Origin of the sequence: Ensifer sp. LC163, from assembly GCF_001695855.1 — a bacterium.
In the GTDB taxonomy this organism is placed as follows: domain Bacteria; phylum Pseudomonadota; class Alphaproteobacteria; order Rhizobiales; family Rhizobiaceae; genus Ensifer.
The window spans coordinates 1-57,373 of the sequence record NZ_MBSS01000009.1; the positions used below are offsets into that span (position 1 = coordinate 1).

At 62.2% G+C, this 57,373-nt stretch carries 50 protein-coding genes, 1 pseudogene and 1 riboswitch (1 of these 52 cut by a window edge); of the genes and pseudogenes, 31 read left to right on the forward strand and 20 right to left on the reverse strand.

Annotation, left to right across the window (positions count from 1 at the left end; genetic code table 11):
- From BC360_RS08050 to BC360_RS32100, 3 genes and pseudogenes are all read left to right on the forward strand, one after another.
- Positions 1-466 (forward strand): annotated as a pseudogene (locus BC360_RS08050) (hypothetical protein); the annotation flags it as partial.
- Positions 467-626: 160 nt separating this feature from the next.
- Positions 627-2,147: a diguanylate cyclase domain-containing protein gene (locus BC360_RS08055; RefSeq protein WP_065794866.1), complete on the forward strand. Its 1,521-nt coding sequence runs from the start codon at positions 627-629 to the stop codon at positions 2,145-2,147.
- On the forward strand, positions 2,144-2,287 hold the full coding sequence (locus BC360_RS32100; protein WP_161491364.1) for a hypothetical protein: 144 nt from the start codon (positions 2,144-2,146) through the stop codon (positions 2,285-2,287). The genes BC360_RS08055 and BC360_RS32100 overlap by 4 nt, the downstream gene beginning before the upstream one ends.
- A 47-nt stretch (positions 2,288-2,334) precedes the next feature.
- Here BC360_RS32100 and BC360_RS08060 read toward each other — a convergent pair whose 3' ends face one another.
- Positions 2,335-3,360: a LacI family DNA-binding transcriptional regulator gene (locus BC360_RS08060; RefSeq protein WP_065780063.1), complete on the reverse strand. Its 1,026-nt coding sequence runs from the start codon at positions 3,358-3,360 to the stop codon at positions 2,335-2,337.
- A gap of 100 nt (positions 3,361-3,460) precedes the next feature.
- Between BC360_RS08060 and BC360_RS08065 the strand changes: the two genes are divergently transcribed.
- From BC360_RS08065 to bluB, 3 genes are all read left to right on the forward strand, one after another.
- The gene (locus tag BC360_RS08065; protein WP_065794867.1) at positions 3,461-4,654 is read left to right on the forward strand and encodes a phytanoyl-CoA dioxygenase family protein; all 1,194 of its coding nucleotides are present in this window, start codon (positions 3,461-3,463) and stop codon (positions 4,652-4,654) included.
- A 91-nt stretch (positions 4,655-4,745) separates the two neighbouring features.
- A complete protein-coding gene (locus tag BC360_RS08070) occupies positions 4,746-5,567 on the forward strand; it encodes an SDR family oxidoreductase (RefSeq protein WP_065780067.1) in 822 nt (273 codons plus the stop codon).
- A gap of 97 nt (positions 5,568-5,664) precedes the next feature.
- Positions 5,665-5,874: riboswitch (cobalamin riboswitch) on the forward strand.
- 44 nt (positions 5,875-5,918) lie between these two features.
- Positions 5,919-6,716, forward strand: a complete 798-nt coding sequence (gene bluB, locus BC360_RS08075; protein WP_065794868.1) for a 5,6-dimethylbenzimidazole synthase — start codon at positions 5,919-5,921, stop codon at positions 6,714-6,716.
- Here the strand turns inward: bluB and BC360_RS08080 are convergent.
- The 4 genes from BC360_RS08080 to BC360_RS08095 form a co-directional block, all read right to left on the reverse strand.
- Positions 6,625-7,710: a DUF2865 domain-containing protein gene (locus BC360_RS08080; protein ID WP_065794924.1), complete on the reverse strand. Its 1,086-nt coding sequence runs from the start codon at positions 7,708-7,710 to the stop codon at positions 6,625-6,627. The two genes, bluB and BC360_RS08080, sit on opposite strands and share 92 nt — an antisense overlap.
- Before the next feature lie 177 nt (positions 7,711-7,887).
- Positions 7,888-8,532 carry an acyl-homoserine-lactone synthase gene (locus BC360_RS08085; protein WP_065794869.1) on the reverse strand — a complete coding sequence of 215 codons (645 nt, stop codon included), beginning with the start codon at positions 8,530-8,532 and terminating at the stop codon, positions 7,888-7,890.
- A 154-nt stretch (positions 8,533-8,686) separates the two neighbouring features.
- On the reverse strand, positions 8,687-9,424 hold the full coding sequence (locus tag BC360_RS08090) for a helix-turn-helix transcriptional regulator (RefSeq protein ID WP_065780075.1): 738 nt from the start codon (positions 9,422-9,424) through the stop codon (positions 8,687-8,689).
- 177 nt (positions 9,425-9,601) lie between these two features.
- Positions 9,602-11,914, reverse strand: coding sequence for an NADP-dependent malic enzyme (locus BC360_RS08095; protein ID WP_065780077.1), 2,313 nt, complete (start codon positions 11,912-11,914; stop codon positions 9,602-9,604).
- Between the two features lie 175 nt (positions 11,915-12,089).
- Here BC360_RS08095 and BC360_RS08100 point away from each other — a divergent pair, with 175 nt between their 5' ends.
- Together BC360_RS08100 and BC360_RS08105 are read left to right on the forward strand one after the other, a co-directional pair.
- Complete coding sequence (locus BC360_RS08100) at positions 12,090-12,932, forward strand: UDP-2,3-diacylglucosamine diphosphatase (RefSeq protein WP_065794870.1); 843 nt, start codon at positions 12,090-12,092, stop codon at positions 12,930-12,932.
- Positions 12,933-13,036: 104 nt separating this feature from the next.
- The gene (locus BC360_RS08105) at positions 13,037-14,257 is read left to right on the forward strand and encodes an MFS transporter (protein ID WP_065780081.1); all 1,221 of its coding nucleotides are present in this window, start codon (positions 13,037-13,039) and stop codon (positions 14,255-14,257) included.
- Here BC360_RS08105 and dgcA read toward each other — a convergent pair.
- On the reverse strand, positions 14,209-15,192 hold the full coding sequence (gene dgcA, locus BC360_RS08110; RefSeq protein ID WP_065794871.1) for an N-acetyl-D-Glu racemase DgcA: 984 nt from the start codon (positions 15,190-15,192) through the stop codon (positions 14,209-14,211). The genes BC360_RS08105 and dgcA overlap by 49 nt on opposite strands.
- 138 nt (positions 15,193-15,330) lie before the next feature.
- Here dgcA and BC360_RS08115 point away from each other — a divergent pair, with 138 nt between their 5' ends.
- From BC360_RS08115 to BC360_RS08130, 4 genes are all read left to right on the forward strand, one after another.
- Entirely contained in the window at positions 15,331-16,485 is a 1,155-nt protein-coding gene (locus BC360_RS08115) for an ABC transporter permease (RefSeq protein WP_065780085.1), read from the forward strand.
- 13 nt (positions 16,486-16,498) lie between these two features.
- The gene (locus tag BC360_RS08120; protein ID WP_065780087.1) at positions 16,499-17,308 is read left to right on the forward strand and encodes an ABC transporter ATP-binding protein; all 810 of its coding nucleotides are present in this window, start codon (positions 16,499-16,501) and stop codon (positions 17,306-17,308) included.
- Positions 17,309-17,404: 96 nt separating this feature from the next.
- Positions 17,405-18,775, forward strand: a complete 1,371-nt coding sequence (locus tag BC360_RS08125; RefSeq protein WP_065780089.1) for an MlaD family protein — start codon at positions 17,405-17,407, stop codon at positions 18,773-18,775.
- A gap of 93 nt (positions 18,776-18,868) precedes the next feature.
- Entirely contained in the window at positions 18,869-19,486 is a 618-nt protein-coding gene (locus BC360_RS08130; RefSeq protein ID WP_065794872.1) for an ABC-type transport auxiliary lipoprotein family protein, read from the forward strand.
- Positions 19,487-19,700: 214 nt separating this feature from the next.
- Here the strand turns inward: BC360_RS08130 and BC360_RS08135 are convergent, their stop codons facing one another.
- Positions 19,701-19,973, reverse strand: coding sequence for a BON domain-containing protein (locus BC360_RS08135; RefSeq protein ID WP_065780092.1), 273 nt, complete (start codon positions 19,971-19,973; stop codon positions 19,701-19,703).
- A gap of 156 nt (positions 19,974-20,129) precedes the next feature.
- Here BC360_RS08135 and BC360_RS32105 point away from each other — a divergent pair, with 156 nt between their 5' ends.
- A complete protein-coding gene (locus tag BC360_RS32105) occupies positions 20,130-20,306 on the forward strand; it encodes a hypothetical protein (RefSeq protein WP_161491365.1) in 177 nt (58 codons plus the stop codon).
- A gap of 22 nt (positions 20,307-20,328) precedes the next feature.
- Here BC360_RS32105 and hemF read toward each other — a convergent pair whose 3' ends face one another.
- Positions 20,329-21,240 carry an oxygen-dependent coproporphyrinogen oxidase gene (gene hemF, locus BC360_RS08140; protein WP_065794925.1) on the reverse strand — a complete coding sequence of 304 codons (912 nt, stop codon included), beginning with the start codon at positions 21,238-21,240 and terminating at the stop codon, positions 20,329-20,331.
- 297 nt (positions 21,241-21,537) lie between these two features.
- On the opposite strand from hemF, the gene BC360_RS08145 reads away from it, so the two are divergent.
- Positions 21,538-21,798, forward strand: a complete 261-nt coding sequence (locus tag BC360_RS08145) for a hypothetical protein (protein WP_065780097.1) — start codon at positions 21,538-21,540, stop codon at positions 21,796-21,798.
- Positions 21,799-21,885: 87 nt separating this feature from the next.
- Here the strand turns inward: BC360_RS08145 and soxR are convergent, their stop codons facing one another.
- The gene (gene soxR / locus BC360_RS08150) at positions 21,886-22,365 is read right to left on the reverse strand and encodes a redox-sensitive transcriptional activator SoxR (RefSeq protein ID WP_065780099.1); all 480 of its coding nucleotides are present in this window, start codon (positions 22,363-22,365) and stop codon (positions 21,886-21,888) included.
- A gap of 77 nt (positions 22,366-22,442) precedes the next feature.
- On the opposite strand from soxR, the gene BC360_RS08155 reads away from it, so the two are divergent.
- Positions 22,443-23,018: an NADPH-dependent FMN reductase gene (locus BC360_RS08155; RefSeq protein WP_065780101.1), complete on the forward strand. Its 576-nt coding sequence runs from the start codon at positions 22,443-22,445 to the stop codon at positions 23,016-23,018.
- 82 nt (positions 23,019-23,100) lie between these two features.
- Here the strand turns inward: BC360_RS08155 and BC360_RS31385 are convergent, their stop codons facing one another.
- Together BC360_RS31385 and BC360_RS31390 are read right to left on the reverse strand one after the other, a co-directional pair.
- Positions 23,101-23,562: a tRNA (cytidine(34)-2'-O)-methyltransferase gene (locus BC360_RS31385; protein WP_065780103.1), complete on the reverse strand. Its 462-nt coding sequence runs from the start codon at positions 23,560-23,562 to the stop codon at positions 23,101-23,103.
- A 6-nt stretch (positions 23,563-23,568) separates the two neighbouring features.
- Positions 23,569-24,141, reverse strand: coding sequence for a GNAT family N-acetyltransferase (locus BC360_RS31390; RefSeq protein ID WP_065794873.1), 573 nt, complete (start codon positions 24,139-24,141; stop codon positions 23,569-23,571).
- Between BC360_RS31390 and BC360_RS32505 the strand changes: the two genes are divergently transcribed.
- The 6 genes from BC360_RS32505 (at position 24,129) to BC360_RS08190 (ending at position 31,544) form a co-directional block, all read left to right on the forward strand.
- Positions 24,129-24,536: a hypothetical protein gene (locus BC360_RS32505; protein WP_208858166.1), complete on the forward strand. Its 408-nt coding sequence runs from the start codon at positions 24,129-24,131 to the stop codon at positions 24,534-24,536. The genes BC360_RS31390 and BC360_RS32505 overlap by 13 nt on opposite strands.
- Entirely contained in the window at positions 24,520-26,373 is a 1,854-nt protein-coding gene (locus tag BC360_RS08170; RefSeq protein WP_065794874.1) for an ABC transporter ATP-binding protein, read from the forward strand. Before BC360_RS32505 ends, BC360_RS08170 begins: the two co-directional genes overlap by 17 nt.
- Positions 26,374-26,495: 122 nt before the next feature.
- Positions 26,496-28,361 carry an ABC transporter ATP-binding protein gene (locus tag BC360_RS08175; protein ID WP_139109959.1) on the forward strand — a complete coding sequence of 622 codons (1,866 nt, stop codon included), beginning with the start codon at positions 26,496-26,498 and terminating at the stop codon, positions 28,359-28,361.
- A 365-nt stretch (positions 28,362-28,726) separates the two neighbouring features.
- Complete coding sequence (petA, locus tag BC360_RS08180; protein WP_065780111.1) at positions 28,727-29,305, forward strand: ubiquinol-cytochrome c reductase iron-sulfur subunit; 579 nt, start codon at positions 28,727-28,729, stop codon at positions 29,303-29,305.
- Between the two features lie 14 nt (positions 29,306-29,319).
- Positions 29,320-30,642, forward strand: a complete 1,323-nt coding sequence (locus BC360_RS08185) for a cytochrome b (RefSeq protein WP_065780113.1) — start codon at positions 29,320-29,322, stop codon at positions 30,640-30,642.
- A 32-nt stretch (positions 30,643-30,674) separates the two neighbouring features.
- Positions 30,675-31,544, forward strand: coding sequence for a cytochrome c1 (locus BC360_RS08190; RefSeq protein ID WP_065780115.1), 870 nt, complete (start codon positions 30,675-30,677; stop codon positions 31,542-31,544).
- A gap of 1,247 nt (positions 31,545-32,791) precedes the next feature.
- On the opposite strand, the gene BC360_RS08195 is transcribed toward BC360_RS08190, so the two are convergent.
- Positions 32,792-39,448: a kinesin gene (locus BC360_RS08195; protein WP_065794876.1), complete on the reverse strand. Its 6,657-nt coding sequence runs from the start codon at positions 39,446-39,448 to the stop codon at positions 32,792-32,794.
- Positions 39,449-40,056: 608 nt separating this feature from the next.
- On the opposite strand from BC360_RS08195, the gene BC360_RS08200 reads away from it, so the two are divergent.
- Positions 40,057-40,425: an Hpt domain-containing protein gene (locus BC360_RS08200; RefSeq protein WP_065780119.1), complete on the forward strand. Its 369-nt coding sequence runs from the start codon at positions 40,057-40,059 to the stop codon at positions 40,423-40,425.
- A 285-nt stretch (positions 40,426-40,710) separates the two neighbouring features.
- A complete protein-coding gene (locus BC360_RS08205; RefSeq protein WP_053247538.1) occupies positions 40,711-41,031 on the forward strand; it encodes a 2Fe-2S iron-sulfur cluster-binding protein in 321 nt (106 codons plus the stop codon).
- A gap of 487 nt (positions 41,032-41,518) precedes the next feature.
- On the opposite strand, the gene BC360_RS08210 is transcribed toward BC360_RS08205, so the two are convergent.
- Positions 41,519-42,148 carry a DUF922 domain-containing Zn-dependent protease gene (locus BC360_RS08210; RefSeq protein ID WP_065794877.1) on the reverse strand — a complete coding sequence of 210 codons (630 nt, stop codon included), beginning with the start codon at positions 42,146-42,148 and terminating at the stop codon, positions 41,519-41,521.
- A 105-nt stretch (positions 42,149-42,253) separates the two neighbouring features.
- On the opposite strand from BC360_RS08210, the gene folP reads away from it, so the two are divergent.
- The 3 genes from folP to folK are packed head-to-tail and all read left to right on the forward strand — an operon-like array spanning position 42,254 to position 44,002.
- Positions 42,254-43,105: a dihydropteroate synthase gene (gene folP / locus BC360_RS08215; RefSeq protein ID WP_065780123.1), complete on the forward strand. Its 852-nt coding sequence runs from the start codon at positions 42,254-42,256 to the stop codon at positions 43,103-43,105.
- Positions 43,106-43,119: 14 nt separating this feature from the next.
- Complete coding sequence (gene folB, locus BC360_RS08220) at positions 43,120-43,488, forward strand: dihydroneopterin aldolase (protein WP_053247535.1); 369 nt, start codon at positions 43,120-43,122, stop codon at positions 43,486-43,488.
- A complete protein-coding gene (folK, locus tag BC360_RS08225) occupies positions 43,478-44,002 on the forward strand; it encodes a 2-amino-4-hydroxy-6-hydroxymethyldihydropteridine diphosphokinase (RefSeq protein WP_065794878.1) in 525 nt (174 codons plus the stop codon). The genes folB and folK overlap by 11 nt, the downstream gene beginning before the upstream one ends.
- 69 nt (positions 44,003-44,071) lie before the next feature.
- Here folK and BC360_RS08230 read toward each other — a convergent pair whose 3' ends face one another.
- The gene (locus BC360_RS08230) at positions 44,072-44,623 is read right to left on the reverse strand and encodes a hypothetical protein (RefSeq protein WP_065780127.1); all 552 of its coding nucleotides are present in this window, start codon (positions 44,621-44,623) and stop codon (positions 44,072-44,074) included.
- 249 nt (positions 44,624-44,872) lie between these two features.
- Here BC360_RS08230 and BC360_RS08235 point away from each other — a divergent pair, with 249 nt between their 5' ends.
- Both BC360_RS08235 and BC360_RS08240 read left to right on the forward strand, forming a co-directional pair.
- Entirely contained in the window at positions 44,873-45,733 is an 861-nt protein-coding gene (locus tag BC360_RS08235) for a cytochrome b/b6 domain-containing protein (protein WP_083222486.1), read from the forward strand.
- Complete coding sequence (locus BC360_RS08240) at positions 45,730-46,521, forward strand: molybdopterin-binding protein (protein ID WP_065780129.1); 792 nt, start codon at positions 45,730-45,732, stop codon at positions 46,519-46,521. Before BC360_RS08235 ends, BC360_RS08240 begins: the two co-directional genes overlap by 4 nt.
- 113 nt (positions 46,522-46,634) lie before the next feature.
- On the opposite strand, the gene BC360_RS08245 is transcribed toward BC360_RS08240, so the two are convergent.
- The 3 genes from BC360_RS08245 to BC360_RS08255 all read right to left on the reverse strand — a co-directional run bounded on the left by BC360_RS08245 (position 46,635) and on the right by BC360_RS08255 (position 49,856).
- The gene (locus BC360_RS08245; protein WP_065794879.1) at positions 46,635-47,720 is read right to left on the reverse strand and encodes a YcjF family protein; all 1,086 of its coding nucleotides are present in this window, start codon (positions 47,718-47,720) and stop codon (positions 46,635-46,637) included.
- Positions 47,717-49,210: a YcjX family protein gene (locus tag BC360_RS08250; RefSeq protein ID WP_065794880.1), complete on the reverse strand. Its 1,494-nt coding sequence runs from the start codon at positions 49,208-49,210 to the stop codon at positions 47,717-47,719. Before BC360_RS08250 ends, BC360_RS08245 begins: the two co-directional genes overlap by 4 nt.
- A 124-nt stretch (positions 49,211-49,334) precedes the next feature.
- The gene (locus tag BC360_RS08255) at positions 49,335-49,856 is read right to left on the reverse strand and encodes a SixA phosphatase family protein (RefSeq protein ID WP_065794927.1); all 522 of its coding nucleotides are present in this window, start codon (positions 49,854-49,856) and stop codon (positions 49,335-49,337) included.
- A gap of 413 nt (positions 49,857-50,269) precedes the next feature.
- Here BC360_RS08255 and dksA point away from each other — a divergent pair, with 413 nt between their 5' ends.
- Entirely contained in the window at positions 50,270-50,689 is a 420-nt protein-coding gene (dksA, locus tag BC360_RS08260) for an RNA polymerase-binding protein DksA (protein WP_025427181.1), read from the forward strand.
- 102 nt (positions 50,690-50,791) lie between these two features.
- Here dksA and BC360_RS08265 read toward each other — a convergent pair whose 3' ends face one another.
- Positions 50,792-51,745, reverse strand: coding sequence for a flagellar biosynthetic protein FliO (locus BC360_RS08265; protein ID WP_065780135.1), 954 nt, complete (start codon positions 51,743-51,745; stop codon positions 50,792-50,794).
- Positions 51,746-52,020: 275 nt separating this feature from the next.
- On the opposite strand from BC360_RS08265, the gene cckA reads away from it, so the two are divergent.
- Positions 52,021-54,645, forward strand: coding sequence for a cell cycle histidine kinase CckA (gene cckA / locus BC360_RS08270; RefSeq protein ID WP_065794881.1), 2,625 nt, complete (start codon positions 52,021-52,023; stop codon positions 54,643-54,645).
- Positions 54,646-54,735: 90 nt separating this feature from the next.
- On the opposite strand, the gene BC360_RS08275 is transcribed toward cckA, so the two are convergent.
- Positions 54,736-55,665, reverse strand: a complete 930-nt coding sequence (locus BC360_RS08275; RefSeq protein ID WP_065794882.1) for a pseudouridine-5'-phosphate glycosidase — start codon at positions 55,663-55,665, stop codon at positions 54,736-54,738.
- A 31-nt stretch (positions 55,666-55,696) separates the two neighbouring features.
- Complete coding sequence (locus BC360_RS08280; protein ID WP_139109960.1) at positions 55,697-56,644, reverse strand: carbohydrate kinase family protein; 948 nt, start codon at positions 56,642-56,644, stop codon at positions 55,697-55,699.
- A 239-nt stretch (positions 56,645-56,883) separates the two neighbouring features.
- On the opposite strand from BC360_RS08280, the gene recA reads away from it, so the two are divergent.
- Positions 56,884-57,373, forward strand: the beginning of a protein-coding gene (gene recA / locus BC360_RS08285; RefSeq protein ID WP_065780144.1) for a recombinase RecA. It continues 599 nt past the right edge of the window; only the first 490 of its 1,089 coding nucleotides appear in the window; it begins with the start codon at positions 56,884-56,886; its stop codon lies off the right edge, out of view.

Consider the following 57,373-nt stretch of genomic DNA (forward strand, 5'->3'; position numbering starts at 1 on the left):
GTCTACTCCGATCATTGTATCCTTCGTCACGGTTGCCGTCCTTTCCGCTCAGTGGCCCTTAACACCACTTTTCTGGCACATCTTGATGCCGTCTGGGAGGGCGGCAACCACCCCATCTGATATGGTGGGCTTCCTCGAGACCCAGCCGCTCGACCTGTTTGCCGCTGCCGCCTTCGGCAAGGGCGAACGGGTGCTGGAGATCGTCGATGAAAAGCCGGAATTGCTCGACATCCCCTTCGGACAATTCCGTGGGCGTGGGCGTCCAAACCCGCAGAGCGACTGGATGACGCCGCTTGCCATTGCGGTCGTCCACAGGAGACCGACGGTGGTGAAGCTGCTGCTCGAAAAAGGCGCGAATGCCAACCTGCGCGGTGGCACGGGAACAGGCTCGATCCGCGACATGGCGCGCGACGAAGGCGACGAGGAGATAATCTTGTTGTTGCGCCGGGCGTTGCCTTCCAACTAGCGGTCGCACGACTACAGATTGCTGGTTTTACTAGGCGGTTGAAGTCTTTAAGGCTTTCAATACCAGCTTGCTTAAACTAAATTTCTGCTTTGATCTTTAGGGTGGCGTCTGACCGGTGCCACCCTTCGCCCTTGACGGCTGGCCCGATGAGGGGGGTGGCGTGATCGAACAAAAGTTTCGGCAATCGAAGCGCAACAAGGCGGTCTGGGCGATCCACGCGGCCTGCACCTTGGTCGCGATCCTGACGATCGCCAGCCTCATCTTCGTTCTCAACCGCTCCGTCGTCGAGGCCGACCGCTTCGGCCTTTCGGCAGAGCGTCGGCTGGTGGCGAACGAATTGCGGCACCAGATGGAAGCCGCCGTGCAATTCCAGGCGCAGATTTCTTTCTGGAACGACACCTATGCCGAACTGGCATCCGGGCGGATAGGCGATACCTTCGTCGCAGAACAGTTGGCCGGCTGGCTGTGGGAGGATTACGGCTTCTCCTGGCTGATCTTCAGCGATGCTGACGGACATGTTTCGACCGCTCTGAGGGACGGATTGCTCGTGCCGACAGGGGTGGCCGGAGCCCCGCTTCGCGAGGTCGACGATCTGCTCGACGAGGCCCGGCGCCGTTACGACAATGCGCTGAGAAACAACGGCGGAAGCTATATGCTCGACATCACCAGGCCCGACCGGCAATCGGTGGCGCCGGTCGTGCCCGGTATCCATGCCGTCGATCTGCGTGAAATTCAGGGTCAGATGAGCATCGCCGTGGTTCAGGCGGTGATCCCCGAAACGCTGCAGGTTCCTGCCGCGCGTCGCGAGCCTGTGTTCATGCTCTCGGTTCGTCCGCTGACGGCGAAGTTGATACGGGAAATCGAGACAAGGCTCGGCGTGACCAGCCTGACCTTCGTGCCGCTATCGCAGCGGTCGGCCAACAGCGTGCATGTCTCCGCAGGCCGTTGCGCGGACGCCTCCTGCCTTGTCATAGCCTGGACGCCCAAATCCCCTGGCGGCTTCGTGCGTGCGGAGATCCTGCCGAGCGTCATCGTTATCGCGATCGTGGCGGCTTTGCTGATGGCCTTCGTAGCTCTCCGGTTCTCGACGGTCTTTGCCGCCCTTCAGCAGAGCGAGGCGCGAAACCGCCACATGGCGAAACACGATCGCCTCACCGGGCTCCTCAATCGCAGTGGTTTTGACGATGCGCTCGCTGCGGCTCTCCTTGACGTCAAGAACCGGCCGTTCGCGCTGATCTACGCCGACCTCGACGAGTTCAAGGCCGTCAACGACCGGCAAGGACATGCGGCGGGCGATGCTGTCTTGATGACAATCGCCGAACGATACCGCCTCAGAGTCGGCACACGGGGCACAGTCGCCCGTCTGGGCGGCGACGAGTTCGCCGTCATTCTACGGTCAGCCGCCAAGGAAGCAGATGCATCCGAACTTGCTGCCGGTCTCATCGTCGATGCGCGGACGCCGATCGAGTTCGAGGGGCAGATGCTGCGCGTCGGCGGCAGTGTCGGCATGGCCTTTGTGCCTAGGCATGGCCGCACGGCCCGCGCGCTGTTGGCAGCTGCCGACGAGGCGCTCTATCTCGCCAAGCGACGAGGACGCAATCGTGTCCAGACGGCTGATGACCTTTTGCCAGAGGACAAGATTTGGTCGCACCAAGAGACGGCCAGGCGTGAGGCCAGTTGAGGGTGTCAGTCCGACGTCGTTCCATCGGCGTGATCGAGCGGCCGCGCATCGAGACCTTCGCGCTGTCGGACGGGGCGGCGGCCCATGCCCGGCTCGAAGACCGGCGTTTTTCCGGAAAGATCGTGCTTTTGCCTGAATGAGGAACAAGCCCCGCTTGGTCGCGGGCCTGTCTTTTCAGCCACTCGGCTCAGGCAACGGGCACATTGTAGGGCGTGATCACCTCGACGGCGGAGAGCTGGCTGCCGCTGAGCTTTTGGCCGGCGCCGCTTCGTCGGGCGAGAATGGCACGGAAGGTCATGCGGGCGTCGCTGCGCAGATCATGATGCAGGACGAAATGGATCCGGCGTTGGCGCAGCAGCGCCAGATTGTCCTGGTCGAGATCATGGGCGATGAACACGGCGCAATCGCGGCCGAGGCGCTCGAAGGCGGCCAGCACGGCGCGGTTGCCACCGCCGATCGAATAGGCGGCGTTGATGTCGGCGTGCTCTGCAAGCGCCTTGGCGGCGAGCACACCCGTCTCGGCGTCCTTGCCGTAGCCTTCGCTGATCTCGACGATGCGGATCGCCGGATAATGTTCGCGCAGCACCCGGCGAAAACCGATCTCGCGTTCCTCCTCGCCACGGAAGCGGCTGCTTGAAATCGTCACCAGTACGGTCGCGGCGCTTTCGGCGAAACGTTCGCCGAGGAGATAGGCAGCCGTCTCGCCGGCCGCGCGGTTGTCGGCGCCGGCATAGGCGGTGCGTGCCGAGTTCGGCAGATCGGTGACAAGCGTGATGACCGCAATTCCCGCCTGCTCCAGGCGGGCGACAGCGCCGACGATTTCGGGCACATCAGGTGCCTTCAGCACGACGCCGTCGGTGCCGCGCAGACGGATGCGATCGAGCAGTTGCGCGATGTCGTACGGGCGCATGGTTTCGGCGAAGTGGAAACGGCAACGGAAGGTTGTCGGCATGAAGGTCGGCGCCTCGGCTTCGAATGCCTGCCTAACCGCCTCGGTGAAGCGTTCCGGCGCCTCCATCACGATGTCGATCGCGCGCTTCTGGCCCTGAACGTCCAATCCGGATTGCTGCTTCTCCAACTCTCGGATGGCGGCTCGCACCCGCGCTTCGGTCTGCCGGCGTACGCCAGGACGACCATTCAAGACGCGATCGACGGTCGCGGTGCTGAGCCCCGCTTGAAAGGCGATGTCCTTGACCAGAAACGGATGAGCCAACGACGATCCTTCCTGATGGTTTTTTGATGGATTTCTGCTCTATATCACGATTTTGCGGCGCCTATAGTCGGGACATCGAAAGTTTCTGAGGAGGAGCGGGATGAAGACCGACAACAATGCGCGCCAGCGCCTCGACCGCGTGTGGCTGAGTGAGGATGCCTGCGACATCGAAGCGTTCCGGGCCGAAGTGGAGCGCCGGACAAACCTTGCGGACTATCCGCACGCGCTCGCCTGCGAGAAGAATGTGCTGATCTATGACAGCGCCAGCCTGGTTGCTGCCTGCGCCACGGCCGAGGGACGCCGCGCCGCCTTGGCCGAGATCTGCGAGGCGCTTGCGACCGGGCCCGGCGTCGCGGTGTTCAAGCGCGCTTACGCAGACACGACGGTCATCGATGCCGCCAGCGGTATTTTCGGCGCCATTATCGATGAGCAACATCGCACCAACAGCGGCGGCGGCGATCACTTCGCCAAGCCCGGTGCCAACGACCGCATCTGGAACTCGCTCGAAAAGCACTGCCTGAAAAGCCCTGAGAGCTTCGCCGCATATTACGCCAACGCCATTATAGCGCTCGTCAGCGAAGCCTGGCTTGGTCCGAACTATCAGATGACGGCACAGGTCAATCGCGTCAATCCAGGCGGCGCATCGCAGTCGGCCCATCGCGACTACCATCTGGGCTTCCAGACCTCTGATGTCATCGAGCAGTATCCGGCGCATGTGCACCGGCTATCGCCGGTGCTGACGTTACAAGGGGCGGTTGCCCATTGCGACATGCCGCTTGAGAGCGGCCCGACGCTTTTCCTTCCCTATAGCCAGACCTATGTGCCCGGCTATCTCGCGCTGAAGCGCCCGGAGTTCCGTGCCTATTTCGATGAGCATCACGTGCAGTTGCCGCTGGAAAAGGGCGATGTCGTCTTTTTCAACCCGGCGCTGTTCCATGCGGCCGGCAGCAACCGTTCGACCGATATCAAGCGCGTTGCCAACCTGCTTCAGGTGTCGTCGGCCTTCGGGCGGGCGATGGAGACTGTCGATCGCGTCAAGATGAGCGCGGCGCTCTACCCGGCGCTTGCGGCCCTGATGGCATCGGGCACGCTTTCGGCCAGTGAGGCGGCCAATGCGATTGCGTCCTGTGCCGAGGGCTATTCCTTCCCGACCAATCTCGATCGCGATCCGCCGCTGGGCGGCCTGGCGCCGAAAACCCAGGCGCAACTGATGCATGAGGCGCTTGCGGGCAAGTGGAGCGATGCGGATTTCCGCAGCGCGCTTGACGAGCAGGCACAGCGCAAACTGAGCTGAAGGACAGGCATAGATATCTCAGGTCCCCGGCGCTCTGCGGCGGGGGCCGTTTTCCCGTTTCGATGAGACATTCACTCCTGGGAGGACTTTCATGACCGAGCAATATGGCCGTCTCGACGGCAAGATCGCCATCGTCACCGGTGGTACGCAGGGGCTGGGCGCAACGATCGCCAGCCTGTTTGCGGAACGTGGCGCGCGAGGCGTCGTCATCTGCGGACGCAACGCGGCCAAGGGCGAAGCGAAGGCCGAGCAGATCCGCAAGGCAACCGGCGCGCAGGTGCATTACGTCGAGGCCGACCTAGAAAAGGTCGAGGATGCCCGCAAGGTAGTCAGTGCCTGCGACGCGACATTCGGGCGTGTCGATGCCCTGGTCAACGCGGCGGCGATTACCGATCGCGGTACCATTCTCGACACCAGCCCCGAGCTGTTCGACCGAATGTTCGCCATCAATGTCCGTGCGCCCTTCTTCCTGATGCAGGAGGCGGTCAAGGTTATGCGCCGCGAGGGCACGCAGGGAACGATCGTCAACATCGGTTCGATGTCGGCGATGGCCGGGCAGCCGTTCATCGCCGCCTATTGCTCGTCGAAGGGCGCCCTGGAGACGCTGACCAAGAACACCGCCTATGCGCTGCTGCGCAACCGCATTCGCGTCAACGGCCTCAATATCGGCTGGATGGCTTCCGAGGGCGAAGACCGCATCCAGCGCGAGTTTCACGGGGCGGCTGCCGACTGGCTCGAAAAGGCCGCCGCCAGCCAGCCCTTCGGCCGCCTCGTCGACCCAAAAGAGGTCGCGCGTGCCTGTGCTTATCTGTCGTCGGATGAATCCGGACTGATGACGGGTTCGGTCATCTGCTTCGATCAGTCGGTCTGGGGCGGCTATGACGGCTCGCCGCATCCGGTCGCGCCGCTCTGACAGCGAGCGGCGGGTCGCAAACATCGGTCGCTGTCGATAGGCCTTGGGACTGCCGGGGCCGCCATCTCGGGCTTGCTTGTCTTTCCATTCCGCCTGTGTCCATATGGCACCGTCAGGTGCCCGCGATGCGGGAGAATCGGGAATCCGGTGTCACTCCGGAACGTGCCCAACGCTGTGACGGGGACGGCTGCCTCTAGGGATTTTGAGCTTACTCAAGGTCTTGCCACTGGATCCTCATGTGATCTGGGAAGGTGAGGCGGCCGGTTGATCCGAAGTCAGAAGACCGGCCTGGCAAGATGGACCGATATCCGCGCGGACGGCGGAAGGTTGTGCATTGTTGGGGATCGAACGATGCGGACTGACGCGAATGGCGGCCTTGCAGCCGCCGAGGCCTTTTCACCCGACGAGCGTGAAGCCGTCTATAGGGCGATCGAGACGCGCCGGGATGTCCGGGACCAGTTCTTGGCCGAGCCTTTGCCCGACGATGTGGTGATGCGCCTGCTGAATGCCGCGCACCGCGCGCCGTCGGTGGGTTTCATGCAGCCATGGAATTTTGTCGTCGTGCGCCGGGCAGAGACCCGCGAGCGAGTATGGCAGGCCTTTTCGCGCGCCAACGATGAAGCTGCACTGATGTTTGACGGTGATCGCCAAGCGAAATACCGCTCGCTGAAACTGGAGGGGATCCGCAAGGCACCGCTCAGCATCTGCGTCACCTGCGACCGCACGCGCGGCGGGGCGGTCGTTCTTGGGCGCACCCACAATCCGCAGATGGATGTTTATTCCACCGTCTGTGCCGTGCAAAATCTGTGGCTCGCCGCGCGCGCCGAAGGCGTCGGCGTCGGCTGGGTCAGCATCTTTCACGAAAGTGAGATCAAGGCGATACTCGGCATTCCCGATCACATCGAGATTGTCGCCTGGCTTTGCCTTGGCTTCGTCGACCACCTCTACCAGGAGCCTGAACTTGCGGTGAAGGGTTGGCGCCAGCGGCTGCCGCTGGAGGAACTGGTATTCGAGGAAAGTTGGGGAACGCGACGCGGTGCGGAGTCCGGCACGCTGATCAGTTGTTCTGGACCGGCTGGTAGCCCGGACCCTTCGGATGGCGTAGATCGATCGACGTTTCCTCCTGGGGAAGGAACGTCGGGCCGATGATCCGCACCTTGCTCTTGGCGGGATCGTAGGGGCGCTCTTCCGTAGCCGCTTTGGCGGCAGGGGCCGCCGCTTCCTTCTTGCCTTCGATGACCATGATTGACGATTCGCTGCTGCCGGTATTGCCGCCGCCAGCCTTGGGCGTTGTGGCCGCCGTCTTTGGAATTCGGCAGCTGCAAACTCCGGGCTTGCCGACGCCACGCGTGCGATAGGCGAAAGCGTTCGGCAGTTCCGTATAGGGGCGCCCCGTCGAGGCGGAGACCATCTGGTCGCTCTCTTCGGTTGCAAGCTCGTGGAAGAAGAGTTCAGTTTCCGCGTCCGGGCAACGGGCGCGGCAGGCCTGCTCGTCGCGGGCGAAATCCGCCGGGCTCGCCTCGGACGAGATCGGGAAGAAGGCGCCGTCACAGGTGCGCACGCACATGGTGCGAAGCGTGCCGGAATAGACGCCGCTTTCCGGCGGGTAGGTGCCTGCTTCGTGGTCCCGTAGCATCGGGCCGTAGGATTCGTCCGGCGGCAGATCGCGCAGGATGTTGCGATGCGTTTCCGGCTCATCCGGGTCGGCGCTGGCGAACTCCTCGCGATCGCCGTAACAACCGTTGATTTCGAGCGCGGCCAGGATGCGTCGTCGCGTATCGTCGCCATCGCCTGACATGAGCTGCTGGCGCTCTGACTTGAGGATGCGCAGATTGTCTTCCATCTCGGCGATCAGGCTGTTGATGTCGGCGCAGATATTCGGGTCGCCGCCGTTGAAGACGACGACGCTGCCCGTGCCGCAGCCGGCGCGTCGGCGGTCGTTGCGCGCCCGGCGCAACTCGATGTTCTGCCTGGAAATCGCGCTCGCATAGTCGCGCGTGTCGGCCGTTGTCGCGATGGCGGCGGGGAATTCGGCAAGCCGGGTGTTCAGGCGGTCGCATACGCTGGAGGCCAGCGCCTGATCGGCCAGAACCAGAAGCAACGGCAGGCTCGCCGCCGCAAGGGTTTTGATGTTCCGGAACAAGGCGAACGTCTCTTCCTGCAACCGCACGGGCGCCACCCTTGTTGTGCGGGATCGGTCGCCGCCGGCAATTCCTGTTTTCGCCCTATCATAAGGCTTGTCGCCGCCGGTGCAACGACAAGCCTCGCATTGCGTTAACAGCTCCGTCCGATGGGAGGAACGGACGGTGCTGATCCGAGATCAGGCGGCGCGCGCCGCTTCCAGCGACATCGGCCGTTCGAGAACCGTACCGTCGATCGCTGCTACTGCCTTCATGGTACTGAGCAGCGACGGCGTCACCTCCCAGGCGACTGCCACGGCATAGACTGAGCCGATCCGGTGCGGGTCGGCGATACGCTCGCCGGGGCAACCCATGCGGCGGAACATCCGCTCGAGGAAGACGTCGGTCACCGTCACGATATGGCTGATACCGGACGCAAGTCCGAGTTCACCGACACCACACATCAGTTCTGCGGCGGCCACGGTCACCTGGTTCGAGGCGCGGTCCTGGGAGATCTCCGGGTCGATGCAGAAGCGGCTCGATTCCCAGATCGAGGCGCTGCGGATCTGCGGGTTGTCGCCAAGCAGGATCGGAAACGTATCGTCCAGCATGTTGGGGCCGAGCGTCGGCAGCAATCTCAGCGATCCGCGCAGCTTTCCCGTCTCCGGCGAATAGGACAGCACATAGAGCGGATTCGACTTGTCATAATTGTCGATCTCCCATTCCCCATCGGTCTGCACGTCCCATTTCAGGAAATCGTGGAAGACGCGCTTGCGCAGCTTGAACATCTCGTCGATGGCCTGTGGGTGCTGTCCGCGTGTCCTGCCGTTGAGGATCCTGATCATCGTTTTCTCCATCCTTGCTTTGGGGGATGGCGCGATGCTGTCAGTCCTGCGGCAGTGACGAAACTGTCGGTAGTGACAGTTCCGGAAACGGCTTTTTCCCTCTAAATTTCGATGGGTTTTCAGATGAGTGAAGGAGGAACGTCTTGGAGCGGGATCAAACCGTCGGGATCAGCGCATGGCGAACGGCCTGCGCTACGGCCTGCGTGTTGGAAACGACGTTGAGCTTTCGGCGGGCGTTGGTCATGAAGAAACGCACGGTGCGCTCGGAAATGCCGAGAATAGTGGCAATCTCCCAGTAGCTTTTACCGGCCGCCGACCAGGTCAAAACCTCGGTTTCACGGCCTGTCAGGCGCATTTCGCGCGTGTTCAGCCCCCCGGTCATGGCTGCATTCTCAAGCATGCCGGCGTGAAACAGGTTGGCGGCGAGCTGGAAGTCGCGCAGGTGGTTGCGCCGATAGATCGACCACTCTGCGGCCGACATGTTGACGTTTATGGCAAGCAACGCCATGCGGCCGGCCGGCGAGGGCAGCGGCAGGGCGACACCTTCACTGGAAAGCCCGATCTCTTCGGCCGTCTTGAACAATGGCTCGCATTCGGGAAAGCGATGGCGCGCCGTTGTCCATTCCACGGGCCTGACGCCGCCGAGCGCCAGCTTGAGGATGGGGTCGATACGGTAGAGCCCCCGCGTCAGATAAAGCTCGGCCGCGTAGGCACCGAAGGTGTGGTGCAACCGGCAGATCTTGAGTTCGTCTGGGTAGGGCTCGGCTTCAAGATAAAGGAGATGAGCGATGCGAAAGGTACGGCGCATCAACGTAAAGAAATGGGCCGGCTCGATACAGCCTCCGCATTCCAGGATTTCCAGCATGTCGAGGACAGCCTGTTGTTCAGTCATGCCACAACACCGATTCTTGCCCTGAAACCCCACAATGGTTGGGGGTTCACCTTTTGTCCAGAAGCAGCAGCCGTATTTGCTGTGGATTGTCGATCCCTGCAAACAATGGTTGTTGCCAGCGATCGCCAGAGCAACACAGGGCCGCCGGATGCAGCGGCCCTGTAAACGAGGGCGCCGTTAGCCCGGATGGCTGGCCTCGACGACGGCGAGTGCCGCCATGTTGACGACGCCGCGCGAGGTTACCGAAGGCGACAGGATGTGCGCCGGCAGCGCCGATCCAAGCAGGATCGGGCCGACATGCAGGCTGTCCGTCATCGTCTTGACGACGCCAAGCGTGATGTTGGCGGCATCCAGGTTAGGGAAGACCAGCAGGTTGGCTTCGCCCGACAGCGTGCTGTTGGGCATGACGCGCTGGCGCAGCACTTCGGAGATGGCGGAATCACCGTGCATTTCGCCATCGACTTCCAGGTCGGGTGCGAGTTCGCGCACAAGCTGCAGCGCCTGGCGCATCTTGGTAGCACTTTCGGAATCGCGCGAGCCGAAGTTCGAGTGCGAGACCAGAGCGGCGTGCGGCGTAATCCCGAAGCGCCGAATCTCCTGTGCCGCCATGACGGTGGTCTGGGCGATCTCTTCAGCGCTCGGGCAATAGCTGACATAGGTGTCGGTGAAGAACGTGGCGCCGCGCTGCGAGATCAGCAGACTGAGCGCGGAGAAGTCGAGTACGCCTTCGCGCTTGCCGATGATCTGCGAGACGTCGCGCAGGTGCTTGCTATAGCGTCCTTCGACGCCGCAGATCAGCGCATCGGCTTCGCCGCGCTTGAGGGCAAGAGCACCGATGACGGTGGTGTTGGTACGAACGATCGTACGCGCGGCCTCCGGTATGACGCCGAGCCGGCCGACGAGGGCGAAATAGTCCTCGACGTAGTCGCGGTAGCGCGGATCGCCCTCGGGGTTGACCACTTCGAAATCGACGTCCGGACGAACGCGCAGGCCGTAGCGACGCAGGCGCGTCTCGATGATCTGCGGACGGCCGATGAGGATCGGGCGCGCGGTTCCTTCTTCCAGCAGGACCTGGGCGGCGCGCAGCACGCGCTCGTCTTCACCCTCAGCGAAGATCACGCGGTTCTTCTGCGCATTCTTGGCGGCGGCGAAGACCGGCTTCATGATGAAGCCCGAACGGAAGACGAAGCGGTTCAGCTTGTCGAGATAGGCGTCGTAGTCCTGGATCGGACGGGTGGCGACGCCGCTTTCCTCGGCAGCCTTAGCGACGGCCGGCGCGATCCTGAGGATCAGGCGCTGGTCGAAGGGCGACGGGATCAGGTAGTCGGGACCGAAGACCGGCGTCTCACCGGAATAGGCGCGGGCGGCCACATCGGACGGCTCCTCGCGAGCAAGGCCGGCGATGGCACGGACCGCCGCCATCTTCATTTCTTCGTTGATCGTGCTTGCGCCGCAGTCGAGCGCACCGCGGAAGATATGCGGGAAGCAAAGCACGTTGTTGACCTGGTTGGGGAAATCCGAACGGCCGGTGCAGATCATTGCGTCAGGGCGTGCCGCACGGGCAGCCTCCGGCATGATTTCCGGTGTCGGGTTGGCAAGCGCCATGATCAGCGGCTTTTCGGCCATCTGCACGAGCAGTTCCGGCTTCAGCACGCCTGCAGCAGAGAGACCGAGGAAGACGTCGGCGCCACCGATGCTGTCGGCCAGCACGCGGTTGTCGCTTTCCTGGGCGTAGACCGATTTCCATTCGTCCATGAGCACTTCGCGGCCCTTATAGACGAGGCCCTCGAGGTCGTGCACCCAGATGTTCTCGCGCTTGGCGCCAAGCGTGACCAGCAGGTTGAGACAGGCGAGCGCTGCAGCACCCGCTCCGGAGGTGACGATCTTGGCCTTGGCGATGTCCTTGCCGGCCAGCTCTAGACCGTTGAGGATGGCGGCCGCAACGATGATCGCGGTGCCGTGCTGGTCGTCATGGAATACGGGGATCTGCATCCTTTCGCGCAACTGGCGCTCGACCTCGAAGCATTCCGGCGCCTTGATGTCTTCCAGGTTGATGCCGCCGAACGTCGGCTCCAGCGCCGAAATGACGTCGACCATGCGCTCGATGCTCGCCGCGTCGATCTCGATGTCGAAGACGTCGATGCCGGCGAATTTCTTGAACAGGACGGCCTTGCCTTCCATCACCGGCTTGGAGGCGAGCGGGCCGATATTGCCGAGGCCAAGAACGGCGGTGCCGTTGGAAATGACCGCGACAAGATTGGCGCGCGCCGTGTAATCGGCGGCCATTTCCGGATTGTCGCGGATGGCGATGCAGGGGGCCGCGACGCCGGGCGAATAGGCGAGCGCGAGGTCGCGCTGGTTGCCGAGCGGCTTGGTGGGCTGGATTTCGAGCTTCCCGGGGCGAGGGTAACGATGGAAGAAAAGGGCCTGCTGGTCGATGTCACCGCTGGCCGGACCTGTTTGGGATTTGGTTTTGTCGCCCGTGCTCATAGTCTGCATTCCTCTTTTTTGGACGTGGCCTTGTGGCATGAATTGCGAAGCGCGTACAGTTTTTGCGCGGTTCTTTTCAGCCGGTGCGACGAAGCGGCCGGCGTCCGTGTCATCTTCCTGAAACACGAGTCTGGTTTTGACGGGCCCCAGAAGGCGCAATCAAGACGAGGCTGGTATGATGGCGGCACCGCAAAACAACTCCGTACGACACCTCAGGACGTTGTTCATCTCCGACGTCCATCTCGGCTCCAAGGCCGCCAAAACCGACTATCTCATTGATTTTCTGCGCCACCATGAGGCGGAAACCATCGTTCTTGTCGGCGACATCGTCGATGGGTGGCGGTTGAAGCGCAGCTGGTACTGGCCGCAAAACTGCAACGACGTCGTCCAGAAGCTGCTGCGCAAGGCGCGCAAGGGCACACGCATCGTCTACATCCCCGGCAATCACGACGAGTTCATGCGCGATTTCCCGGGCGTTCACTTCGGCGGCATCGAGGTGGCGCAGCGTCATATGCACAAGGGCGCAGATGGCCGCAATTATCTGGTGCTGCACGGCGACGAGTTCGATGTGGTCGTGCGCAACGCCCGCATCCTCGCCTATCTCGGCGACTGGGCCTATGACACGGCGATCGCCATCAACATCGGCCTTGCTGCCATACGCCGCCGGCTCGGCATGCCCTATTGGTCTTTCTCGTCCTGGGCGAAGCTGCAGGTCAAACACGCCGTCAACTTCATCGGCGAGTTCCAGAAGGTGGTGGCCGACGAGGCGCGGCGCCATGACGCGCAGGGCGTGATCTGCGGCCATATCCACCACGCGGTCATCGAAGATATCGGTGATATCAGATACATCAATACCGGCGACTGGGTCGAAAGCTGCACGGCGATCGCTGAACATCACGACGGCACCATGGAACTGATCACCTGGCATCAGATGCGCGGCGGCGTCGCCGAGGCCGAGGGGGCAACGGCCGACGCGGAACGCTTGCTGGCGCAGTTGCTGACGCAACGGGCGGCCTGACAAGCACGGCGGCGAGACGCAAACTTCGCCTGTAGCGAAATCTAGGTTATGGCGATCCTGCTGTGGGCTATGCTATTGCTGGCCGATAGCCATCAGGTTCTCCCATGATTCCCTCCCAAGCGCCCGCTGCAGTGGGCCCGCCACCGCGTTATTTTACGCTTCGCACCGCCTTGCTCTTTTGCGCTCCGTTGATCGTCAACGGTTTCGCCATGCCGTATTTTCCGGTGTGGCTGACGACGCTTTCCATGAGCGATTTCGAGATCGGCGTCGTGCTGGCATTGCCGATGTTCGTACGCGTGTTCACAGCGCCGATAGCGGGCGTGATCGCCGACCGGCTCGGGGAGCGCACGATTGTCTTGATCTGGTCCGGATTCCTGTCGTTGGCGACCGCCTTTGTGCTGTTCTATGCTAGGGAGTTCTGGCCGGTTCTGATCATCTATACGCTGCAGTCGGCGGTCTATTCGCCCTATGTGCCGATCGTCGAGGCGATCGCGCTTTCCGGTGTCCGGCGCTGGGGCTTCGACTATGCGCAGATGCGGCTTTGGGGTTCCGTCGCCTTTATCGGCGCCACCATGCTTGGCGGCTGGATGATCGGTATCTTCGGTGGAGACATGGTGCTGCCGGCGATGGCGATCGGCTTCGGCCTGACGATCCTGATGGCCTTCGCGGCGCCGCGTGTCGGCCGGCCGCGGCGCCCATCACCGATCACGGCGCTGACCGAGCCTCCGCCGAAGTCGTTGCGCCAGCTTGATCTGCAGCTGCTGCTCGTCGGCGTGACGCTGGTGAACGCCAGCCACGCGATGCTCTTCGCTTTCTCGGCGATCTACTGGCAGCATATCGGCTATAGCGGCACGGAGATCGGCATTCTCTGGAGTGCGGGCGTCGCCGCCGAGGTGACGATGTTCATCTTTGCAAAAGCGATCATCCGGCGCTTCAGCGTCTGGACGATGATCCTGTCCGGCTGCTCGCTGGCCGTCCTTCGGTGGATTATCTTCCCGATGGATCTGGGCTTTTCCGGCTACTTCGTGCTGCAGTGCTTTCACGCCTTCACCTACGCGATCATGCACACCGGCATGCAGAACAAGCTCGTGGAGCGCGTCGTCGAGGAGCAGGAGGCCTCGGCCCAGGGGCTTTACTTCTTCTACACCGGCATCTTCACGGCGATCTTCACCTTCCTGTCCGGCTATCTCTATGCCTGGTACGGGGTGAACGGGTTCTATTCGATGTCGGTCGTCGCTTTTGCCGGTTGCTGCTTTGCCGTCGCCGCCTGGTACCTTCAGCCCCAGAGGCGTGGCTCCGGCGGAAAGACCAGCGAGGCTTCGTAGCGCAGGCCAGGCGTGCGATCGCGCGCCAGGAGCAGAGGACCGTCGAGGTCGACGAAATCCGCGCCCTGCGCCGCCAGGATTGCCGGTGCCATGCCGAGCGAGGTGCCGACCATGCAGCCGACCATCACCTTGAGGCCGAGCGACGTCGCCGCATCGCGCATGCGAAGCGCTTCCGTCAGCCCACCGGTCTTGTCGAGCTTGATGTTGACCGCATCATAGCGGTCGACGAGGGCCGGGAGGTCACCGGTCGCATGCACGCTCTCGTCGGCGCACACCGGAACGGGGCGGGTGATTGTGGCCAAGGCCTGATCATTGCCCGCCGGAAGCGGCTGCTCGATCAGGTCGATGCGTTGCTCGGCGCAGATGGCAAAGTGATAGGCGAGGCTGTCGGGCGTCCAACCCTCATTGGCATCGAGGATGATCCGGCTCTCCGGCGCACCTTCCCGCACGGCGCGGATGCGCGATGCATCGTCCGTTGTGCCGACCTTGATCTTGAGCAGCGCGCGGTGGGCATATTGTGCGGCCTGTTTGCGCATCGCGTCGGGCTCGGCAAGCGAGAGCGTATAGGCTGTCGTCAATGTTCCAGGTGAAGAGAGGCCGGCAAGCTCGTGGACAGATTTGTCTTTCTGCTTTGCCTCCAGATCCCAGAGAGCGCAATCGACGGCGTTGCGGGCGGCACCCGGCTGCATCGCCGTCTGCAGTTCCAGGCGCGTCAGCCCCGATTCGATCCGGGGGCGAATGGCTTCGATCTCGGCGAGCACCGAGGCAATGGTTTCGTTGTAGCGGCCATAGGGCACGCATTCGCCCCAACCGCCGATGCCATCCTTGGTGATTCGGCAGGTCACCACGCTTGCCGTGGTCTTCGAACCACGCGAAATCGTGAATGTGCCCGCAATCGGGAAGTCTTCGGTTGTCGCTTCGAGCACAGTTGACATGAAATCTTCTCCGGCGGGGCTTATCTGGCGCATTGGTCGCGATGTTACCGGCTTCGTCCGGATGACATCAAGGATGTGAGCCGTTATGACGGAGCAAGCTTTTACGAGCGGTTAGCAAATCGGGATGACAGAGACCAGGTGACGCGTTCCCAGACCAAGATCGTTGCGGATGTCGCGCTCGGCGGAGACGCCGGAGGCTCTGGTGGCACTTACGTCTTTTCAGGCGTCTGGCGGCACGAGACAGCCGAAGCCATGGGCGCCAAGCTCGACCAGCTTGCGCGCAAGGGCGGCAGCGTCAGGCAGTTCGATCTATCGGGTGTGACGGCCATGGACACGGCGGGGGCCTGGATCATCCGACGTTTCATGACGCAGATTGCCGGTCCTGAAAAGAACGAGATCCAGTTCGTCGATGGCGGACAGCGCTATGTCGAGCTGATCGGCGCATTGCCGGCGGAACTGCCGACACCGGAAGACGAAGGCGAGCATGTTCCGCTGTTCCAGCAGATATTCGCGCCGGTCGGCGAGGTGATGATCGCGACCTGGAACGATATCGTCGCGGCGATGTACATTCTCGGCTCGGCGGTTCGCGGCGCCCAGCTCAAACTCGGACGACACAGCGGCGTCTCGCCGGCCGCCATCGTTCACCAGATCGACCGCATGGGCGTCAAGGCCGTGCCGATCATCATGCTGATGTCCTTCCTGATCGGCGCGATCATTGCGCAGCAGGGCGCATTCCAGCTGCGGTATTTCGGCGCCGAAGTCTTCGTCGTCGATCTCGTCGGCATCCTGCAATTGCGCGAAATCGGCGTGCTCCTGACCGCGATCATGATCGCCGGGCGTTCGGGCAGCGCGATCACCGCCGAAATCGGCTCGATGAAGATGCGCGAAGAGGTGGACGCGCTGAAGGTCATGGGGCTCAGCCCGGTCGGCGTCCTGGTGTTTCCGCGGCTGGTGGCGCTGACGATCGCCTTGCCGCTGTTGACCATCATCGCCAACTTCGCCGCGCTCACCGGTGCGGCGCTGGTCGCCTGGGCCTATTCGGGCATCACGATTGCAACCTTCCTGTCGCGCCTGCAGGAGGCCGTGGATTTTTCGTCGGTTGCGGCGGGCATGATCAAAGCGCCGTTCATGGCGCTGATCATCGGCGTGGTGGCGGCGGTCGAGGGGCTGAAGGTCGGCGGCAGTGCCGAATCGCTCGGCCGCCACGTGACCTCTTCGGTGGTCAAATCGATCTTCGTGGTGATCCTGATCGACGGCCTGTTTGCCATGTTCTACGCATCGATCGACTTCTGAGGCGGATGGGACGATGAGCACAGCAGCCAGAGAAAGACAGCCGGAAGCCGCCAATGGGCACGAGGCGGTTCTGTCCGTGCGCGACCTGACAGTCGGCTTCGGCTCCCACATCGTTCTCGACAAGCTCAACCTCGAGATCTATCGCGGCGAAATCCTCGGCTTCGTCGGTGCCTCCGGCACCGGCAAGTCTGTATTGATGCGCACGGTTCTCCGGCTTTTGGCCAAGCGCTCCGGTACGATCGAGATCCTCGGCGCGGAATACGACAAGATGTCGGAGGCCGACCGGATCGCGCTCGACATGCGCCTCGGCGTGCTTTTCCAGCACGGCGCGCTGTTCTCGGCACTCACGGTGCGCGAAAACATCCAGGTGCCGATGCGCGAGTATCTCGACCTGCCGCAGAGCCTGATGGATGAGCTGGCGCGCCTGAAGATCGAGCTGGTGGGACTGGCGCCGGAGGCGGCCGACAAATATCCTTCCGAGCTTTCGGGCGGCATGATCAAGCGGGCGGCACTCGCCCGGGCGCTGGCTCTCGACCCCGATCTCGTCTTCCTCGACGAGCCGACGTCGGGCCTCGATCCGATCGGTGCGGCCGAGTTCGACGAGTTGATTGCCAAGCTGCGCGACACGCTCGGATTGACCGTGTATATGGTGACTCACGACCTCGACAGCCTGTTTTCGGTTTGCGATCGCATCGCGGTGCTTGGGAACAAGAAGGTCCTGGTCGAGGGGACCGTCGAAGACATGCTGGCCTGCGACGACCCCTGGGTGCAGTCCTATTTCCGGGGCAAGCGGGCGCGGTCGATCGTGCGTCACGACGAATAGCGCCAGGAAGCCGTCGGACATTCCCTCGGGACATTCCTTGGGGTGTCCGAAGCAGAAGAACGGCCGATAGGATGGCCACTGAGGTAGTCGGAACGAATGGAAACTAAAGCGAACTACGCCATTGTCGGCTTCTTCACGGTGTTCGTGATCGCGGCGGCCTTCGGCTTCGTCTATTGGATGTCGCAATATGGCCGCAGCGGCGAAATGGTCGAGCTGGTCGTCAATATTCCCGGCTCGGCCAACGGGCTGTCCGTCGGTTCTCCGGTTCGCTTCAACGGCATTCCCGTCGGTTCGGTGCGCAATTTGGCGATCGATGCCAACGATCCGCGCTTTTCGATTGCGGTCACGGAGGTCTCGATTGACGCGCCCGTGCTGAAATCGACCAAGGCGACGCTCGAAGTGCAGGGCCTGACAGGGGCCGCCTATATCGAACTCAGCGGCGGCAACAAGGGCGACGAGAATATCTTGAAGAACGCCATCGAGAAGGGCACGCAGGCGCGCATTCTCGCCGACCAGTCGAGCGTCACCAGTCTGCTGGCGACCGCGGACCAGATCATGGACCGCGCCAACGACGCGATCACCGATATCCATGCCTTCATCAAGGATGTGCGCGGCCCGCTGACGGGCACGATCGGCAATGCCGAGAAATTCTCCAAGGCGCTTGCCGACAATTCCGGCGCGATTGACGACTTCCTGAAAAGCGTGACCGAGCTTTCGGCATCGATCAATGCCGCGTCGAAGAAGCTCGATTCGACGCTGGCCTCGGCCGATGTGCTGGTGAAGTCGGTGGATCCGAAGAAGATCGATCATATCGTCAGCAACGTCGAGCAGTTGAGCAACGACCTGAAGGCCGCCTCGGGCGGAGTTTCCGAAACCATCGCGGCGTTCAAGCGCACGGTGGAGACCTATGACCAGTTCGGCAAGAATGCGCAAAAGACGCTCGAGCGCGTCGATACGCTGGTGGCTACCGTCGACAAGCAGAAGGTCGAGTTGGTCGTCAACGACATTTCGGCGGCCAGCGCCGACGCCCGCAAGGCGGTCGCCAACATCACGCAATTTGCCGAAAAGATCACCGCGCGGCAGCAGGACATCGATCGCACGATCACTGACGTCACCCAGATGGCGAGCAAGCTGAATGCGGCCTCGAATAGGGTCGACAGCATTCTCGTCAAGGTCGACGGCTTCCTCGGCGATGCCGATGCGCCGTCGCTTTCGGCCGAGGCGCGCACGACGCTCGAATCGTTCCGCAAGATGGCCGACAATCTCAACGCCCAGATCGGCCCGATCGCCGACAATCTGAAGCGCTTCTCCGGTTCCGGCCTTCGCGATGTCGAGGCGCTGGTGACCGATACGCGCCGCACCGTCCAGAGTCTCGAAAACACGATTTCGACATTCGACAAGGATCCGCAGCGCCTGCTGTTCGGCGGCGAAACGGTCAAACAATACGATGGTCGCACCCGACGCTGAATCGGCTAAGACAATGCCGGTGTGGGGCCGGGCGGGTTGCTTTCATTAAAGAGCGCTCTAAGGTGCGGCGTATTGGACAAGGGTTTGGGCAGTATGAATTTTCCGGGGCTGGTGTGTGTGCGTGAGATGGGAGCGGTCAGCTCCGCGCTGGTCTTCACGCTGGCTGTCTTGTTGGCGGGATGCGGGACCCGTGCCGCCGTCAACGACACGTTCAGCCTTTCCGCGTCGCCGGTCATCGAAGGACGTGCGGCGACCAGCAAGCAGATCCTCGTGCCGGAACCGACGGCGTTGAAGGCGCTCGACAGCGATCAGGTCGTCATCCGTCTTACCGGCTCGGAGCTGCAATATCTCTCCAAGGCGCAATGGAGCGACCGCCTGCCGCGTATGGTGCAGGCGAAGCTGGTTCAGGCGTTCGAAAACACCGGCAAGGTCGGCGGCGTCGGCAAGCCGGGCGAGGGGCTGGCGATCGACTATCAGGTGATCAGCGAAATCCGCTCCTTCGAGATATCGACGGAGGGTGCCGACACCGCCGTCGTCGAGATTTTCGCGAAGATCGTCAACGACCGGAACGGCACAGTGCGGGCGCAGAAGGCATTCCGCGCCACTGCGGGCGTCAAGGGTGCCGGCAACCCGGCCTTCGTGAGGGCACTCGACCAGGCATTCGCGACGGTTGCGTCCGAGATCGTCGGCTGGACGCTCAGCTCTATCTGACCTACTGCATAATTCCTTAAATCGGAATCGATTTAAGGAGAAAATTATGCAGCAAGTTTAGGGTGTTACAGCGTCCTTAGCGCGTCATATTTGATGCGCGGCGCTGTAGAGCGTTTCCGGTTTGGACGGAGCCGCGGAAACGCTCTATCTCTTTGTTTTTACGCATTTCCTGACGGAAAGCCGCTTCGCATTTTTCCTGGAAATGCTCTAAGAGCTATCTGGTCTCAGCCGCCTCGATGCGGTTGATCACTTCGGCCACCCCTTCCGTCAGCCTTGCGGCTTCTTCCGCGCGCGCGATCTCGGCAGTCGTGGCGACATGGCCGGCCAACACGATCGTATTTCCCTTGCAGACGACGGTGACGTCTGCTGCATCGAGTCCCGGCGTCACGGCCAGTCGGTGCGCGACGCGGCGTTCGAGTTCCGCGGGGTGGTCCCCCGTCCTGCGTTCCGGCTCAATGCCGTGGAATGTGCGCTTCTTGAAGATCATCGTCCGGCCTCTTTCCTTGGTGGAAAGACAACGCTGCGCTCGGCCATTTGTTCAGCTGTTCCAATCGAAACAGCGCGAACCTGGCTTTCTTGCGATGGGTCGCACTTGCGGATCGCACGTCATTCCTGGCCGCAGAATTCGAACGGGGAACCATCCATGCGTCATTCTTTCCGCGTCGTCGCACTTGCGATGACGACCGTCCTTGCTATCGCCATACCGGCAAAAGCCGGCAACTACAGCTATGGCCAGCGACAGACCTGCGTCGTCAAGACGGTGAAGACCTACGATGCCTATGGCAGGGTCGTGATCAAGAAGGTGCGCTTCTGCAAATGACGCCCGCGCACCTTCAGTCTCTTTAGGGCCAGCGCACCACCGGGGGCAGGGACGAGAGAATCGACTCGACGTTGCCGCCGGTCTTGAGGCCGAAGATGGTGCCGCGATCGTAGAGCAGGTTGAACTCGACATAGCGGCCGCGGCGAACGAGCTGTTCGTCGCGATCTTCCTCGGTCCATGGCGTGTTGAAATTGCTGCGCACGATCTTGGGGTAGACGAGCGCGAAGGCCTTGCCGAGGTCACGGGTGAAGGCGAAGTCCGCTTCCCAGCCACCTTGCTCGGCCGGAGACTGAAGCCAATCGTAGAATATGCCGCCGGTACCACGCGGCTCGTTGCGGTGCTTCAGGAAGAAGTAGTCGTCGCACCATTGCTTGAACCTGGCGTGATCCGCGACCGGGTGACGATTGCAGGTGATCTCCATGGCGCGGTGGAACAGCTGGGTGTCCGGGTCGGTCATGACACGGCGGCGGTCGAGCACCGGCGTCAGGTCGGCGCCGCCGCCGAACCAGTTGCTGGTGGTGACGACCATACGGGCGTTCATGTGCACGGCCGGAACGTTGGGGTTCACGGGATGCGCGATCAGCGAGATGCCCGACGCCCAGAAACGCGGGTCTTCGTTTGCGCCCGGAATCTGCTCGCGAAATTCCGGCGAGAATTCGCCGAACACGGTCGAGGTGTGAACGCCGACCTTCTCGAAGACGCGGCCTTCCATCATCGACATGCGGCCGCCGCCGCCTTCGCCGCCGTCGCGGCTCCAGTCCTTAGCCACGAAGCGGCCCGGTTCACGGTCGGACAAAGGGCCGGTCAGATCATCTTCGACAGCCTCGAAAGCGGCGCAGATCGTATCGCGCAGGCTTTCGAACCAGGCCCTGGCTGCGGCCTTCTTGTCTTCGATATCGGCAGGCAGCCCCTGGGGTAGTTGCGGTCGTTCCATGAAAATTTGTCCTGTTCGCGGCTTTGCGCGCCGGAAAGCCGCCGATTCGTTGATGTGCGCCACAGTTCATATTTCCGCCAGATTGGCAACGGCGGTCGGGTCATCGGGCTGCCGCATAATTCCTTAAATCAGATTCGATTTAAGGGGAAATTATGCAGCACGTCTAAAGTGCTACAGCGTCCTTTGCGCGTCATATTTGACGCGCGGCGCTGTAGTCTGCCGCATCGGCTGGCCGGTGTAAAACGGACTCGCAATGGCCCGATACTCACACTATCTTTACCTCCAGAGGTATGGCCCATGGCAAGAATACCCGCAGGTCCGCCGCTCGATGGTTTGCGGCGCCAGATCGCCCGGCATCGCCGGGACAATCCGACACGAGGCGACGGCCTTTTCGTGCGTGAAACCTTTCGGCTCGATCGAAATGCTGCCCGCGCCAAGGCCCGCGAATGGTTCGATACCTGGCCGAAAGCCGCCTATTGGACCGAGGTGGAAAGCTGGCGCCAGCTCGACGGCGACGAGATCGAATTCACCATGCGCCGACTGCCGACCGCCGATTGAGCGCTGGGCATTGACGAACGCCACCCTGTTTTCCTTCGGCGCGTTTGCCAGCCTGGTCGCACTTACTCGATAGCGGCCGCGCGACCGCTAGGGCTGACCGTCCTCTTCCGTCGCATCCATCAGCCGCGGCCCGGCGCCTTCCATCGAAAGCACATCGTGCGGGTTGCGCAGCGGACATTCCCTCAGCGACAGGCATCCGCAGCCGATGCAGCTCGTCAGGTGGTCGCGCAGCGCCATCAGGCTGGCTATGCGCATGTTCAGCTGCTCGCGCCAGCTCTCCGACAGCCGCGCCCAATCCTGTACCGTCAGCGGCCGGTCGTCCGGCAGCACCGTCAAAGCCTCCTGGATTTCCGAAAGCGGAATTCCGGTTCGCTGGGCGACCTTGATCACCGCCACGCGCCTCAGCACGCTGCGGGGATAGCGACGTTGGTTGCCGCGGCTGCGATTGCTGCGGATCAGTCCCTTGGCCTCATAGAAATGGAGGGTAGAAACGGCGACACCGCTGCGCTCTGCGACTTCGCCGACGGTCAGCTCGCGCCGCATTTCGCTGCTTCTTACAATCGTCATGACAGCTATTGACCTCAACTAATGTTGAGGTTTTATAGCATGAGCTCCATGGAATTCACAACAAGGAGCTGATCCCCATGACAGAGAAAATGACGCTTGCGGTGGTCTACGGCAGCGCCCGGCAGGGGCGCTTCTGCGATACGGTCGCCAATTGGCTGATCCGCGAGATTTCGGATTCGAACGTGTTCAACCTCACGGTCATCGATCCGGCGCGGCTGAGGGCGTCGCGCGGCGTCGGCGCTGCGGTCAATCCCGGCGAGTGGCTGGAGCGCAAGGTGGCCGAGGCGGATGCCTTCCTGGTGGTGACGCCGGAATACAATCACGGCTACCCGGCCGCGCTGAAGGAGCTGATCGATTCAGTCTACGAGCCCTGGCATGCCAAGCCCGTCGCCTTCGTCTCCTATGGCGGCGCTTCGGGCGGCATTCGCGCCGTCGAGCAGTTGCGGCAGGTCTTTGGCGAATTGCATGCGGTGACGCTGCGCGACGGCGTCCAGTTTGCCAAGGCCTGGTCGAAATTCGATGCGGCCGGCAACCTCTACAAGCCCGAGGAGATGCGTGCGCCGCTGTTCCTGATGATGGATCGGCTCATCTGGTGGGCGCGGACATTGAAGCAGGCCCGCAAGGTGACGCCCTATAACGAAGTGGCCGCCTGAGTTGCCGGGGCGCTGCCGCCGGCGGCGCCCATCCCCTGAACCCCTTCAGGAAAGGTGGGGCAGAGCCATGCGATTCTTCTTATTAGAGCAACTGCACTTGCCGGATCGCCTCGCCGGCGATCATGGCGGCGGACATGGCGACGTTCAACGACCGTTGCCCCTCGGCCATCGGGATGAGGATGCGGCCTTGCGCGCGATCATGCACATGGTCTGGTACACCGGCGCTTTCCCGCCCGAAGAGCAGAATATCGTCCGGGCGGAATTCGAAACGGGTGTAGGGCACGGCGGCCTTGGTCGAGGCAAGCACAAGCCTGCGTCCCGTCGGCACCCGCCACGCCTCGAACCGTTCCCAATTGATGTGGCGGGTGAGGGTGACCGAGGCGATATAGTCCATGCCGGCGCGTTTCAGATTGCGGTCGGAAAGGTCGAAGCCCGCCGGCTCGATGACATCGACGGCAAGGCCAAGGCAGGCCGCAAGGCGCAGGATCGTGCCAGTGTTGCCGGGAATGTCGGGCTGGTAGAGGGCGATGCGAAGGTCACTCACGTCTGTTCACTTTCCTTGCGGCATGTCTGTCAAGCTAGAGAACTCATGCGTGAGAACTCCCATCATGATGTCGTCGTGCCATTCGCCGTCGATCAGCGCCGCCTCCCGCTCACGGCCCTCGACCGAGAAGCCGCATTTGCGGTAGCTGGCAATCGCGCGCTCGTTGAAGGCAAGCACGCGCAACGAGATACGATGCAGGGCGAGTTCGCCGAACGCATGGCTCAATACGAGCTTCGTGACGGCCGTGCCAAGCCCTTTGCCCAGCAGATTCGGATCGAGAATGCCGATGGTGAAGGAAGCGCGCCGGTCGTGCCGGTTGATGTTGTCGAGCCTGAATTCGCCGATAAACCCGCCACGATCGATGACCCAGGCGGCGGGATGTTCGATGGTGTGCCGCAGCCACGCTTCGGCGTCCGCTTGTCCGTAAGGGCGGGTGAAGGATGCATCGCCGCCGAACATGCGGTAGATCTCCGGGTCACGCCCGAGCGCCAGCCGCGCGTCGACGTCGCTGTCTCGTGGGCGCCTCAGCAGGAAACCCTGTCCTTTCAGTTCGGGAGGGGGCGTCGATGATACGTTCATGTGCGTTTCCCGTTGATTTCGTGCCCTCTAATCTGTGCCGAATGGGCAACATCCGGCCGGACGATGAAAAAACAGGCAAGAAAGTGCCTGCGACAATCTGGCATGTCGAGGCGAATGGAGGTAGACAGAAGATCTCTTCAACGCGAACCGACGGAGGCAATGATGACTGTATTGATGTTGACACGCCTTCCAGGAGTGATGGGCCACCGTTTGGCCTGACCGGTTCCGCGACCTATCTTTCAAGAGATCGATGCGCGCTTCCGGAACTCCGGAAGACAAGCCGCTATGGCGGGCAGCATTTCCGGACTGAAATTTTTCACGATAAAGAATGCGGGGAGATACCCGCCTTCCTTCAAAATACTCTGAAGGAGCAAGACAATGTTTGGCTGGTTTGAATCCCGCCTCAATCCCTATCCGACGGAAGAACCCGTGCTTCCGCCGAAAAGCCTTTTCGGCTTCTGCTGGCACTATTCCAAGCCGGCGGTTCCGTGGCTGCTGATCATGTCGGTCTGCACCATGCTGATCGCCATCGGCGAAGTGGCCCTGTTCCAGTTTCTCGGAAACATGGTCGACTGGCTGTCGAACGCCAATCGCGAAACCTTCCTGGAAGCCGAAGGCCACAGGCTCATCTGGATGGGCGGCCTGGTCCTGATCGGCCTGCCGGCGCTGGTGGCGATCGATTCGCTGGTCATGCACCAGGTGCTGCTCGGAAATTACCCGATGATCGCCCGCTGGCAGATGCACCGCTATCTGCTGCGCCAGAGCATGACGTTCTTCGCCAACGAATTCGCCGGCCGCGTGGCGACCAAGGTCATGCAGACTTCGCTCGCGGTTCGCGAAACGGTGATGAAGATCCTCGACGTCTTCGTCTATGTCGTCAGCTATTTCATCACGATGCTGATCGTCGTTGCCGCCGCTGATTGGCGGCTCGTGGCGCCGCTCGCCGTCTGGCTGGTGATCTACATCTGCATCGTCAGCTATTTCGTGCCGCGTCTGCAGAAGATCTCCAAGGAGCAGGCCGACGCGCGATCGATGATGACCGGCCGTATCGTCGACAGCTACACCAACATCGGTACGGTCAAGCTGTTCTCGCATGCGGGCCGTGAGGAAACCTACGCGCGCGCCGGCATGGATGGGTTCCTCGACACCGTGCATCGCCAGATGCGCAAGGTGACGCTGTTCCATGTGCTTGTATACGCCAACAACAGCATTGCCCTCTTTGCCATCAGCGCACTCGGGATCCACCTGTGGCTGACAAGCGCCATCTCGGTCGGCGCCATCGCGATCGCCGTTGGTCTTGCCATGCGCATCAACGGCATGTCGCAATGGATCATGTGGGAAGTCTCGGCGCTGTTTGAGAACATCGGCACGGTCTATGACGGCATCGGCATGATGACCAAGGCGCACGACATCGTCGACGAGCCGAATGCCAAGCCGCTGCAGGCGGAGAAAGGCGCGATCACCTACGACAACGTGCGCTTCCATTACGGCAAGGCGAAGGGTGTCATCGATCACCTGTCACTCGACATCAAGCCGGGCGAGAAGATCGGCCTGGTCGGACGCTCGGGCGCCGGCAAGACGACGCTGATGAACCTGCTGTTGCGGTTCTACGATGTGGAATCGGGCGCAATCCGGATCGACGGCAAGGATATCTCGACCGTCACCCAGGATAGCCTGCGCGCCCAGATCGGCGTCGTCACGCAGGATACCTCGCTGCTCCATCGCTCCATCCGCGACAACATTGCCTATGGGCATCCGGAAGCCGACGACGAGGCGATCATTGCCGCTGCGAAGCGGGCGAACGCCTGGGAGTTCATCCTGGGGCTCGAGGACAACCAGGGACGCAAGGGGCTCGACGCCCAGGTCGGCGAGCGCGGCGTCAAGCTTTCCGGCGGCCAGCGCCAGCGCATCGCGATCGCCCGCGTCTTCCTCAAGGATGCGCCGATCCTCGTTCTCGACGAAGCGACGTCCGCGCTCGATTCCGAGGTCGAGCAGGCGATCCAGGAAAACCTGTTTGCGCTGATGGCCGGCAAGACGGTGATCGCCATCGCCCACCGCCTGTCGACGCTGACGGAAATGGACCGCCTGGTGATCCTCGAGGCCGGCCGCATCGTCGAAACCGGTTCGCATGCCGAACTCGTGGCCAAGGGCGGTCTTTACGCCGACCTCTGGTCGCGCCAGTCGGGCGGCTTCATCGCCGACGACACCGAGAAGGAAGAAGCGGCGGAATAATCCGCTTCGACACCCCGCCGCCTGTATGGGCGGCGGGGTGCGGCACTTGACGTTACGCATTTGTAATGCGCCCGCTGGTGGAAACAGATTGCTGTTACCGCCGAACCGCCTATATCGGAACCATGCTCAGCGCCATCGTCAGCATCTTCGAGAACTGGATCAAGCCGTTTGCGCCGCGGGAGCGATTGCAGCCGCCGAAATCGCTGTGGGGTTTTGCCTGGTTCTATGCCCGTCAGGCCAAGGGGCCGTTTCTGGCGATGGCGGTGCTCGGTGGCCTCGTCGCCATGCTGGAGGCAGGGCTTTTCTATTTCGTCGGACGGCTTGTCGATCTGCTCGACACCGTCAAACCGGAGGCGGGCTGGAGCGGGCTGATTTCCGCCAACGGCCCCGAACTGCTGTTCATGCTGCTGACGGTGCTGGTGTTCCGCTTCGTCGCGGTGTCGCTGGCGGCGCTCGTCGAGGAGCAGTCGATCATCACCGGCTTCCTCAATCTGGTGCGCTGGCAGTCCTACACCCACGTCGCGCGGCAGTCGCTTTCTTTCTTCCAGAACGACTTTTCCGGCCGGATCGTGACGAAGGTCTGGTCGGGCGCGCAGGCAACCAGCGACCTGATCGTCTCGCTGCTGCAGGTCGTCTGGTTCATCGTCATCTACACCGCCTCGACCATGGCGCTGGTCGCCCAGCTCGACTGGCGCCTGGCGGCGATGGTGGCGTTCTGGGTCGTCATCTTCCTGGCGCTGGCACGCTATTTCGTACCGCGCGTCCGCAAGCATGCCCGTGATACGGCCGAAATGGCCTCGATGCTGAACGGGCGGATGGTGGATGCCTATTCGAACATCCAGACGCTGAGGCTCTTCGGCCGCGACGACGAGAACGATCGTTATATTCGCGCTGGGTTCGATCGTTTCCAGCGTGCGGTCATTCCGTTTACGCGGCTCTTGACGGCGGTGCGCGCCTCGCTTGCGCTGCTGTCGGGCATGATGATCGCGGCTATCGCGGTCTATGCCATTCACCTCTGGCTTGGCGGCGTGATCAGTTCGGGTGCGGTCGCCTTCACGCTGGCGCTGGTCTTGCGGCTCAACATGCTGCTCGGGCGCATGATGACGCAGTTCAACTCCATCATGCGCAATATCGGCACGATCCAGAATTCGGCCGAGCTCGTCTCCCAGCCGATCGGCCTCGTCGACAGACCTGGTGCGAAAGAGCTCACGGTCAGCGAACCGGAAATCCGCTTCGAGCATGTGAAATTTCACTACGGCAGAGACGCCGGCGTCATCGACGACTTCTCCCTGATCGTTCGCCCTGGCGAGAAAGTCGGCATCGTCGGCCGCTCGGGCGCCGGCAAGTCGACGCTCGTCAATCTGCTCTTGCGCTTCTACGACCTCGAAGGCGGACGCATCCTGATCGACGGCCAGGACATTTCGACGGTGAAGCAGGAATCGCTGCGCGCGCAGGTCGGCATGGTCAGCCAGGATACCTCGCTGCTGCACCGATCCATCCGCGACAACATCCTCTTCGGGCATCCGGATGCGACCGAGGAGCAATTGGTCATGGCAGCCGAGAAGGCCGAGGCCTACGAGTTCATCCTCGATCTCCAGGACCAGCGCGGCCGCAGGAGTTTCGATGCCCATGTCGGCGAACGGGGCGTCAAGCTTTCGGGCGGGCAGCGGCAGCGGATCGCCATTGCGCGCGTCATGCTCAAGGATGCCCCGATCCTCGTCCTCGACGAGGCGACGTCGGCGCTCGATTCCGAGGTCGAAGCGGCGATCCAGTCCAATCTCGACCGGCTGATGCAGGGGAAAACGGTGCTGGCTATCGCGCATCGACTGTCGACGATCGCCGCCCTCGACCGGCTCGTCGTCATGGACAAGGGCCGGATCGTCGAGGACGGAACCCACGCCGAACTAATCGCCCGGGGCGGCCTTTATGCCGACCTCTGGTCGCGGCAATCGGGCGGCTTTCTGGCCCGCGAAGAAGCGGCGGAGTAGGGCAGCCCATCACCCATTTTCACGCCCTTCCGACGAAGGTCGGCCAGTGGTGATGCCAACCGTCAAGTCCTTGTGCCAATTGGCCGCGCTTTTCCCCGCGACAATCTGCCCACCCGCCCTTGTCAAGGCTGGACATAATTTGCGATCAAGCATAGAACGCGCCGGATTGACGGGGAATCTGCGAGCCGTGTGCGCGCAGAACTTGACGGATTCTGACACCGGATAACGTGTTTGCAACAGCAAGCCGGCTAAGGTGCCAGCACATTGATTGGGCGTGTTTCCTTGACCTAGGTCAAACCGCAAGGGCAGGGATCTCGCTGGGCGGATGCGGTTTCCGCAACATTGCGTGAGAGGATGGTTTAGCCGTGAGCGAACACGACACTTCAAGCGAGACCTTGGGCGAGCCCACTCGCCGCGATTTCCTTTATCTGGCCACGGGCATGGCGGGCGTCGTTGGCGCCGGCGCGGTGGCCTGGCCCTTCATCGACCAGATGCGTCCGGATGCTTCGACGCTCGCGCTCGCCTCGATCGAGGTCGACGTATCGAGCCTGCAGCCCGGCATGTCGCTGACGGCCAAATGGCGCGGCAAGCCGATCTTCATCCGCAACCGCACCGAGAAGGAAGTGGAAGAGGCCAAGGCGGTCACTCTTGCCGACCTCAAGGATCCGGTTGCGCGCAACGCCAACCTTCCGACCGACGCCGAGGCGAACGATCTCGATCGCTCCGCCGGCGAAGGCAAGGAAAACTGGATCGTGATGATCGGCTCCTGCACCCATCTCGGTTGCGTGCCGCTTGGTCAGGCCGGTGATTTCGGTGGCTGGTTCTGTCCCTGCCACGGTTCGCACTACGATACGGCCGGCCGAATCCGTAAAGGTCCGGCGCCGGAAAACCTCCCCGTGCCGACCTTCGCGTTCGTTTCCGACACAGTTATCAAGATCGGTTGAGGGGACTACTGATAATGAGTGCTGAACATTCAACCTACACGCCAACGACTGGCATTGAGAAATGGGTTGATTCCCGTCTTCCGCTGCCGCGCATGATTCACGACAGCTTCATCAGCTATCCGGTTCCCCGGAACCTGAACTATGCCTACACCTTTGGCGCCATGTTGTCAGTGATGCTGGTCGTCCAGATCCTGACCGGTGTCGTGCTTGCGATGCATTATGCGGCTGAAGCGACCGTTGCGTTCAACTCGGTCGAAAAGATCATGCGCGACGTCAACCACGGTTGGCTTCTGCGCTACATGCACGCCAACGGCGCATCGTTCTTCTTCATCGCCGTCTACCTGCACATTGCCCGCGGCCTTTACTACGGCTCGTACAAGGCACCGCGCGAAATCCTCTGGATCCTTGGCGTGGTCATCTACCTCCTGATGATGGCGACCGGCTTCATGGGCTACGTTCTGCCCTGGGGTCAGATGTCTTTCTGGGGTGCGACCGTTATCACCGGCTTCTTCACGGCCTTTCCGTTGGTAGGCGAGTGGATCCAGCAGTTCCTGCTTGGCGGCTTTGCCGTCGACCAGCCGACGCTGAACCGCTTCTTCTCGCTGCACTACCTGCTGCCCTTCATGATTGCCGGCGTCGTCGTGCTTCACGTCTGGGCTTTGCACGTGACCGGCCAGACGAACCCGACCGGCGTCGAAGTGAAGTCAAAGACCGATACCGTTCCCTTCACGCCCTACGCGACGCTGAAGGATGCACTCGGCGTCTCCGTCTTCCTGCTCGTTTACGCCTGGTTCGTCTTCTACATGCCGAACTTCCTTGGCCACCCGGACAACTACATTCCGGCTGACGCGCTGAAGACGCCTGCTCACATTGTTCCGGAATGGTACTACCTGCCGTTCTACGCGATGCTGCGCGCCATCACCTTCAATGTCGGCCCGATCGACTCCAAGCTCGGCGGCGTTCTGGTGATGTTCGGTTCGATCATCATCCTGTTCTTCCTGCCCTGGCTCGATACGTCCAAGGTTCGCTCGGCTGTCTACCGTCCCTGGTACAAGCTGTTCTTTTGGATCTTCGTCGTCAACGCCATCATGCTCGGCTGGCTCGGCTCGCGCCCGGCGGAAGGCAGTGGTCTGTTTGGCCTGATCTTTGGCGGTGACCTCAAGGGCAACTATGTGGGTTACTCCCAGCTCGGCACGCTGTACTACTTCGGCTTCTTCCTCGTCATCATGCCGGTTCTCGGCCTGATCGAGACGCCCAAGCGCATTCCGAACTCCATCACCGAAGCGGTGCTGGAGAAGAAGAATGCGAAGGCTCAGCCGGCCGCCGCACGCGCCTGATCAGAACAGCGATTGATAAGGAACCCACAACAATGAAAAAGCTTGTAACAGGCATTCTGTCACTTGCTGTCGTCGCTGGCCTCGGTCTCGGAGCTGCTGTCGCTGAAGAGGCGGCAGGTGGCGAGGAGCATGGCGGCGGCACGCCCCACTATCCGATCCACAAGCCGGAACAGCAGGACTGGTCGTTTGCCGGCCCGTTCGGGACCTACGACAAGGGCCAGCTGCAGCGCGGCCTGAAGGTCTACACCGAAGTCTGTTCGGCCTGCCACTCGATGAACCTGGTGGCATTCCGTACACTTGATGGCCTTGGCTATTCCGACGCCCAGGTGAAGGCTTTTGCAGCCAACTATGAAGTGCAGGATGGTCCGAACGCCGACGGCGAAATGTATACCCGCAAGGCCGTGCCTTCGGATCACTTCCCGTCGCCGTACCCGAACAAGGAAGCAGCCGCTGCTTCGAACAACGGGGCTGCACCGCCGGACTTCTCGCTGATCGCCAAGGCACGCGGCATCGAGCGCGGCTTCCCGCAGTTCGTCTTCGATATGTTCTGGCCCTACCAGGAAGGTGGCCCGGACTATATCCACGCGCTTTTGACCGGCTATCACGAGCCGCCGGAAGGCGTTCAGGTCGCCGAAGGCACGCACTACAACCCTTACTTCGCCAGCGCGTCGGCGCTCGCGATGGCCCAGCCGATCGCCAACGACCAGGTCACCTACGACGACGGTGCGCCGCAGACGGTCGATCAGTACGCCAAGGACGTCTCGGCCTTCCTGATGTGGGCTGCCGAGCCGCACCTGGAAGATCGCAAGCGCACCGGCTTCATGGTCATGGTGTTCCTGCTGATCTTTACCGGTCTCATCTATCTGACCAAGAAGTCGGTTTACGCCAACAAGGAACATTGATCGCAATCTGGCTCGGCCAGTTTGATCGAAACCTGAAAAAAGGCCCCGGTTCGTCCGGGGCTTTTTTTGTTTGCGCGGTGCTGTTCTCGTTCGGAGACCCGAAACGTGTGCAAGGTCGATCCGCACGGGCAGGGAGACATGCCGGTTGCAGCGTCAAATGCACGGTGCGGCCTGTCCGGGGCTTGGTGCCGTACTGCATGGTGCCACGGCACAAGAAGCCCATGTGCGAACGCCGCCCGAAATCAACGCCGTCAGAAACACGTGCTGGCGAAAGATAACGGTGCAGCCGGTGGTAGCTCGCATGTCGCACATTCCCCCCGTGGAGCAAACAGCCAGGCTTGCGATATTGGGCTAACGGCGGGCACACGCTGTGCGTTCGACAGTTCCGGGCGGATGTGGCGCTGGGCGCGGATGTGTCCCGGTGCGAAACCGGGCACGGTGCCAAACAGGACGCCTACTCGATCCGGGTGGCACGGCATGGTTACGGCCTTCTGGTCGGCATCCGCTGCGAGTTTGATGTTGCTGAGACGAGCGGGCTTTCTGCATCTCATACGAACTGCGTCTTCCTCCATTAGTGGGAGGAGTCGTGGTGCAGGCTTTCTCCGACACCTCGGCCAGGTGCCACCAACTCGGCTGCAGGTCGCATTTGTGGCCAATCACTTCGCCCAACCACCAGCCATAAATGGGCCATCCGGTGCGACGCTCTATAATCTCGGTGCGGGTGAAACGGTGCCCGCGGTCAAGCGGTATGGCAGTTGCGCAAAGCGTCGCCATCATCTGGCAGAGTCGGAGTAGATCGCAATGGACGCCAGAATAGGATTGGTTGCCGTTCTTCGGGCTTCAAGCGAAGGCATTGGCGACGGCAACGCCTCATTGAGATGAACGGAGGACCCGCAGGCGCGCGCGCTGGCACCACGCGGCAGGGCACAGGATTGCGTTCTTCTTGCGCACACAGGCGTCAGTGGCGCCACCGCAACCCATTGGTTTGGGCAGTTGGTTGGAGGCAGCAGCCGGTAAGGTAGCGAAGGGCAATCGGTCCGGTGGTGTGGTGACCAGATAACATGTGGTATCTGGATAAGATAAGGCGCCCGCAATAGAATACGGAACATCTTGCTGCCGATGCCAAAGGTTTCGCTGCTCCCAAATGGACGTCGGCTCGGCGTTTGCTTGCGTTGCGACCGGCACATGCGAAAACGGCCCCACCGTGCGGTGGGGCCGTTGCAGTTCTGGCTGTTGCCAAGGCTTGTTTAGTTGAAGCGGCCGGCGGCGTGGGCGAGCATCGTGTAGACCTTGCCCGTGTCGGACGTGAGGTAGGTCTGGGTGATGCGCTTGTCCGGGTCGTTGCGCGCGACATCGGCCAGCAGCTTTTCGAAATCGGCGATGTAGCGGTCGACGGCGGTGCGGAACTCCGGCTCCCGGTCGTACTTGCGCTTGATCTCGTCGAAGGTCTGCTGGCCCTTCAGCGTGTAGAGCCGGCGGGTGAAGACGTCGCGCTCGCCGCGCTGGTAGCGGCGCCACAGATCGACCGAGGCGTCATGATCGATGGCGCGGGCGATATCGACCGAAAGCGAATTCAGCGATTCCACCACGTGGCGCGGGTTGCGGGTATCGCCGGTGCGGGTCGCCGGCTGGCTTTCAGCCGGGCGCTGCGGCGCGGTTGTCGGAGCCTCTTCGCGCGAGGCTGCCCGCAGCAGGTCGCGCATCCAGCCACCGCCTTCTGCGACCTCGCTGGTGACGGCCTGGCTTGCAGGCTGCGCACGGGCAGGCTGGACGGGAGCAGGCTGCTGAACGGTTGCCTGTTCGATGCCAAGGCTGCCGCGCAGTGTGGGCGCCGGATCCTGGCGACGCGGTTCTGCGACCGGCTGCTGGGCCGGACGGGCGACGGGCGCTGCAGCCACAGGGACGGCTGCGACCGGCTGCTGGCGCAGCGGCTGTGCGACTTCGAGCTGCGTCGAGGACTTGCCGATGATTTCCGACAGCTCCTGCAGGGCCTTGATCTGCTCGGCCACGGCACGACGCATGACGGCGGCGTTTTCCTTGGCTTCCTCCGGCAGGTCGAAGGCGCTGCGCTTCAGCTCTTCGCGGGTCATGTCGAGTTCCTTGCGGATCTCTCCTGCCGAGCGGCGGATATCGTCGGTCGCACCGCTGAAGCGTCCGATGGCCTCGTCGATCGCCACGCGAACGGCGTCGCGAAGCTGAGCTGCCACGCCGTCCGACTTCTTGCCGCTCTCGTTGAGCATGCGCTCGACATCGGAGACCGACGAGGCGACGCTGCCGCGCAGGCGGGACGTCACTTCCTTGGAGCGTTCTTCGGCGTTTGCGAAGGCACCCTCGATCGCGGAGCCGGCATCTTCACCAACCTTGGCGATCGCCTGGCGGAGTGCTTCGGAGGCGCCGAGCGCGCGGCCTTCGACCGCCGAGAGCGTCTTGTTGACGTCGGCAAACGAGGTCTCGACGCCGGAGCGCAGCGTATCGGCAATCTGGCGCGACCGCTCTTCGGCACGCGAGAAGACCGTCTCAACCGAGGCACCAGCTTCGTCACCGGCCTGAGCCAGCGCATTGCGCATGGATTCGGCCGCTTCGGCTGCACGCTGCTCGGTGCTCGACAGCAGGCGGCCGACATCCGAGAAGGATTGCTGGATGCCGCTGCGCAGGTTGCCGGCAACGAGGCCGGAGCGCTCTTCGGCGCGCTGGAAGGCGCCATCGACGAAGCCTTCGAGTGCACGCATGGTGCGTTCGATTTCTTCCGAGCGCTGGACGAGGCCGACGGACAGGGTGCGCAAGGCATCCTGGCGTTCCTCGAGCGTGCTGACGAGGTTCGACTGGGCGGCCCCCAGCAGGTCTGAGGCCTGGCCGAGCACCTTGGAGTGATCCTCGAAGCGCCCGACGATGCCGCCGATCTGCGACAGTGTGGAGGCGGAGATGTCCGAAAGCTTGTCGACCTTTCCTTCGATGAGGCGTGTGGAGGTCGACAACATGTCGGAGGCCTGGCGCGTGGTTTCGGAGAAGCGGGTGGCCGTAGCCTCGAGCCGCTGATCCATGTCGCCAAGGTTGTCGCTTGCCTGGTCGATGACGGTTGCGATCGCCGTGTTGTTGGCGGCGAGCTGGTCGATCAGGCCAAGGGCTGTCGACTGCAGACGGTTCTCGACCATCTTCATCGCCTTTGCCGTTTCTTCAGCCCGCAGCGAGATGGCGTTGAGCGTCTCGCCGGTGCGTTCGGTAATGGCATTGACCAATGCGGTATTTTCCGCGCGCAGGCGATCGGTGCTGTCCTGCGTCAGGCTGGCGATGCGCTCAGCAGCCTCGCGGCCGGTTGCAGCATATTGATCGATGACCGGGCGTGCCTGCTCATCGATGATGCGCGACAGCTCCATCGAGCGGCCGGCGAGCATCGAGTTGAGTTCGCGGGTCCGGTCGTCGAGCGTGCTGCGGATCGCCTCGCTTCGCGCTTCCAGGGCCTTCTCGGCATCGGCAAGACCCTGCTGGATGTTCTGGGCATGGCTGGCGACCTGGCCGTGCGTAGCGGCAAGGCGTGCGGTGGCGGTGTCGGATGCGTCGGCGACCGAGCGTGCGAGTTCGGCGTGGCGTGCCGCCGTTGCCGAGGCGGTCTGCTCGATGGCATTTGCGAAGTCGGAGTTGCGTGCCGCCAGTACATTGGCGAAATCCTGGCCGGCCTTGGAAAGAAGACCAGCGGAACGGGCCGCTTCCGTGTCGAGTTCCTGTGCTGCCTCGCTGACCGCGCTGCGAAGGGTGGTGACGAGACCGGCGGCCTTGCCCTCGATGCGGGTGGCTTCGGCGTCGAGTTCCTGGGCAACATCGCCGACGGCACCGCGCAGGTTGCTGACGAGGTCCGCAGTCTTGCCCTCGATGCGGCCGGCTTCGGCGTCGATCTCCTGCGTGACTTCGCTGACGGCGCCGCGCAGGCTGGTGACGAGATCCGCAGTCTTGCCCTCGATGCGGCCGGCTTCGGCGTCAATCTCCTGCGTGACTTCGCTGACGGCGCCGCGCAGGCTGGTGACGAGATCCGCAGTCTTGCCCTCGATGCGGCCGGCTTCGGCGTCAATCTCCTGCGTTACTTCGCTGACGGCGCCGCGCAGGCTGGTGACAAGCACCGCGGCCTTGCCTTCGATCGTCCGGTTGACGTTTTCGAGGCCGATGTTGAGGGCGCGGTCCATGGTGCCGAGACGCTCCTCGATGCGGTCCGTACCGGCATTGATGGCGCTGGAAATGCGGCTTGCGGCGGTTTCGCTGACCCGGTCAATTTCGCCCGCGCGTTCTCCGAGGCTGTCGGCAATGCGCTGGCCAGCGTTGTCGACGATAGCGTTGACGCTGCCAACGCTATCGCGGATGCGGTTCTCCAGCGAGCCGATGCTCGTTTCAAGGCGGGCGCCCGTGTCGTCGACCAGAGCGTTGACGCTGCCGACGCTACCGCGAATGCGGCCTTCGAGCGAACCGATGCTCGTCTCGATGCGGGCGCCGGTATCGTCGACAATCGCGTTGACGCTGCCGACGCTATCGCGGATGCGGTCCTCAAGGGTACCGATGCTGGCCTCGATGCGGAAGCTGGTGTCGTCGACGATCGAATTGACGTTGCCGACGCTGCCGCGAATGCTCTCTTCCAGAGAACCGAGCCGGTCTTCGATGCGGTTGCTCGTTTCATCGACGATGGCACCAACCTTGTCGACGCTGCCGTGCATGCGGCCTTCGAGCGAGCCCAGGCGGGTCTCGATGCGAGCCGCGGTGTCATCGACGATGGCACTGACGTTATCGACGCTGCCGCGCATACGATCTTCAAGCGAGCCAAGACGGGTCTCGACACGAGCACCCGCCGCATCGGCAATCGTGCCGACATTTTCGGCGCTGTCGCGCATGCGCTCTTCAAGTGCGCCAAGGCTCGTCTCGATGCGCAGGCTGGTGTCGTCGAGACGGTCATTAAGGCCGTTGATCGACATGTCGACGCGGTTGGTCAGCGTATCGGCAGCCAGGCTGATCTGGCCTGCCGTTTCCGCCAGACGCTCGGCGATGTTGCCGGTGGTCGAGCGCATACGGGCTTCGAGCGTTTCGCCGCTGCGATCGATGATGCCGGCAAGTGCCGCCTGGCGCTCTTCGAGTGACATTTCGAGCATGCTGGCACTGGTGGCGAGGCTCGTGGCAATCGACATGGACTGGTCGGACAGCATGCCTTCCAGCTGATCGCGGCCCTGGTCGACGGCGAGGTTGATGGCATTGATCCGGTCGTCAAGCGTAGCGCGGATCTGCTCGTGCGTCGAGGACAGCGTTTCGCGCAGGTGTTCGGCGCGGCCGGCGAGTGTCTGTTCGATTTCCGTCGCCTTGCCGGCGAGCGAGGCGGTCGCCTCGGTCGTGCGCGCCGTCAGCGCTTCGGCAATCTGTGCGCTTGTGGCGGTCAGAGCGTCCGAGATCTTGCCGACGCGGCCGCTGAGGTCTTCAGCGATCCGGGCGCTGGTGTTGGTGAGGGTATCGGAAATCTGGCTGACCCGGCCGCCGAGGTTCTCGGCAACGAGGGACACGCTGTCCGAAAGCTTCTGTTCGATTTCACCGACGCGGTCCGTCATCGTCTCGGCAACGGCCGTGGCGCGGAAGGTGAGGTTGTCGGCGACGTCTTCGGCATGACGGCTCAAGGAGACCGCCATTTCGTTGGCGCGGGCCGTCATCGTCGAACTGATGTGGGCGGAGCGATCGGCAAGAACGCCGTCGAGTGCGGATGTCTGGCTCGAAAGGGTCTCTGCAATCGCCTGGCTGCGTTCCGACAGAACGCGCTCCAGCCGGTCGGCCGTTTCGCCGACCGCGCCTTCGATCGCGTCCGTTCCGGTCGAAAGCACGGTAGAGAGAGCAAGGGTGCGCTCAGACAGGGTGTTGTCGAGGCGGTGCTGGCTTGCGGCGATGGCGCTGGTGATTTCGTCGGTCGAACCGGTCAGCGTCTGCTCGATGCGGGCGTGGGCCGCGTGCAGGCCGTCGACGAACTGCGCGGTGCGGGTGTCGAGGCCCTCGGTCAGCCGCTGCTCGCTGGTCGTCAGCGCCGTTGCGAGCGCATCGGCGCGCCGGCCGAAGCCGCTCTCGATGCGATCCTGGGCCTCCGAAAGGGCACCCATCAGGCTGCTGGTCTTTTCGGACAGCACGCTGTCGATGCGGCTGTGGGCATCGCCGATCAGGTTGCTGAGATCAGACGTGCGGCTGCCGATCGTTTCCTCGATGAAGTCATGCGTCGCGCCGAGCGCGGTCGCAAGCGTCAGCGACTGATCCGAGAGAGCCGAGCCGATCTTCTCTATGCTGCTGTCGAGCGCACCGCCGATGGCATCGGACCCGCCGGATACGGTCTCGTTGATGCGGTGCAGGCTCTCCATCAGCTTGGTATCGAGCATGCTGGCGCGCTTGTCGAAGGCCGAGGCGAACTCGTGGAAGCGTTCGTCGAAGGCGGTGGCGAGCTGGCCGACGGTCGTCTGCAGCTTCTCTTCGAAGAAGCCGCCGCGCAGGTCGAGATCCATGATTGCGTCGTCGGCGCTGGAGCGCAGGCTCTGGCGGAAATGCGCGCCCTTTTCGTCGAGCGTGGCGTTGAGCGTGGCAAGCACGTCTTCAAGGCCGCCGGCAATCGCCTGCTGGCCGACGCTCAGGCTCTCGTTGAGGTCACGGGTGCGGGCAATCAGCGTTTCATTGAGCTGGCGGGCGCGCTCATTCAGAGCCGCGTTCAGCTTTTCGGTATTGGCGTCAAGCGAGGAGGCGCGGGTCTCGAACTGGCCGAGCAACTGCTCGCCGCGCTTGGTCAGCGTGTCGCTCAGCTGGTCGAGGCGGGTGTCGAATTCATTGCTGAGTCCGAGGCCGGCGGCCGTCAGGCCGGACAGGAGCGAGTCCGTGCGGTTCGACAGCATGGTGCTGATGTTCTGCAGCGCCGTATCGGACTTTTCGCTGAGAGCTGCTGCACGCGTGTCGATCAACGAGGCAAACGCCTCGCCGGAGATGGCGATGCGCGATGCGATGTCTTCGCCCGCCTGGTCGAGATCGTCCTTCAGCTTGCCGTGCGCACCGGCGATGGTCGAGCGGATGCGCTCGGAGTGGCCGATGATGGCTTCGCGCTCAAGGCCCAGCTCCTGAACCAGCGTACGTACCCGCAGTTCGTTTTCGCTGTAGCTGCGTTCAAGTGCGTTGACTTCGGAGTGAACGAGCGTTTCGAGCTCGGTGGCGCGGGCAATCGTGCGCTCGATGCCCTCGTTCATCGCGGAGACTTCGCGGCGAACTGCCTGACCGACGGTCATGACCCGGTCGGCCGCCGCAGTTTCCGGTTCGGCCAGACGTAGCGCCACTTCGGCCATGGAGCGCGCGGCGTTGCGCAGTTCCTGCGCACGGGCGATCATGATGGCGAAGGAGAAGAAGAGCATGATGGGCAGCGTGATGCCGATGGCGACGCCGACCGCACCAGGGGTGGCGGCGAGATCGCTCAGCGTGCGGATCTGCCAGATCTGCGGGCCATAGAGCAGGTTGGCAACGCCGAGGCCGGCCACAGCCCAGACCACCGAGACGAGGGCGGCGACACGAATGGCGGCGCGGTTCGAGCGAACGTCCAGAGCGCGCAACATTGCCGCCGGAGAGCGGCGGCCGTCGTCGTTTGCCGGAGAAAGGGGAGGCGACTTCGGTGCGGGTTCCGGAGCGAGCCCGCGTGCAGCGTCGTTGGCTCGCGCGGCGCGGGGGGCTTCCTGCTGAGGCTTTGTATTTCGACTGTGATCGGGCGCAGCAGCCTGATTGGTGGAGTCAGACACATTTTCCTCCGGATCATCCAAGGAAGTCTTGTCGTTAGGGCTCGACTTAAGCTCGTCAAAATCGATCTTAAGGGCCGCTTCCAGAGCCTGGAAGGCCTTTTCATCAATCGACTCGTTGCTCTTCTTCGTCGCCATAGGGATACGCCTCATTACCTATTGCTTCCGATGAAACGTGTCCTTTTAATCCGCAACTGCGGCCAGGCACTGTCTTTATCGGGGCGGTGACGGCAAGATACGCGCATCACATCTACGCAATACCCTACTGAACACCCACTGCATTTCCTCGATGGATAGTCGGAATTGACCCTCGAGGGCACCACTCGCACAGCTTATCCACCGGAACGGTTGCCATTTTCGTACGCAAGCCCGTTCCTAACCGTATCGTAGTGACACATTAGCCAGGTTCTTACAATTAAGAGCACTGCGGCTTCATTAAAATCCTAATGAATTCTTAATGCGATAGAGGGGCTTATGGCGGAAAAGACAAGGAAATCAGGAGGTTTAACGGGCGTTAACCATTTTCCCAGTTTCCTGCCTATATTGCGCCCCGTTTTAAGCCGATAGCAGCGCCCGCCCGTGGAGGATGATAGCTGCACACGCCGTAGCGATCGTCCGGAGACGATGCTTGGTGAGCAGGCGTCGTCAGTCACGGCGTCCGTGCCGCCCATGGCAATCGGACCGCGAATGACGCGGACGGCATCGGACAATGACCAACACCATACGAACAATAGGGAAATTGGCTCATGGCGGCCCTCAGAATTGCCTTCGAAGCTCCCGATACTCCGGGCAGTTCCTCTCCTTCCGGCAGGAAGCCCATCGATTTTGCCCATCTTGCCGCGCAGACAATGGGAGACAAGGCGCTTGAAATCGAAGTACTGCAACTTTTCGCCCGCCAGGCGCGAAAGGTGATGAAGGACATCACCGACGGCGAAGTGAACGGACGCGCCCAGGCGGCCCATCAATTGAAGGGGGCAGCACTTGCCGTCGGCGCCGTCGACGTTGCGACTGCAGCGGGCGCGATCGAGCAGCGCCCTACCGATCCGGCTTTGCCCGACGTTCTTGCAGCAAGCGTGCTTGAGGCGGAACTGTTCATCCTGAAGCTCTGCCGCTGATTGCAGCTTGCCAGAAAGGCGCATCGCGGCCCGCGCTGAAACGCCGCGTCCGCGATGCGACCGCCGGCTGTTGTTGACTGAATGGCCGAATTGTTGGAAGAACTTTCCCTGAATTCGCGCCCGCTGCTCCATGCGGCTTTGCGCTGCTGCATAATTCCATAAATCGGAAACGAACTATGGACAAAATTATGCAGAAATTTGAAAGTGTTACAGCGTCCTTGGCGCGTCATATTTGACGCCCGGCGCTGTAATGGCCAGTCCCATCAGCTTATTCCGGAAAGTGACATGACAAAACTTACGATCGTTGCCTTTGATGGCACGCGCCACGAACTCGATGTCGAGAACGGCTCGACCGTCATGGAGAACGCCGTTCGCAATTCGGTTCCGGGTGTTGAAGCGGAGTGTGGCGGGGCCTGTGCCTGTGCCACCTGTCATGTCTATGTCGACGATGCCTGGACGGCCGCCGTCGGTGCTCCGGAAGCTATGGAAGAGGACATGCTGGATTTTGCCTATGACGTACGTCCGACGTCGCGGCTTTCCTGTCAGATAAAGGTCAGCGATGCCCTGGACGGGCTCGTCGTGCACGTGCCCGAACGCCAGGCGTGATGGCTGACCGCGGACACCGCGCCTGTCGAGACGACGCACCTGTGCGTCTCTCGCTCTCCGTCTATGATGCCCATGTTTTGCAAAAAAGCGCCTCGCTGGTCGGGTGACGAGCGAGGCTAGGAGGGCGTATCGCACGCAGATGAGGGAGGGAACATCTGCTGCATCAAGACACGCCAGGAGAACCTGTATTGCTGCGTCGTAGAGCTTTACACTCAAGGAAACGAACCGACGCTGCTGAATTCAAGTAACGGCAATATTTATACGTCCCGCAAGGCCCATCATGGCCCGCCAAATCGCTTTCGATAACGGAGGGTTGGGTTTCATTTCGCCCTCACGTCTCATGTTTCGAATGTAAGCGAGTCGCTCATTTGCAGCTATCGCTAGATTTCACCAATAAAATACTGTGGGTGTCCGCGCGCTAAACAGATAGGGCGAAGTATATTCCCGATATGCTTATGCCGGTCGTGATGGTGAAGCGTCGACCTGTCTACCGCTGTGTTTTTTTCAGCGTTTCCAGCCGGTATTGCAGCAGACGGATCATACGCTTGTCGAAATTAGCCGCCTCCGTCCGGTCGAACCGGGCCTGGTCCTTGTCATGGCTGGCGATCGCCTCGGCGCTGGCGCGCGTGACGCTTTCCTGCATTTTTTCACAGTCGGCCTGCGGCTTCAGGGCCAGAAACATCTTTTCCATTTTGCGCGCGTGGTTGCGCGCGATCTCCGCATGGCGTTCCTCGTGCCGCTTGATATCGCTCGACAGCGTATCCCAGACCAAAGCGAGGTCGCGGCTTGCCTGCTTGCGATATTTCCAGCGCGGCAGGATGATGCGCGTGCTGAGCGTGACGCGGGCAACGCCGACCGCGCAGCGTCCGCCGCGATTGACGTAGGTGATGGTTCCGCCAAACTTGATGCGCGTGGCGCCCGGATGGCGTGCGCCCGTCGATTTCATCATCGGCCCGGCCTTGGACAGAGCCTTGTCGAGATCCGCAGCCGTGCGACCGCCGATCGAGAAATAGGAAAAGCTCTTGTTTATCACCGTCTCGCCGGACGCCGAGCCCATGGGCATCGCTACCAGAAGGGCAAGAAGTGTGGCTTTGAACGGAACGCGTACTCGAGACATCAATGCGTAGTTCTCTTTAGTTGAACTTCAATCAAGCTTGGGGCATAGCCAGCGCGGGTGCAACAGCAAATCGAAATGGTTTCCGGCTGCGCATCGTGAGGGGAAATGACTTACAATCCATTTCAAAATTTTCACTGGAAACTGGCGCATGGGCGTAACCTCCAACTGGGGTCGCGTGGCGTTTTGATGGCGATCATCAATGTTACCCCCGACTCTTTCTCCGACGGCGGTCGTTTCACTGATACGTCAGCCGCCGTCGCTCAGGGCAAGCGTTGCCTCGAAGAGGGTGCCTTGATCCTCGATGTCGGGGGTGAATCAACCAGACCCGATGCAGCGCCGGTGAGTGCCGACGAGGAACAGAGCCGGATCCTTCCGGTCATCGCGGCATTGGCGCGCGACACCGATGCCCTCATATCGGTGGATACCTACAGGGCGGAGACGGCACGGCTTGCCGTCGAAGCCGGCGCCCACATCGTCAATGACGTGCACGGGCTTCAGCGCGAACCGGATATTGCGCGGGTTGCTGCGCAGACGGGCGCAGGGCTCTGCGTCATGCACACCGGTCGAGACCGCCAGAAGCTTGCCGACGTGGTCGATGACCAATTCGACTTTCTCGCGCGCTCGCTGCAGATCGCAGCAGAAGCCGGCATCGAACACGGGCGCATCGTGCTTGATCCAGGCTTCGGCTTTGCCAAGGACACGGATGAGAACCTGGAACTGATGGCGCGTTTTGCGGAATTGCACCGTTTCGAGCTGCCGTTTCTGGTCGGCACGTCACGCAAGCGTTTCCTCGGCGCCGTCACAGGACGTGAGCCGGCCGACCGCGACGCCGCGACAGCGGCGACGACGGCGCTACTACGTATGGCGGGTGCTGCCATTTTCCGCGTACATGATGTCGCAAACAGCAGGGATGCGCTGATGATGGCGGATGCTATGCTGGGTGCAAAGAAGAGCTGACGGGACGGATAACCATGAGCGCGACCTATACGATCACCCTGAAAAACTGTGCCTTCTTTGCGCGCCATGGCGTTCTCGACGAAGAAGAATTCCTCGGCCAGCGGTTCTTCGTCGATGCAGAGCTCGAAGTGGAGCAGGGCACGGCGCTGGTCGACGATTCGATCGACGACACCGTGCACTATGGCATCGCCTTTACCGAGATCGAGCGAATCGTCACGGGACGCCGGCGCTACCTGATCGAGGCGTTGGCCCTCGAGGTCGCCAAGACGCTCTGTGTGCGCTTCCCGCAGATCCGCCGCGCGAAGGTTTCCGTCCGCAAGCCGAACGCACCTGTGCCCGGCGTGCTCGACTATGTCGAAGTAACCGTCGAGCATGTCGCCTGACATGAGCGGAACGATCGCGACACTGGGGCTGGGCGGAAATCTGGGCGAGCCGCCAAAGGCCATGGCCGAAGCCCTGCAGATGCTCGACGCCCGGCCGGATTGCACGGTTCGAGCCGTTTCACGCCTGTTTCGCACACCCCCCTGGGGCAAGACCGACCAGGCCTGGTTCTTCAATGCCTGCGCTGAAGTCGAAACGACGCTCGGCCCGGAAGCGTTGCTGGATGCCTGCCTCGACATCGAGCGGCAGATGAAGCGGGTGCGCGACGAGCGCTGGGGCCCGCGGACGATCGACATCGATATCCTGACCTTCGGCGACATCTCCCAGACCGAGACCAAGCTGGAACTGCCGCATCCACGCATGACCGCACGCGGTTTCGTCCTGATGCCGCTCGCGGACTTCGCTGCTGCCATGAGCGTGAACGGACGGCGGGTCGAGGAGTGGCTGGCGGATGCCGATGTCACCGGGATAGAGGTGGCCGACGAAGACAGCGGCTGGTGGCGGGCAGGGACCTGAGATCAAGTAGGGTAGAAGAGAAAAGCCCTGGCGTTCGACCGGGGCTTTTCTCTTGAACGGTCCTGCCGCTTACTTGATCGAGCCAACGGCGATGTTATCGACCTGACGGTTGAGGCTGACGCCGATCACCGGCACCATCGTATCCTCGACCTTGACCGAGATCGTGATGTTCATCGTCGAGTCGTTCTGAAGCCGGGCGATCATCGCGCCATTCAGCTTCTTGCGGTTGATGCCGACGACGACCTTGTCCTTGGCGACGTTGCCTGACACCACGTCGAGGCCCTTGCCGTCAGCGCCATCGAGGAACTTGCCGGTGTAGCTGCTGCCCTTCTGGGTGATCAGCGCCGACATCGGCTGCTTGAACACGCCAACCCGGCAGAAGCCGTCGAGCTTGATGCCGGCATCATTGCCGGCAACCGGTTCGCCGGCGAGATCGCAGGTGAACTTGGTGCCCTTGTATTTTCCGGCGACAATCTCGCCGGGACCCTTCCACTGGCCGGAGACTTTCTCGAAGAAAGCCTTGTCCTTGCCGCCGGAAATGGCTGGCGTCGCAACGCCGACGGTTGCTGCAAGCGCGAAGGCGGCAGTGCCGCGAGCGATCAAAGAAGGGCGCGAGAACATAAACGATCCTTGATGGGTCAACGTCCGAAACTAGGAGTCACATTTGCGCTCAAATGGTTAATGGACGGTTTCTTCCGGGTGGATATCGAGGCTTCTTTGTGTCGATGATACCGCTTTGTGGGCAGCAGATCGGATGGCCGCAAGGCGGTCACCGCAGCCTCACCGTCATGTGCACCGATGCGCGCAGACGTGTTTATGAAACTCTGTCGCAACGGCGTACGTATCCACTTGAAACGCGGAGGTTTCACGATGGCAACGGCGATTAACGACACCCCGGAAATGGACGTCTCGCGGACGCTCACAATCCGCCGTCACGGACTTGCCACGCGGCTGACCCATTGGCTGTGGGCACTGGCATTGTTCTTCCTGCTCTTGAGTGGCTTGCAGATCTTCAATGCCCATCCGACGCTTTATCTCGGGCAGCAATCGGGATTTGCCTTCGACAACAGCGTTCTTTCCATCGGCGCCGCTCGCACGGAAGATGGAGAGGTCAGGGGTGTGACGACGTTGCTTGGCCACCGGTTCGATACCACAGGCACCCTCGGGGTCAGCGGTCCCGCTGATCGCCGCGCCTACAGGGCCTTTCCGGCCTGGCTGACGCTCCCGTCCTATCTGGACCTGGCGACGGGCCGCGTGGTGCATTTCTTCTTCGCGTGGCTTTTCGCGACGGTCTTTCTTGTTTGGTTGGTTGCGAGCCTGATCAACGGGCACCTGCGCCGCGACATCCTGCCATCGGGCGCCGACATCCGCAGCCTGCCACAGAGCTTCATCAACCACCTGCGGTTCCGGTTCGATCACGGCCGCAGTTACAACGGCTTGCAGAAACTCTCTTATGCCGCTGTTTTGCTGATCTTTTTTCCGTTGATGATCCTGACGGGGCTGACGATGTCGCCGGGCATGGACGCGGCTTGGCCATGGCTGGTCGATCTCTTCGCCGGCCGGCAGACGGCACGAACGATCCACTTCGTCATCATGATTCTGCTCGTCATCTTCTTCGTCGTCCACATCTTCATGGTGATTGCCGCCGGGCCGATCAACGAATTGCGCTCGATGATAACAGGACGATACCGCATCGGTGGCGAGCTGCCGCGCAAGGAGGCAGGACAATGAGCCGACTTCTGATCAACCGCAGGCGCTTTCTGACGGCCGCCGGCATCGCCGCCTCGACATTACCGCTTGCCGGCTGTGATGCATTTGACGGCATGCTGAAAAACAGAGCGCCAGTCCGCGACGTCCTGGCGTCGGCGAACGGCCTGACCTACCGGGTGCAGCGGCTATTGATGGACGCCGACCGGCTGGCGCCAGAGTTTGGCGAAAGTGAAATCCGGCAGGGGCAGAGGCCGAACGGCTCGACCGAGCCGACCGATCCGGAGTACATTGCACTCCAGCAGCAGGATTTCGCCGGTTACCGCCTCGGTATCACCGGGTTGGTCGAAAAGCCGCTCAGCCTGACATTGACCGAGTTGCGCAACATGCCGTCACGCACCCAGATCACGCGCCACGACTGCGTCGAGGGCTGGAGCTGCATCGCCAAATGGACCGGCGTTCCGCTTGCCAGGGTGCTTGATGAAGCGAAGGCTAAACCGGAAGCGCGTTATGTCGTCTTCCATTGTTTCGATCGCTTGGACCTCGGGCTTTCCGGACCGGCGGCCTACTACGAATCGATCGACCTTACCGATGCGCGCCACCCGCAGACGATCCTTGCCTATGGATTGAACGGAAGGCTGCTTCCGGTCGCCAATGGCGCGCCGCTTCGGGTGCGCATCGAGCGCCAACTCGGCTACAAGATGGCGAAGTATATCAGCACCATCGAGGTCGTTGCGGATCTGTCGCCATTCGGACGCGGACGCGGCGGCTTTTGGGAGGACCTCGGTTACGACTGGTATGCGGGCATCTAACTACTGCATAATTCCTTAAATCTGAATCGATTTAAGGATAAAATTATGCAGCAAGTTTAAAGCGTTACAGCGTCCTTTGCGCATCATATTTGATGCGCGGCGCTGTAGAGCGGCTAGACGTCTTCGGTTTGACTGGCCGCCCGACCGCCGCCGGGTGTGAGGTCTGAGAGAAAATCGCCGATCCCGGGCCGTTTCAGCGCGCGGAACGGCATGGGCCGGCAAAGGTCCATGGCAGCGATGCCGATGCGCGCCGTCATCAGCCCATTGATCACGCCTTCGCCGAGCCGCGCCGAGAGTTTTGATGCAAGGCCGTGGCCGAGCACCTGCTGGATCAGGCTGTCGCCGGCGGCGATCGAGCCGGTGACGGCGAGGTGGGCGATGACATCGCGCATCAGCCTGATCATGCCGAGCGTGCCGGGGCGGCCGCCGTAAAGCTCGGCCATGGCACGGATCATGCGCGCGGATTCGTAAAGCACATAGCCAAGATCGACGAGCGCGCGCGGGCTGACGGCGGTGACGATCGACACGCGCTTGGAAGCGGCAAGGATGATACGCCGCGCCTCGCGATCGAGCGGCGTCAGCAATTCGCGCTCCGTCAGGTCGAGCAGATGCGGGCCGTCGATGATCTCGCCTTCGGTTTCCTTAAGACGCGCACGACCGCGTGCCGTGCGCGGATTGGCGGCGAGAAGATGGACCAGCTTTTCCGAGGCAGACCGCGCCAGCTTGGTGTTACCGGAAGCGGCCGCAGTCTCTGTTTCCGATTTCAAGGTCTGGACGGCCGTCAGCTGCATCATGCCTGAAAGCTCGCGCGCAACGACCACCAGCAGCGCCAGGAGCCCGATGGCAACGACTCCCACAGCGGCATAGCCGAGCCAATCGGCGCGGGAGAACAGGTCGCGGATCAGGCGGTCGACCCAAAGGCCTGCCGCGAGCGACAGGAGAATGCCGAAGGCCCCCATGGCGATCTTGCCGACGGACAGGCGACGTCTGCGGGGACTTGCCTCCGGCAGAGCGAGGCTCTCGACCGCGCGTGTGGTTTCCCGGAAGGGATCCTCCGCGTCCGGCGTCATCACCACCTTGTCGTCAAAGCTCGCCGGCGCGCGGCGGGGGCGGGCACTTTCCGCCGGCTTCGGCTCCGGATCCGGGCTCACCGAAAAGGCGCCGGGCTTGCGGCCCCGACTGTTGGAATCGTCGCTCATGCCAGCCGGTCTCCAAACAGGAACTGCATCGCCCGATCGAGCCGTATATGTGGTACCGACAACTTCAAGCCGCCACCGGTCTCTTCGAGATGCGGAGGCCGGAAACGCACGAAACTCAACTCGGGCAGCGGGTGCACGTCGCCGAATGTTATCGCTGACGCATCGGCATCAAGCACCTTGAAAAGAACTTCAGGATCGTCCGGCAAGTCACCAGGAAATATGGCTGTTTTCCGTTCGCCGTCAAAAGTCTCGCCGTTGATCTTCTCGCCGGAGATCGGTGTGCCGACGATAACCGGAAGCGTATGTCCGCCGTGGTCGACCGTTGCCTCGCGCGTCGCCCGGACCGAGGCGATCGCCATGACTTCCAGTCCCGCGCCGCTCATGCCGATGCTGGCAGCCGCCCGGGTGACCAGCCGCGCTGTGATGCGCTCCAGACGATCGTGGCTTTCGTGGTGCAGATGATCCGCCTTCGTCGCGGCGATCAGCACCCTGTCGATCCTCCGGGTCAAGAACGACGAGAGCCAGCTGTTTGTGCCCGGACGGAAGCAGGCCAGCACATCGGCCAGCGCCTGCTCCAGATCAAGCAGGGCGTCCGGCCCGCCATTGATCGCCTGCAGCGCGTCGACGAGGACGATCTGCCGATCGAGCCGGGCAAAATGTTCGCGAAAAAACGGGCCGACGACGTGCTTCTTGTAGGCCTCGTAGCGACGCTCCATCATCGCCCAGAGCGACCCTTTGGGCGCGCGGCCATCCGGCAGGTCGGGCAGCGGCGAGAAGGTCAGGGCCGGCGACCCCTCGAGATCGCCCGGCATCAAGAAGCGACCGGGCGGCAGGGTCGAGGGTGAGCTGGCGTCCGCCTTGCAGGCCCCGAGATAAGCGGTGAAACTTTCGGCAAGCCGGCGCGCACTGCTTTCGTCGGCGATCGCAGTCGGCCCCGCCGACGAGGCAAGCGTCAGCCAATCCGCCGACAGGTTGGCGCGGCCACGGGCACGGGCGCGAGCCACCGAATTGTCGCTGAACTCTTTGAAATCCTGCGCGAGTAGCGGCAGGTCCAGCAGCCACTCGCCGGGATAATCGACGATATCGAGCGACAGTCGTCCGGCCGAAAACAGCCTGTTCCAGCCACTTGCGCTCTCGAAGTCGAGGGTTATGCGAAGCTGCGAGATCGCGCGCGTCGAATCCGGCCAGATACGATCGCGCACCAGAGCGGCGATGTGATCCTCATATTGAAAGCGCGGCACGGCGTCGTCCGGCTGTGGCTCAAGCCTTACCTTCGAGACGCGGCCGGAGCGCACCGGTTCGAACACCGGCAGCCGGCCACCGTTCAGGAGATTGTGCACCAGCGACGAGATGAAAACGGTCTTTCCGGCTCTCGAAAGGCCGGTGACACCCAGCCGGATGGTGGGATTGACGAGGCCCGATGCACGATCGGTAAGATTGTCGAGCGCGATCAGGGCGTCGTCTTTGAGGCTGGTCAGATTTGGCGCCAAGTCGTGCTATCCCTCGCGGACCTTGCCGCTTTCGTTCATGCCGATGTCGGCCGCCGAGATGGGCGGCAGGCCCTGTTTGCCTTGGCGATATAGGAAATATTTCCCGCACCGCAACAACGGCATGTCATTTCGGTTCCCTGGTCGGCAGCATCAACGACACCAGCGTGGCCGCAGCGCCGCTGCCTGCGCCTGCCTGCATATCAAGGATCGCAAGGGCTGCGGGCGGATAACCATGCGCAAGCGCGTCGGTCGCCACCTCGTTTCCGGCAAGACGATGGAACAGTTCGTCGATCATCGGATTGTGTCCGACGATCATCAGCGAACTCAGATGCCGGTGAGCATCGATGATGTCGGTGTAGACACTTGCCGGGCCGGTATAGAGCTCGTCGACATAGCGGATTTCGAGGTCTTCACTGACGATGCGAAAGAAGGGTTCTGCGGTCTGGCGACAACGCACGGCTGGCGAGCACAAGATCAGCTCCGGCCGGATGCCGCGATCGGCAGCCATCTCCGCGATCAGCTCCGCCTCGGCATATCCGGTGTCGTCGAGCGCGCGATCAAAATCACGTTGTCCGGGCAGGGCCCAACTGGAGCGGGCATGACGCAGAAGGAGGAGACGGAAGGGCCTGGCGGCACTGTCTTGCATATATGAGTTCCGGTATCTGCCGGCCGCGGGTCGCGACGGGATCGAATATCGCCGGATCGGGGTCTTGCGCGTCTCGCGGCGGATCACCACCTTTTCCCGTCGATGATGCAAAGATCAAGCTGCGAGCCGCTTTTTTCAGGGGATTGCCCGCTTGCTGCCAGACGCGGCAATCCCGGCAAAGGGCGGCGTCGCGCTGGCAGCAGGACATCCAAGTTACGACCGGTCTTCTTGACGACGGGTAGGTGATCATCCCTACGATTAAGATCTCATCTGTAATTTTGATGAAATATTCGCCAGTTAGCCTGAATTGCAAGCATTGTTAAAATACGGTTGAGTGTCTAATCCGAGGCTTGAATCGCGGCTTCCATGGGGCTATACACCGCCGCAATGAGATGTTCTTCAGGAGAATCGCGTTGAGTGAGAAGATCGATCTTAGTACCTTTGTTCTCTCCGAGGACGAGGAATTCATGAATGCCACCCACCGGGCCTATTTCCGGGCCAAGCTCAATGCTTGGAGAAACGATATCCTTCGCGAGGCACGCGAGACACTGGATCACTTGGCCGAGGAGAGCGCCAATCATCCTGATCTCGCCGACCGAGCCTCTTCCGAAACAGACCGGGCGATTGAACTGAGAGCCCGCGACCGTCAGCGGAAGTTGATCTCGAAAATCGATGCGGCGCTACAGCGGCTAGATGAAGGGACCTACGGCTATTGCGAGGAAACCGGAGAACCGATCGGTTTGAAGCGTCTGGACGCCCGGCCGATTGCAACTCTCTCGATCGAGGCGCAGGAGCGCCACGAGCGTCGGGAAAAGGTCTACAGGGACGAATAAAGGTCCGGTTTCCGGATCAGTCTTTAGAAAAAGGCGCGGTTTGACCGCGCCTTTTTCTTTGTGCTCATGTGTTTGTTTCATGGAGCCGTGACGCAGAATGCGTCAGGGTTTGCGGCCGGCGGAGATGTCGGCGAGCATGCGGTTCATCTCTTCCTCGATCGTCGGTTCCTTGCGGGCATCGTCAAGCGGTGCGCCAAGCAACGGCTCCTGGCGGGCCGTGGCGGCCACCGGCACACGGTTTTCCGGACGTGCAGCGGCTGCAGCCGGCGTCAGCCGCTGCAGGTCTCCGCTGATTTCGGCGTCGAGGATGCGCTCGAAATCCGACAGCGAACTTTGAGCGACGGGCTGCTGTTGGGCGACAGGTACGGGGCGCTGTTCCTGCACCGCAGGCTGGGTCGGAAGCACCCGGCTGCGGGCGGCATCGAAAATGCCTTCGACCTTCTCGGCCGTGTTTGCGGGGGGAACGATCTCGGGTGTCGGTGGCGCAACCCTTGCGACCGGGCGCGGCTCGACGGCCATTACGGGAGCCTGGCGTTGTTCGGCGACAGCGCGAACAGGCACGGCCGGCTCGACGCGCGCAATCGGCTGCTCCTGTGGCGTCGCCACCGGGCGCACCGGCGCATTGAGGGTCACCTCCGGCTGAGCGACAGGGCGTGACTGCGCCGGCGCTGCCACCTTCATCTGTGTTCCGTTGCCGTCGGCAACCAGCTGCTCGATCGGCCTGCGCTCGATGACAGCCGGACCGTCGTTTGCGAAGGCGCTCTCGTCGATCGGTGCAATCCGGCTTTCGATGACAATATCCGTCGGTCCGCCGATCATGATCAGGTGTTCGACGTCGTCCCGACGCACGAGCACCAGGCGACGACGCGTGTCGACCGCGGCGGCATCGAGCACGGCGAGGCGAGGCTGCCTGTTCTTGCCGCCGCGAATGAACGGCGACGACGGCCTGTTGCGCATTATCCACAGCACGGCCACGAGGCACAGAAGCCCGATCGCAACGGCGCCGGCGGCGATAATGAATCGGCTACCGTTGTCTCCGACGATCGTTTCCATCATAGGCTGAACTCCTTCTGCCTTTCGAGTGGCAGTACTTGACGGCTTTTTTCGGGCCTGGACAAGCACTTCGCCGACATTCCCTGTGAATTGACCGCTGCGCTTCCGCAGAGGTGCTTTTTGCTGTTATCTCTGATCGTTAAAGATGATTCCTATCCGAATGATCGAGGGCGTGTCGGTATTGGCCGATTTTGCCTGGCGGATTGCGCGGATGCCGGCCGGAGCGCCGGACCGAACCGGCCTTGGGCCGGGCGGTATTGGCGGCAGATGAGGACCCGATGACGAAATTGCGGCAGTCAGGTGACTACCAGATGCCGGTTGTTGACCGTGGCGTCAGGCCGGGAACCGTCATGCGGATCGTCCTGCTTGCGATCGTTCTCACCGTCTCTGCGATCGCCTTCGTGATTTTCAAGAACGAACTGGACAACGAGATCGTGCTCGGCATCCTTGGCGTTCTTGCGATGGTCGGGATCTTCTTCCTCGTCTCCTCGGTCATCGGCTTCATCGAGGTGATGCCGCAATCGCGGCCGGACGAGCTGGCGCGCGCCTTTCTCGACGCCCATGAAGACGGCACAATCGTCACGGACCGCAAGGGCCGCATCATTTACGCCAACGCCGCCTACGGCGCGCTGACCGGGGCGAAGAACGCGGCCGGCATCCAGTCGCTCGAGACGATCCTGTCGCGAAACCGCGAGGCGACCGAAGCGATCTACCGCCTGACCAACGGCCTGCGCGAGGGCAAGCAGGGACACGAGGAGTTTCGACTGTTGAAGCCGCTCGCCACCGGCGCTGCCTCCAGCGGCTCCGGCGCCCACTGGTTTCGCTTGAAAGCCCGCGTGCTGCCGCTCGAAGACAGCGACCGCAATCCGCTCTACCTCTGGCAGATCGCCGACATCACCGCCGAACGCGACGACCAGGAGCGGTTCTTCAAGGAGCTGCAGAACGCCATCGACTATCTCGACCATGCCCCGGCCGGCTTCTTCTCGGCCGGGCGCAAGGGTGAGATCTTCTACATCAACGCCACCCTTGCGGATTGGCTGGGCATTGACCTGACGAAGTTCCAGCCAGGTTCCATGAGCATCGGCGACCTCGTCGCCGGCGAAGGGTTGACGCTGGTGCAGTCGGTGCAGGCGGAACCCGGACTGAAGAAGACCAAGGTGCTGGACCTCGATCTGCGCAAGACCAATGGCCAGAGCCTGCCGGTGCGCATGGTGCACCGGGTGTCGTCGGCACGCGACGGCGCGCCCGGCGAAAGCCGGACCATCGTCATGTCGCGCGACGGCGGCGAGGACGAGGATCAGTCGGCGTCGAGCGCTGCGATGCGCTTTACCCGCTTCTTCAACAATACGCCGATGGCGATCGCCTCGGTCGACGGAAAAGGCCGAATTCTTCGCACCAATGCGCCGTTTCTCAAGCTATTCTCGGGCCTCGTCTCCCAGGACGATGTCGAGCGCGGCGCGCTGATCGAAACGGTCGTGCACGCGACAGAGAAGGGGCGCCTGCACGACGCACTTGCCGCCGCCAAGGATCGCCAGGGCGACATTGCCCCGATCGACGCACTGCATCCGGTCGATGGCGAGCGCCATTTCCGCTTCTATATCAATGCCGTCATCGACCAGAGCGATCAGGCACCGGAAGAAGCGGCGATCATCTATGCGCTTGAAATTACCGAGCAGAAGGCGCTCGAAAACCAGATGGCGCAGACGCAGAAGATGAATGCGGTCGGCACGCTTGCGGGCGGTATCGCGCACGACTTCAACAACGTGCTGACGGCCATTCTGCTTTCGTCCGACCATCTGCTTTTGTCGGCGCGCCCCGCGGATGCGAGTTTCGCCGACCTGATGGAAATCAAGCGCAATGCCAATCGGGCGGCAGTTCTGGTCCGGCAATTGCTCGCCTTCTCGCGCAAGCAGACCATGCGGCCGACGGTGCTGAGCATGACCGACGTGATCGGCGATTTGCGCATGCTCGTCGATCGCATGACCGGCACCAACGTCAAGGTCGAAGTCGACTACGGGCGCGATCTCTGGCCGGTGCGCACGGATCTCGGCCAATTCGAGCAGGTGCTGCTCAACCTGGCCGTCAACGCGCGCGACGCGATGCCGGCAGGCGGCATCATCACGCTTCGCACGCGCAATCTGCCGTCAAGCGAAATCGCGGCTCTTGGCCGGCGCGAGCTGCCGGAAGAAGATTTTGTGATGGTGGAGGTTTCCGACCAGGGAACCGGCATTCCGCCCGAGATCCTCGACAAGATCTTCGAACCGTTCTTCACCACCAAGGAAGTCGGCAAGGGCACCGGTCTTGGTCTCTCGATGGTCTATGGCATCGTCAAGCAATCCGGCGGCTACATCTATCCGGAATCCGAAGTCGGCAAGGGAACGACATTCCGCATCCTGCTGCCGCGCCATATCGACATTCCCGAAGTCGCCGGTGAGCCGGCGTCGGGCACGTCAGCCGAAACGGTGGCGCTGCCGCCGGTCGAAACCGTCATCAAGCCGGTCGCCAAGGCCGAAGAACCGACGGACCTCACCGGCGATTCGGCCGTCGTCCTTCTCGTCGAGGATGAGGAAGCCGTCCGCCGCGGCGGCAAGCGCATGCTCGAGACACGCGGCTATACCGTCCATGAGGCCGGTTCCGGCGTCGAAGCGCTCGATATCATGGACGAGCTTGATGGTGCCGTCGATATCGTCGTGTCTGATGTGGTGATGCCGGAAATGGACGGGCCGACGCTCTTGACGGAGTTGCGTAAGAAATACCCAGACCTAAAATTCATCTTCGTTTCGGGTTACGCGGAAGACGCATTCGCCCGCAATCTGCCGGCCGACGCAAAGTTCGGCTTCCTACCGAAGCCGTTCTCGCTGAAACAACTGGCAGTGGCCGTGCGCGAAATGCTGGATTCCTGAGCCGCTTGCCGACGTTCACGTCACCGCAAAAGAAAGGCCCGACGCTTGCGCGTCGGGCCTTTCTTTTTGTCGTCTCGCTGACTGTCGCCCCTACTTCGCGGCGAGCGCGACAGCAATTTCGCCGGCGAGGCGGGCATTGTTCTCGACCAGCGCGATGTTGGTTTCGAGGCTGCGGCCTTCGGTCAGATGGAAGAGGTTGTCGAGCAGGTAGGGCGTCACTTCCTTGCCTGTGATTTCGTCGCGTTCGGCGTTGTCGAGCGCGCGTGCGATGTAGATTTCCATCTCCTCGCGCGGGATCTCGCTTTCGGCTGGAACCGGGTTGGCGATCAGCATGCCGCCATCGACGCCGAGCAGTTCGCGCATGTTCTGGAAGTTGGCGATTGCTGCCGGGCTGTTGAGCATCAGCGGGCTCTTGAGGCCTGAATCGCGCGACCAGAAGGCCGGGAATACGTCGCTGTCATAGGTGACGACGGGCACGCCGCGGGTTTCGAGAACTTCGAGCGTCTTCGGAATGTCGAGAATGGCCTTGGCGCCGGCGCAAACGACGATGACAGCCGTGCGTCCCAGTTCGTCGAGGTCGGCGGAGATGTCGAAGCTCAGCTCGGCGCCACGGTGCACGCCGCCAATGCCGCCGGTCGCAAAGACGCGGATGCCGGCACGGGCGGCAGCGATCATCGTCGCGGCAACGGTCGTCGCACCGGTGCGGCGCTCTGCGATCGCAAAGGCAAGATCGGCACGCGACACTTTCATCGCGCCTTCAGTCTTTGCCAGCTCTTCGAGCTTGGCGTCATCAAGGCCGATATGCAGAACGCCGTGGATGACGGCGATGGTCGCCGGCACGGCGCCCTGGTCGCGAATGATCGCTTCGACGCTGCGGGCCATGTTCAGATTGCCCGGATAGGGCATGCCATGGGTGATGATGGTCGATTCCAGCGCCACGATGGGCGCGCCGCGCGCCTTGGCGGCTGCAACCTCGTCGGAATATTCCATCGGCAGGAAGGGGGAAGCGGGTTTGGTCATGGTTTTTCCTTGGGAGTTCGGCTAGCGGCGTTCATGCCAGCATTTGAGGTGCCGGCACAAGAGCCAGCGCCCGTTCGAGATTGGCCTGCGACATTTGTTCCGAGGCGGCCAAGGGGGAGCGAAGCGTAATGCCGGCAGACGCAATGCCGTGCCGCAGGCATTCCGAAAGATCGTGACCGGCAAGCCGGGCGGCGAGGAAGCCGGACGCCAAGGCATCGCCGGCACCGGTGACATCGGCGAGTTCCGGCAAAGCCGGTGGCGTCGCGACGCAGACGGTTTCGCGATCGAAGGCGACCACCGCGCGGCCGCCGCGGGTGACGACGCCACCTTTGAGCCCGGCTGCGCGCAACAGCGGCGGCCAACCCTCAGCATCCGCTGCGTCCTTGCCGGTGAGCGCCCGGGCCTCGGCTTCGTTCATGAACAGGAAGCCAAGCTTGGCCAGGCTCGGCTGGAAGCGGATCACTTTTGCCGGCGAAACAGCGATGCCAGCGACGATGCGCCCGTCGCAGGACGCTGCCTCGACGAGAGCGGCAATCGTTTCTTCCGGCAGGTTCGCATCGGTCAGAACCAGCCGGCTGTCGGCGATGGCGTCGCGCAGTGCGCGACGCTGCAACTGGCGCGGCGAGAACATCCTGTAAAGATCCATGTCGGCAAGCGCGATGACCAGGTTGCCGTCATTCTCGATGATCGCGGTGTAGCTCGGCGTCTTGCGGTCAAGGAAGGTGAGGGGATTGTCGATCACGCCAGCGGCGGCGGCGGCGGCCGTTACCATCTCACCGGCCGCGTCTCCGCCGCGCGTGCTGATCATCCTCACGCTATGCCCCAGTCGCGCCAGATTGCGCGCAGCGTTGAAACCGCCGCCGCCAGCTTCCTCGAACCAGGTGCCGGGGTTGCTCGAACCGGGCGCGGTCGTGCCGGTGATGCGGCCACGCCGATCGATATGGGCGCCGCCAAAGACGGCGATTTCGCCTTCCATCATGAATGTTCCTCTGCTGTCTCTTGGGCGAATCGGATCAGCACCGTTCATCTTCTCAAGGCGCGCGGGGCGCTGCCGAAAAACTTACCCCGCAATGCGTGAACATGAATCGAACACAATCCGAATAATTCCTATTTTTCAATACCTTGTTCTGCCCTTGCAAAAACGGAACAAAACATGTACAAAAACTCGTGCGGCGGCTTCATTGCCTCGGTAGCTTCAATAACCTAAAGGTGGACCAAATGGCACAAAACTCTTTGCGGCTCGTAGAGGACAAATCGGTGGATAAAAGCAAGGCACTTGAAGCGGCACTTTCCCAGATCGAACGGTCGTTCGGCAAGGGATCGATCATGAAGCTCGGTGGGAAGGACAGCATCATCGAGATCGAGACGGTTTCGACCGGCTCTCTCAGTCTGGACATCGCACTCGGCATCGGCGGCCTGCCGAAGGGCCGCATCGTTGAAATCTATGGTCCGGAAAGCTCGGGCAAGACGACGCTGGCGCTGCAGACGATCGCAGAGGCACAGAAGAAGGGCGGCATCTGCGCCTTCGTCGACGCGGAACATGCACTCGATCCGGTCTATGCGCGCAAGCTGGGCGTCGATCTGGAAAATCTGCTGATCTCGCAGCCCGACACCGGTGAACAGGCGCTTGAAATCACCGACACGCTGGTCCGCTCCGGGGCGATCGACGTTCTCGTCGTCGACTCCGTCGCAGCGCTCGTGCCGCGCG

Excerpts from the sequence above, each read along its gene's own strand:
- BC360_RS08065 (WP_065794867.1), top strand. The coding sequence starts at position 3,461 with ATGAAGACCGACAACAATGCGCGCCAGCGCCTCGACCGCGTGTGGCTG.
- BC360_RS08070 (WP_065780067.1), top strand. The coding sequence starts at position 4,746 with ATGACCGAGCAATATGGCCGTCTCGACGGCAAGATCGCCATCGTCACC.
- bluB (WP_065794868.1), top strand. The coding sequence starts at position 5,919 with ATGCGGACTGACGCGAATGGCGGCCTTGCAGCCGCCGAGGCCTTTTCA.
- BC360_RS08085 (WP_065794869.1), bottom strand. The coding sequence starts at position 8,532 with ATGATCAGGATCCTCAACGGCAGGACACGCGGACAGCACCCACAGGCC.
- BC360_RS08090 (WP_065780075.1), bottom strand. The coding sequence starts at position 9,424 with ATGACTGAACAACAGGCTGTCCTCGACATGCTGGAAATCCTGGAATGC.
- BC360_RS08095 (WP_065780077.1), bottom strand. The coding sequence starts at position 11,914 with ATGAGCACGGGCGACAAAACCAAATCCCAAACAGGTCCGGCCAGCGGT.
- BC360_RS08100 (WP_065794870.1), top strand. The coding sequence starts at position 12,090 with ATGATGGCGGCACCGCAAAACAACTCCGTACGACACCTCAGGACGTTG.
- BC360_RS08105 (WP_065780081.1), top strand. The coding sequence starts at position 13,037 with ATGATTCCCTCCCAAGCGCCCGCTGCAGTGGGCCCGCCACCGCGTTAT.
- dgcA (WP_065794871.1), bottom strand. The coding sequence starts at position 15,192 with ATGTCAACTGTGCTCGAAGCGACAACCGAAGACTTCCCGATTGCGGGC.
- BC360_RS08120 (WP_065780087.1), top strand. The coding sequence starts at position 16,499 with ATGAGCACAGCAGCCAGAGAAAGACAGCCGGAAGCCGCCAATGGGCAC.
- BC360_RS08125 (WP_065780089.1), top strand. The coding sequence starts at position 17,405 with ATGGAAACTAAAGCGAACTACGCCATTGTCGGCTTCTTCACGGTGTTC.
- BC360_RS08130 (WP_065794872.1), top strand. The coding sequence starts at position 18,869 with ATGAATTTTCCGGGGCTGGTGTGTGTGCGTGAGATGGGAGCGGTCAGC.
- BC360_RS08135 (WP_065780092.1), bottom strand. The coding sequence starts at position 19,973 with ATGATCTTCAAGAAGCGCACATTCCACGGCATTGAGCCGGAACGCAGG.
- BC360_RS32105 (WP_161491365.1), top strand. The coding sequence starts at position 20,130 with ATGCGTCATTCTTTCCGCGTCGTCGCACTTGCGATGACGACCGTCCTT.
- hemF (WP_065794925.1), bottom strand. The coding sequence starts at position 21,240 with ATGGAACGACCGCAACTACCCCAGGGGCTGCCTGCCGATATCGAAGAC.
- BC360_RS08145 (WP_065780097.1), top strand. The coding sequence starts at position 21,538 with ATGGCAAGAATACCCGCAGGTCCGCCGCTCGATGGTTTGCGGCGCCAG.
- soxR (WP_065780099.1), bottom strand. The coding sequence starts at position 22,365 with ATGACGATTGTAAGAAGCAGCGAAATGCGGCGCGAGCTGACCGTCGGC.
- BC360_RS08155 (WP_065780101.1), top strand. The coding sequence starts at position 22,443 with ATGACAGAGAAAATGACGCTTGCGGTGGTCTACGGCAGCGCCCGGCAG.
- BC360_RS32505 (WP_208858166.1), top strand. The coding sequence starts at position 24,129 with ATGATACGTTCATGTGCGTTTCCCGTTGATTTCGTGCCCTCTAATCTG.
- BC360_RS31390 (WP_065794873.1), bottom strand. The coding sequence starts at position 24,141 with ATGAACGTATCATCGACGCCCCCTCCCGAACTGAAAGGACAGGGTTTC.
- BC360_RS08170 (WP_065794874.1), top strand. The coding sequence starts at position 24,520 with ATGTTTGGCTGGTTTGAATCCCGCCTCAATCCCTATCCGACGGAAGAA.
- BC360_RS08175 (WP_139109959.1), top strand. The coding sequence starts at position 26,496 with ATGCTCAGCGCCATCGTCAGCATCTTCGAGAACTGGATCAAGCCGTTT.
- BC360_RS08185 (WP_065780113.1), top strand. The coding sequence starts at position 29,320 with ATGAGTGCTGAACATTCAACCTACACGCCAACGACTGGCATTGAGAAA.
- BC360_RS08190 (WP_065780115.1), top strand. The coding sequence starts at position 30,675 with ATGAAAAAGCTTGTAACAGGCATTCTGTCACTTGCTGTCGTCGCTGGC.
- BC360_RS08195 (WP_065794876.1), bottom strand. The coding sequence starts at position 39,448 with ATGGCGACGAAGAAGAGCAACGAGTCGATTGATGAAAAGGCCTTCCAG.
- BC360_RS08200 (WP_065780119.1), top strand. The coding sequence starts at position 40,057 with ATGGCGGCCCTCAGAATTGCCTTCGAAGCTCCCGATACTCCGGGCAGT.
- BC360_RS08205 (WP_053247538.1), top strand. The coding sequence starts at position 40,711 with ATGACAAAACTTACGATCGTTGCCTTTGATGGCACGCGCCACGAACTC.
- BC360_RS08210 (WP_065794877.1), bottom strand. The coding sequence starts at position 42,148 with ATGTCTCGAGTACGCGTTCCGTTCAAAGCCACACTTCTTGCCCTTCTG.
- folP (WP_065780123.1), top strand. The coding sequence starts at position 42,254 with ATGACTTACAATCCATTTCAAAATTTTCACTGGAAACTGGCGCATGGG.
- folB (WP_053247535.1), top strand. The coding sequence starts at position 43,120 with ATGAGCGCGACCTATACGATCACCCTGAAAAACTGTGCCTTCTTTGCG.
- folK (WP_065794878.1), top strand. The coding sequence starts at position 43,478 with ATGTCGCCTGACATGAGCGGAACGATCGCGACACTGGGGCTGGGCGGA.
- BC360_RS08230 (WP_065780127.1), bottom strand. The coding sequence starts at position 44,623 with ATGTTCTCGCGCCCTTCTTTGATCGCTCGCGGCACTGCCGCCTTCGCG.
- BC360_RS08235 (WP_083222486.1), top strand. The coding sequence starts at position 44,873 with ATGGCAACGGCGATTAACGACACCCCGGAAATGGACGTCTCGCGGACG.
- BC360_RS08240 (WP_065780129.1), top strand. The coding sequence starts at position 45,730 with ATGAGCCGACTTCTGATCAACCGCAGGCGCTTTCTGACGGCCGCCGGC.
- BC360_RS08245 (WP_065794879.1), bottom strand. The coding sequence starts at position 47,720 with ATGAGCGACGATTCCAACAGTCGGGGCCGCAAGCCCGGCGCCTTTTCG.
- BC360_RS08255 (WP_065794927.1), bottom strand. The coding sequence starts at position 49,856 with ATGCAAGACAGTGCCGCCAGGCCCTTCCGTCTCCTCCTTCTGCGTCAT.
- BC360_RS08265 (WP_065780135.1), bottom strand. The coding sequence starts at position 51,745 with ATGATGGAAACGATCGTCGGAGACAACGGTAGCCGATTCATTATCGCC.
- cckA (WP_065794881.1), top strand. The coding sequence starts at position 52,021 with ATGACGAAATTGCGGCAGTCAGGTGACTACCAGATGCCGGTTGTTGAC.
- BC360_RS08275 (WP_065794882.1), bottom strand. The coding sequence starts at position 55,665 with ATGACCAAACCCGCTTCCCCCTTCCTGCCGATGGAATATTCCGACGAG.
- BC360_RS08280 (WP_139109960.1), bottom strand. The coding sequence starts at position 56,644 with ATGATGGAAGGCGAAATCGCCGTCTTTGGCGGCGCCCATATCGATCGG.